56 protein-coding genes and 6 pseudogenes (1 of these 62 running past the window's edge) are annotated in these 57,671 nt (G+C 44.1%); 24 read left to right on the plus strand and 38 right to left on the minus strand.

The annotated features are described in order from the left end of the window. Nucleotides 1–314, plus strand: a 314-nt coding sequence (locus H525_RS0103725) for a hypothetical protein (RefSeq protein WP_211236966.1), incomplete at its 5' end; no start/stop codon positions are given. A gap of 25 nt (nt 315–339) precedes the next feature. Further along, nucleotides 340–513 (plus strand): annotated as a pseudogene (locus tag H525_RS26935) (helix-turn-helix domain-containing protein); the annotation flags it as partial. 87 nt (nt 514–600) lie between these two features. Here H525_RS26935 and H525_RS0103730 read toward each other — a convergent pair. After that, a complete protein-coding gene (locus tag H525_RS0103730; RefSeq protein ID WP_027415085.1) occupies nt 601–1,485 on the minus strand; it encodes an NAD(P)-dependent oxidoreductase in 885 nt (294 codons plus the stop codon). Between the two features lie 64 nt (nt 1,486–1,549). Further along, nucleotides 1,550–3,079 carry an alkaline phosphatase family protein gene (locus H525_RS0103735; protein ID WP_027415086.1) on the minus strand — a complete coding sequence of 510 codons (1,530 nt, stop codon included), beginning with the start codon at nt 3,077–3,079 and terminating at the stop codon, nt 1,550–1,552. A gap of 136 nt (nt 3,080–3,215) precedes the next feature. Between H525_RS0103735 and H525_RS0103740 the strand changes: the two genes are divergently transcribed. The 4 genes from H525_RS0103740 to H525_RS0103755 are packed head-to-tail and all read left to right on the plus strand — an operon-like array spanning nt 3,216 to nt 7,008. Beyond that, on the plus strand, nt 3,216–4,409 hold the full coding sequence (locus tag H525_RS0103740; protein WP_027415087.1) for an HlyD family secretion protein: 1,194 nt from the start codon (nt 3,216–3,218) through the stop codon (nt 4,407–4,409). Further along, entirely contained in the window at nt 4,406–5,176 is a 771-nt protein-coding gene (locus H525_RS0103745; protein WP_027415088.1) for an ABC transporter ATP-binding protein, read from the plus strand. The genes H525_RS0103740 and H525_RS0103745 overlap by 4 nt, the downstream gene beginning before the upstream one ends. Beyond that, nucleotides 5,169–6,320, plus strand: a complete 1,152-nt coding sequence (locus tag H525_RS0103750) for an ABC transporter permease (RefSeq protein WP_035099868.1) — start codon at nt 5,169–5,171, stop codon at nt 6,318–6,320. Before H525_RS0103745 ends, H525_RS0103750 begins: the two co-directional genes overlap by 8 nt. Nucleotides 6,321–6,336: 16 nt before the next feature. Continuing rightward, complete coding sequence (locus H525_RS0103755; RefSeq protein WP_245590391.1) at nt 6,337–7,008, plus strand: TetR/AcrR family transcriptional regulator; 672 nt, start codon at nt 6,337–6,339, stop codon at nt 7,006–7,008. A gap of 403 nt (nt 7,009–7,411) precedes the next feature. On the opposite strand, the gene H525_RS0103760 is transcribed toward H525_RS0103755, so the two are convergent. The 9 genes from H525_RS0103760 to H525_RS0103800 all read right to left on the minus strand — a co-directional run bounded on the left by H525_RS0103760 (nt 7,412) and on the right by H525_RS0103800 (nt 14,910). Further along, nucleotides 7,412–8,119: a pseudouridine synthase gene (locus H525_RS0103760; protein ID WP_027415091.1), complete on the minus strand. Its 708-nt coding sequence runs from the start codon at nt 8,117–8,119 to the stop codon at nt 7,412–7,414. Nucleotides 8,120–8,226: 107 nt separating this feature from the next. Then, nucleotides 8,227–8,568 (minus strand): hypothetical protein, encoded by a 342-nt coding sequence (locus H525_RS0103765; RefSeq protein WP_027415092.1) that lies wholly within the window; start codon nt 8,566–8,568, stop codon nt 8,227–8,229. A gap of 82 nt (nt 8,569–8,650) precedes the next feature. Further along, nucleotides 8,651–11,227 carry a transglycosylase domain-containing protein gene (locus H525_RS22705; protein WP_051330781.1) on the minus strand — a complete coding sequence of 859 codons (2,577 nt, stop codon included), beginning with the start codon at nt 11,225–11,227 and terminating at the stop codon, nt 8,651–8,653. A gap of 154 nt (nt 11,228–11,381) precedes the next feature. Next, nucleotides 11,382–11,591, minus strand: coding sequence for a YqgQ family protein (locus H525_RS0103775; RefSeq protein ID WP_051330782.1), 210 nt, complete (start codon nt 11,589–11,591; stop codon nt 11,382–11,384). Between the two features lie 7 nt (nt 11,592–11,598). Continuing rightward, nucleotides 11,599–12,027, minus strand: coding sequence for a preQ(1) synthase (queF, locus tag H525_RS0103780; RefSeq protein WP_027415094.1), 429 nt, complete (start codon nt 12,025–12,027; stop codon nt 11,599–11,601). Nucleotides 12,028–12,058: 31 nt separating this feature from the next. Continuing rightward, nucleotides 12,059–12,742 carry a 7-cyano-7-deazaguanine synthase QueC gene (gene queC / locus H525_RS0103785; RefSeq protein ID WP_027415095.1) on the minus strand — a complete coding sequence of 228 codons (684 nt, stop codon included), beginning with the start codon at nt 12,740–12,742 and terminating at the stop codon, nt 12,059–12,061. Between the two features lie 25 nt (nt 12,743–12,767). Further along, the gene (locus tag H525_RS0103790; protein WP_027415096.1) at nt 12,768–13,490 is read right to left on the minus strand and encodes a 7-carboxy-7-deazaguanine synthase QueE; all 723 of its coding nucleotides are present in this window, start codon (nt 13,488–13,490) and stop codon (nt 12,768–12,770) included. Beyond that, a complete protein-coding gene (queD, locus tag H525_RS0103795; RefSeq protein ID WP_027415097.1) occupies nt 13,487–13,957 on the minus strand; it encodes a 6-carboxytetrahydropterin synthase QueD in 471 nt (156 codons plus the stop codon). The genes H525_RS0103790 and queD overlap by 4 nt, the downstream gene beginning before the upstream one ends. A 146-nt stretch (nt 13,958–14,103) precedes the next feature. Next, nucleotides 14,104–14,910: an inositol monophosphatase family protein gene (locus H525_RS0103800; protein ID WP_051330783.1), complete on the minus strand. Its 807-nt coding sequence runs from the start codon at nt 14,908–14,910 to the stop codon at nt 14,104–14,106. Nucleotides 14,911–15,207: 297 nt separating this feature from the next. Here H525_RS0103800 and H525_RS0103805 point away from each other — a divergent pair, with 297 nt between their 5' ends. Then, nucleotides 15,208–15,894, plus strand: a complete 687-nt coding sequence (locus tag H525_RS0103805) for a class I SAM-dependent methyltransferase (RefSeq protein ID WP_035099870.1) — start codon at nt 15,208–15,210, stop codon at nt 15,892–15,894. Between the two features lie 118 nt (nt 15,895–16,012). Here the strand turns inward: H525_RS0103805 and H525_RS22710 are convergent, their stop codons facing one another. The 3 genes from H525_RS22710 to H525_RS0103820 all read right to left on the minus strand — a co-directional run bounded on the left by H525_RS22710 (nt 16,013) and on the right by H525_RS0103820 (nt 18,808). Further along, the gene (locus tag H525_RS22710; RefSeq protein ID WP_425387645.1) at nt 16,013–16,300 is read right to left on the minus strand and encodes a hypothetical protein; all 288 of its coding nucleotides are present in this window, start codon (nt 16,298–16,300) and stop codon (nt 16,013–16,015) included. Between the two features lie 115 nt (nt 16,301–16,415). Beyond that, nucleotides 16,416–17,444 carry a cytochrome d ubiquinol oxidase subunit II gene (gene cydB, locus H525_RS0103815; protein WP_027415100.1) on the minus strand — a complete coding sequence of 343 codons (1,029 nt, stop codon included), beginning with the start codon at nt 17,442–17,444 and terminating at the stop codon, nt 16,416–16,418. Between the two features lie 17 nt (nt 17,445–17,461). After that, nucleotides 17,462–18,808, minus strand: a complete 1,347-nt coding sequence (locus H525_RS0103820; RefSeq protein ID WP_027415101.1) for a cytochrome ubiquinol oxidase subunit I — start codon at nt 18,806–18,808, stop codon at nt 17,462–17,464. Nucleotides 18,809–19,225: 417 nt separating this feature from the next. Between H525_RS0103820 and H525_RS0103825 the strand changes: the two genes are divergently transcribed. Next, nucleotides 19,226–19,774 (plus strand): hypothetical protein, encoded by a 549-nt coding sequence (locus H525_RS0103825; RefSeq protein ID WP_027415102.1) that lies wholly within the window; start codon nt 19,226–19,228, stop codon nt 19,772–19,774. Nucleotides 19,775–20,287: 513 nt separating this feature from the next. Here the strand turns inward: H525_RS0103825 and H525_RS0103830 are convergent. Beyond that, a complete protein-coding gene (locus H525_RS0103830) occupies nt 20,288–21,676 on the minus strand; it encodes an RsmF rRNA methyltransferase first C-terminal domain-containing protein (protein ID WP_027415103.1) in 1,389 nt (462 codons plus the stop codon). A gap of 138 nt (nt 21,677–21,814) precedes the next feature. Here H525_RS0103830 and H525_RS0103835 point away from each other — a divergent pair, with 138 nt between their 5' ends. Together H525_RS0103835 and ltaE are read left to right on the plus strand one after the other, a co-directional pair. Next, entirely contained in the window at nt 21,815–22,618 is an 804-nt protein-coding gene (locus H525_RS0103835; protein WP_027415104.1) for a hypothetical protein, read from the plus strand. Continuing rightward, nucleotides 22,618–23,673: a low-specificity L-threonine aldolase gene (gene ltaE / locus H525_RS0103840; protein ID WP_342664266.1), complete on the plus strand. Its 1,056-nt coding sequence runs from the start codon at nt 22,618–22,620 to the stop codon at nt 23,671–23,673. Before H525_RS0103835 ends, ltaE begins: the two co-directional genes overlap by 1 nt. Nucleotides 23,674–24,193: 520 nt before the next feature. Here the strand turns inward: ltaE and H525_RS0103845 are convergent. Continuing rightward, nucleotides 24,194–24,898: a pirin family protein gene (locus H525_RS0103845; protein ID WP_027415106.1), complete on the minus strand. Its 705-nt coding sequence runs from the start codon at nt 24,896–24,898 to the stop codon at nt 24,194–24,196. Between the two features lie 27 nt (nt 24,899–24,925). Beyond that, entirely contained in the window at nt 24,926–25,384 is a 459-nt protein-coding gene (locus tag H525_RS0103850; RefSeq protein ID WP_027415107.1) for a MarR family winged helix-turn-helix transcriptional regulator, read from the minus strand. A gap of 255 nt (nt 25,385–25,639) precedes the next feature. Here H525_RS0103850 and H525_RS0103855 point away from each other — a divergent pair, with 255 nt between their 5' ends. Continuing rightward, nucleotides 25,640–26,239, plus strand: coding sequence for a nitroreductase family protein (locus H525_RS0103855; protein ID WP_027415108.1), 600 nt, complete (start codon nt 25,640–25,642; stop codon nt 26,237–26,239). Nucleotides 26,240–26,438: 199 nt separating this feature from the next. Here H525_RS0103855 and H525_RS22715 read toward each other — a convergent pair whose 3' ends face one another. Beyond that, nucleotides 26,439–26,771, minus strand: a complete 333-nt coding sequence (locus tag H525_RS22715; RefSeq protein WP_155837120.1) for a metallophosphoesterase family protein — start codon at nt 26,769–26,771, stop codon at nt 26,439–26,441. 224 nt (nt 26,772–26,995) lie between these two features. Here H525_RS22715 and H525_RS0103865 point away from each other — a divergent pair, with 224 nt between their 5' ends. The 3 genes from H525_RS0103865 to H525_RS22720 all read left to right on the plus strand — a co-directional run bounded on the left by H525_RS0103865 (nt 26,996) and on the right by H525_RS22720 (nt 28,919). Further along, nucleotides 26,996–27,226 (plus strand): YgaP family membrane protein, encoded by a 231-nt coding sequence (locus H525_RS0103865; RefSeq protein WP_027415109.1) that lies wholly within the window; start codon nt 26,996–26,998, stop codon nt 27,224–27,226. Between the two features lie 67 nt (nt 27,227–27,293). After that, nucleotides 27,294–28,715: an NAD(P)/FAD-dependent oxidoreductase gene (locus H525_RS0103870; RefSeq protein ID WP_027415110.1), complete on the plus strand. Its 1,422-nt coding sequence runs from the start codon at nt 27,294–27,296 to the stop codon at nt 28,713–28,715. A 12-nt stretch (nt 28,716–28,727) separates the two neighbouring features. After that, the gene (locus tag H525_RS22720) at nt 28,728–28,919 is read left to right on the plus strand and encodes a hypothetical protein (RefSeq protein ID WP_035099874.1); all 192 of its coding nucleotides are present in this window, start codon (nt 28,728–28,730) and stop codon (nt 28,917–28,919) included. Between the two features lie 82 nt (nt 28,920–29,001). Here the strand turns inward: H525_RS22720 and H525_RS29290 are convergent, their stop codons facing one another. The 4 genes from H525_RS29290 to H525_RS22725 all read right to left on the minus strand — a co-directional run bounded on the left by H525_RS29290 (nt 29,002) and on the right by H525_RS22725 (nt 31,721). Then, nucleotides 29,002–29,235, minus strand: coding sequence for a hypothetical protein (locus H525_RS29290; protein ID WP_155837123.1), 234 nt, complete (start codon nt 29,233–29,235; stop codon nt 29,002–29,004). Nucleotides 29,236–29,387: 152 nt separating this feature from the next. Beyond that, on the minus strand, nt 29,388–30,794 hold the full coding sequence (locus tag H525_RS0103880; protein ID WP_051330785.1) for a sensor histidine kinase: 1,407 nt from the start codon (nt 30,792–30,794) through the stop codon (nt 29,388–29,390). Next, a complete protein-coding gene (locus tag H525_RS0103885; RefSeq protein WP_342664267.1) occupies nt 30,791–31,495 on the minus strand; it encodes a response regulator transcription factor in 705 nt (234 codons plus the stop codon). Before H525_RS0103885 ends, H525_RS0103880 begins: the two co-directional genes overlap by 4 nt. Continuing rightward, a complete protein-coding gene (locus H525_RS22725; RefSeq protein WP_051330786.1) occupies nt 31,479–31,721 on the minus strand; it encodes an SHOCT domain-containing protein in 243 nt (80 codons plus the stop codon). Before H525_RS22725 ends, H525_RS0103885 begins: the two co-directional genes overlap by 17 nt. 160 nt (nt 31,722–31,881) lie before the next feature. On the opposite strand from H525_RS22725, the gene H525_RS22730 reads away from it, so the two are divergent. The 3 genes from H525_RS22730 to resA all read left to right on the plus strand — a co-directional run bounded on the left by H525_RS22730 (nt 31,882) and on the right by resA (nt 33,795). After that, nucleotides 31,882–32,109: an SHOCT domain-containing protein gene (locus H525_RS22730; protein ID WP_035099876.1), complete on the plus strand. Its 228-nt coding sequence runs from the start codon at nt 31,882–31,884 to the stop codon at nt 32,107–32,109. Nucleotides 32,110–32,280: 171 nt separating this feature from the next. After that, the gene (locus H525_RS0103900; RefSeq protein WP_027415113.1) at nt 32,281–33,210 is read left to right on the plus strand and encodes a YCF48-related protein; all 930 of its coding nucleotides are present in this window, start codon (nt 32,281–32,283) and stop codon (nt 33,208–33,210) included. A 51-nt stretch (nt 33,211–33,261) separates the two neighbouring features. Further along, the gene (resA, locus tag H525_RS0103905) at nt 33,262–33,795 is read left to right on the plus strand and encodes a thiol-disulfide oxidoreductase ResA (RefSeq protein ID WP_027415114.1); all 534 of its coding nucleotides are present in this window, start codon (nt 33,262–33,264) and stop codon (nt 33,793–33,795) included. Nucleotides 33,796–34,115: 320 nt separating this feature from the next. On the opposite strand, the gene H525_RS0103915 is transcribed toward resA, so the two are convergent. Both H525_RS0103915 and H525_RS0103920 read right to left on the minus strand, forming a co-directional pair. After that, nucleotides 34,116–34,556 carry a ferritin-like domain-containing protein gene (locus H525_RS0103915; RefSeq protein WP_027415115.1) on the minus strand — a complete coding sequence of 147 codons (441 nt, stop codon included), beginning with the start codon at nt 34,554–34,556 and terminating at the stop codon, nt 34,116–34,118. 202 nt (nt 34,557–34,758) lie between these two features. Next, the gene (locus tag H525_RS0103920; protein ID WP_027415116.1) at nt 34,759–37,188 is read right to left on the minus strand and encodes a heavy metal translocating P-type ATPase; all 2,430 of its coding nucleotides are present in this window, start codon (nt 37,186–37,188) and stop codon (nt 34,759–34,761) included. Nucleotides 37,189–37,638: 450 nt separating this feature from the next. Here H525_RS0103920 and H525_RS0103925 point away from each other — a divergent pair, with 450 nt between their 5' ends. Beyond that, nucleotides 37,639–38,427 carry a cupredoxin domain-containing protein gene (locus H525_RS0103925; RefSeq protein WP_027415117.1) on the plus strand — a complete coding sequence of 263 codons (789 nt, stop codon included), beginning with the start codon at nt 37,639–37,641 and terminating at the stop codon, nt 38,425–38,427. Nucleotides 38,428–38,504: 77 nt separating this feature from the next. Continuing rightward, the gene (locus H525_RS0103930) at nt 38,505–39,209 is read left to right on the plus strand and encodes a cytochrome c biogenesis CcdA family protein (RefSeq protein WP_027415118.1); all 705 of its coding nucleotides are present in this window, start codon (nt 38,505–38,507) and stop codon (nt 39,207–39,209) included. A 118-nt stretch (nt 39,210–39,327) separates the two neighbouring features. On the opposite strand, the gene copZ is transcribed toward H525_RS0103930, so the two are convergent. Further along, a complete protein-coding gene (gene copZ / locus H525_RS0103935; protein ID WP_027415119.1) occupies nt 39,328–39,534 on the minus strand; it encodes a copper chaperone CopZ in 207 nt (68 codons plus the stop codon). A 152-nt stretch (nt 39,535–39,686) separates the two neighbouring features. Further along, entirely contained in the window at nt 39,687–40,016 is a 330-nt protein-coding gene (locus H525_RS0103940; protein WP_027415120.1) for a metal-sensitive transcriptional regulator, read from the minus strand. A gap of 278 nt (nt 40,017–40,294) precedes the next feature. Between H525_RS0103940 and H525_RS0103945 the strand changes: the two genes are divergently transcribed. Next, the gene (locus H525_RS0103945) at nt 40,295–40,522 is read left to right on the plus strand and encodes an SHOCT domain-containing protein (protein WP_027415121.1); all 228 of its coding nucleotides are present in this window, start codon (nt 40,295–40,297) and stop codon (nt 40,520–40,522) included. 605 nt (nt 40,523–41,127) lie between these two features. On the opposite strand, the pseudogene H525_RS28405 reads toward H525_RS0103945, so the two are convergent. After that, nucleotides 41,128–41,586, minus strand: a pseudogene (locus H525_RS28405) (transposase); the annotation flags it as partial. Between the two features lie 32 nt (nt 41,587–41,618). On the opposite strand from H525_RS28405, the pseudogene H525_RS26015 reads away from it, so the two are divergent. The 4 genes and pseudogenes from H525_RS26015 to H525_RS0103965 all read left to right on the plus strand — a co-directional run. Beyond that, nucleotides 41,619–41,900: pseudogene (locus tag H525_RS26015) on the plus strand (DDE-type integrase/transposase/recombinase); the annotation flags it as partial. Nucleotides 41,901–42,206: 306 nt separating this feature from the next. Then, nucleotides 42,207–42,582, plus strand: a pseudogene (locus H525_RS29295) (Mu transposase C-terminal domain-containing protein); the annotation flags it as partial. Nucleotides 42,583–42,635: 53 nt separating this feature from the next. Further along, the gene (locus H525_RS29300; protein WP_425387647.1) at nt 42,636–43,214 is read left to right on the plus strand and encodes an ExeA family protein; all 579 of its coding nucleotides are present in this window, start codon (nt 42,636–42,638) and stop codon (nt 43,212–43,214) included. A gap of 406 nt (nt 43,215–43,620) precedes the next feature. Then, nucleotides 43,621–44,187, plus strand: a complete 567-nt coding sequence (locus H525_RS0103965) for a helix-turn-helix domain-containing protein (protein ID WP_027415124.1) — start codon at nt 43,621–43,623, stop codon at nt 44,185–44,187. Between the two features lie 74 nt (nt 44,188–44,261). Here H525_RS0103965 and H525_RS22745 read toward each other — a convergent pair whose 3' ends face one another. From H525_RS22745 to H525_RS0104020, 11 genes and pseudogenes are all read right to left on the minus strand, one after another. After that, entirely contained in the window at nt 44,262–44,570 is a 309-nt protein-coding gene (locus tag H525_RS22745; RefSeq protein ID WP_245590393.1) for a DUF3830 family protein, read from the minus strand. A gap of 29 nt (nt 44,571–44,599) precedes the next feature. Continuing rightward, nucleotides 44,600–44,713: pseudogene (locus tag H525_RS28900) on the minus strand (hypothetical protein); the annotation flags it as partial. Further along, nucleotides 44,713–46,473 carry a hydantoinase B/oxoprolinase family protein gene (locus H525_RS0103975; protein ID WP_027415125.1) on the minus strand — a complete coding sequence of 587 codons (1,761 nt, stop codon included), beginning with the start codon at nt 46,471–46,473 and terminating at the stop codon, nt 44,713–44,715. The pseudogene H525_RS28900 and the gene H525_RS0103975, both read right to left, overlap by 1 nt. Nucleotides 46,474–46,475: 2 nt before the next feature. Beyond that, nucleotides 46,476–48,515 carry a hydantoinase/oxoprolinase family protein gene (locus H525_RS0103980; protein WP_027415126.1) on the minus strand — a complete coding sequence of 680 codons (2,040 nt, stop codon included), beginning with the start codon at nt 48,513–48,515 and terminating at the stop codon, nt 46,476–46,478. A gap of 357 nt (nt 48,516–48,872) precedes the next feature. After that, nucleotides 48,873–50,103 (minus strand): annotated as a pseudogene (locus tag H525_RS22750) (aldehyde dehydrogenase family protein). A 21-nt stretch (nt 50,104–50,124) separates the two neighbouring features. Then, nucleotides 50,125–51,039: a proline dehydrogenase family protein gene (locus H525_RS0103995; RefSeq protein WP_027415129.1), complete on the minus strand. Its 915-nt coding sequence runs from the start codon at nt 51,037–51,039 to the stop codon at nt 50,125–50,127. A gap of 56 nt (nt 51,040–51,095) precedes the next feature. After that, nucleotides 51,096–52,853: a hydantoinase B/oxoprolinase family protein gene (locus tag H525_RS0104000; RefSeq protein ID WP_035099881.1), complete on the minus strand. Its 1,758-nt coding sequence runs from the start codon at nt 52,851–52,853 to the stop codon at nt 51,096–51,098. Between the two features lie 4 nt (nt 52,854–52,857). Next, nucleotides 52,858–53,958 carry a M24 family metallopeptidase gene (locus H525_RS0104005; RefSeq protein ID WP_027415131.1) on the minus strand — a complete coding sequence of 367 codons (1,101 nt, stop codon included), beginning with the start codon at nt 53,956–53,958 and terminating at the stop codon, nt 52,858–52,860. A 62-nt stretch (nt 53,959–54,020) separates the two neighbouring features. Further along, nucleotides 54,021–54,356 carry a cupin domain-containing protein gene (locus H525_RS0104010; protein WP_027415132.1) on the minus strand — a complete coding sequence of 112 codons (336 nt, stop codon included), beginning with the start codon at nt 54,354–54,356 and terminating at the stop codon, nt 54,021–54,023. A 12-nt stretch (nt 54,357–54,368) separates the two neighbouring features. After that, a complete protein-coding gene (locus H525_RS0104015) occupies nt 54,369–56,111 on the minus strand; it encodes a hydantoinase B/oxoprolinase family protein (RefSeq protein WP_027415133.1) in 1,743 nt (580 codons plus the stop codon). Between the two features lie 4 nt (nt 56,112–56,115). Beyond that, on the minus strand, nt 56,116–57,671 hold the 3' portion of the coding sequence (locus H525_RS0104020) for a hydantoinase/oxoprolinase family protein (protein WP_027415134.1). The gene runs 487 nt beyond the window's last position; only the last 1,556 of its 2,043 coding nucleotides appear in the window; its start codon lies beyond the right edge, outside the window; the stop codon is at nt 56,116–56,118.

Raw genomic sequence — 57,671 nt, forward strand, 5'->3', positions numbered from 1 at the left:
TGCCAAGAACAAATAATGATCATGAACTTTTCTTCCGTACCATAAAGCGTAGGCACCGTCGTATAACGGGGTTAAGATCTTGGAATCGTTACATAATGCGGCACGGTGAATATATCGTTTTTGCTGAAGATGCAATTTCAGATCCTTGTATTCTCTCAAGATTAGCTACTGTACCTTTTGATGCCTACATCAATGAAATGAAAAAATGGGAAGAAAGAACAAAAGAGCATATTCAACGATTTCAATTTAAAAGAGATCCAGACCAATACCTTAAATGCGTAGAAGAAAAATGGCTTAATCAACGATTGTGTTAGTTAAGCCGTCTAAGAAAAAAAACGAATCACGCCTCCCGTTCCACCGAAAGTGACGGGCGAGTTGGAAGCCAAAATCATTGCGCTTAGTTGCAGCGAACTTCCGGCAGGAATAAGCAAGTGGTCACTACGTCTATTGGCCGACAAAGTCGTCGAACTTCAGTACATTGATAGCATTTCCTGTGATACGATTGACCGCATTAACCTTTTGAGTCAGCCCCGTCAAATAAAAAGCCCTTCCTATCCTTATCGATAAGAAGAGCTTTTCGAATTGCTTTTCTAACTCCTTTTATTTCTTTTCCACACCCGACTGCTGCAGCAGTTCACTAAATACGGCCGCCATATCCATGTCTTCCATCTGATGGTTCATGGCCGCTGTGTAGCTCTGGTACGCCGCTGACGTAGCCGGCAGGACGCTTCCATTTTCCCTGGCCTGTCCCAGGATAAGTCCGAGATCTTTATGCATATGCTTTAAGGCAAAGGCAGCGGGATACTCTTCCCTAAGCAAAGAATCTTTTTTAAACCCAAGGAACGGAGAAGCTACAGCAGCCTGCTGCATCATTTCAAGTACCAAGCCGCGATCGAGAAAAAATTTCTCCGCCAGGACAAGCGATTCACTGATGCCCTGCATCGTAATACCGAGCATGAGGTTAATCACAAGCTTGGCCTTTGAACCGCTTCCGTTCTCCCCGAAATACAGGGTAGTTTTTCCCATCGCTCTAAAAACATCACCGATTGATTCAAAAACCTGTTTGTCTCCGCCGCCAAGAATGACAAGCGTACCGTTTTCTGCTGCATTCGAACTGCCCGATACCGGAGCGTCGATCATCGTTACCCCCATTTCTTTGGCCACTCCGGCAAGAAAGATAGAGGTGTCCGGTGAAACGGTGCTCATATCCACCAGGATTGTCGGCGCTTCTATGTATTCTATGATTCCATTGTCGCCGGTAACGACTTCTTTCACTGCCTCATCATTGGAAAGCATCGTGATGACGACATCTTTTTCTTTTACAACGTCAACCAACGTTTCTGCAACCGTAAGTCCTTTTTCTTTCAAAGGCTGCAGGCGCTCCTTTGAACGGTTATAAACGGTTACGTCAAAACCGGCTTTGTGAAGGTTAAGCGCCATGGGGGCCCCCATCATGCCCATGCCGATAAAACCTACTTTCTTCATGTCATCCACTCCTAATCCTGTTTATTCATAACATTTAAATTATACAACACTCGATGAGGAAAGTTTATCCGGAAAGGTTATTGATGATATATGTTTTTAAATCCACAAGCCTTGGGTTTTTAAAAGCGTCAGGTTCCTCATCAGTAATCATAAGTGGGACAATCGAATCGGTCGTGTGCAGAGATCCGTGGCACGCTCCCCCACGATGTACAGCATCATGTTTCGTGATAAATTCGCATCCGGGTACCGCCGTAGCCACAATCACCTGCCCTTCACGGGCGTACAAGGCTCCATATAGCCTGGAGCAAATATCGGGATACTTTCCATATTCCATAAGCGCTGATGGCGATGTTCCTTCTTCCCTGAGTACAGCGTCGATTACAGAAAGATCCCCCTCGAGCACCCACTTCCGTCCATACGGGTCGATAGCCTGTTTCAAAGAACCGGACTCGTCGTTCCCATCCCCGCCTCCTTTACTTTGCCCTTTTGCGGCGGGTGAAAAATATAAACTTTTTTCCCCGTGCTGCACGTGTACCCCATTATGTTTCTTCCACGCCAGTAAATCGATGCGCTCTTCTTTTTTCAATCGATGGACAATCTCCTCCAAAACCCCATCCTTTAAAGGATAAAAATAACACGCACGTTCATTATTACAAATAACAAAATCGTCCTTGTCCGGATTCACTGTTTTAGTAAATGCTACGGCCTTATCGAAAAAAAAGCGTTCTAGATTGATCGTCCCCTCTTTGCGTGCTTTAACTTTTGTCTGGCCGTGATCCCCTGTGATAATAAACCGGCAGCGCTGCAACGCTTGTTCAAATCCGCCAAAGCTGTTTACCAAACGGCCGATTTGCTTGTCAACCTTTGCCAGAATCGCCGCCCCTTTTTCCGGGTTTCGGTGGTAGGCAAAATCCGAATCCGAAAGATAAATGGCCGTAAAGTCGGCAAGCCTGTCTTCCTTTATCATCCGGCAGGCAATATCTATCGCAAAGCTGTCATTTAGGCCGTACTTTTTAAAAATGGACTGGTTGAAGCTCCACGGAAGCGGCCGCCCATAGGAGGGAATAAAATTCCCCATACTGCATACGGAAGGGCCGGTTGCTCCCGAACGTTTTAATTTCCACAAAACCCATCTCATCAATCCGGGCTTGGTTACCCTATGATTTGCTTCCGCCCTGTGAACCGCCATATTTATCGATGCACATGTCTTACTATCCCGGGCCAACTCCTCAAATATCGTTGTCGTATTTGGATTTAAGTGCTGCTCATTTAAACCGATAAGAACATCCTCCGCACACCGGGTAAGCCCCATTCGCCAAACCGCTTTCCATCCATTGATATAATTCACAATTCGTTTTTCTTCATGGCTGTACCAGACAAGACCCGGCACAGCATGCTCCTCCGGGTAGCACCCACACATAAGCGAGGAGTCAATGGAGGCCGATACAGTGGGAAACACGGACACACAATTATCCCAGAAGGCACCCCGCGCGGCAAGCGAAGATAATGTGGGAATCATCTTTTTTTGTCTGGCTTCCCGAAAAATATGAGGCATAAATGAATCGATCAGGATAAAGATGATTTTCTTAGTCATACGCGCTCACCTTCCCTTTATTTAGTCTTCCTTTTATTCATTTACCAATTGAAATATTTTTATTTACAATTACTTCCCGATTCAATACACTATAAGTGAGTAATCACTCATTTATTTGCTGAGGGTGGTGTATTGCATGAGAAAACGATATCTTTTGGTGACTTTATTTGCTTTCTTACTTCTAACGGGATGCCAAGAAAAAAAGGGGCCGGCTGTCTACTCGGGTACGATTGAGGGGACAGAAATTCTAATCCAGAGCGAACTGGCCGGGGCCGTTGCGAACATGCTTGTTGATGAAGGTGCAAATATAAAAGCGGCGCAGCCGGTCGCAAAACTTGACGACCGTGCGTATCTGCTGCAGGTTCAGCAAGCAAGAGCCGGGGTGGACGCTGCGCGTGCCAAGTTCGAAGAAGCAAAGGCCGGCAGCCGGTCGCAGGAAATTAGTCAGGCTTTATCCCAGGTAGAGCAGACTCAGGCTGGAGTGGAATCGGCGCAAGCCCAGGCGAAAGCGGCAGCCGACCATATTGCCATGCTGCAGGCAAACCGGTCTCAGCTTGTCAGCCAGCTGGATGGTGCCCGGAAAACCTTGGCGTATCAAACAAAACGCCTGCATAACGCAGAAATTTTATATAAAGAAAGTGCGATCGCGCAGCAGGATATGGACGCGTTGCGGGAAGCCGTCAACCAGGCACAGACGCAAACAGATAATTTGAAGGCGCAAATTCAGTCGTTCGACGCCCAGATTACCCAGGCAGAAAATGAACAAAAAGCGAGTGAGGCGGGTCAAATATCAGCCGTTTCCAGCGAGAAAGCGGCGCAGGCAAAGCTCGACCTGTTAAAAGCAGGCAACACGGATTATACGCTCCGTAACCTCCTGGCCCTTGTCGAACAGGCGGACAGCCAGCTTGCCCAGGCGAAGCTAAATGAGGCGAAAACGGTCATCCTATCTCCTGATGATGGCATTATGCTACGCAAACATGTGGAAAACGGAGAAATTATTAAACAGGGGGCAACGTTGTACACGCTGCTTAAAAAAGGAGAATTAAAGGTTGTTGTCTATGTGCCGGAAGCACAGCTTAATGAGGTAAAGGTAGGCGAGCCGGCCTCGATTGCCGTTGACGCTTACCCTGATCAAACATTCAAGGGCAAGGTTACCCGCATTGCCAGCGAAGCAGAGTTTACCCCGAAAAACGTCCAGACACCGGATGAACGGACGAAAATGGTATTCGCCGTCACCGTTGAACTTACGGAAGGTTTGAATGTGCTAAAGCCGGGCATGCCGGCCGATGTAACGTTTGCCAACCCCCTAAAAGCGGGTGAGAAGAAATGAATAATCGCCCCGCTATTTCCTGTGAAAATTTAACGAAGCGGTTCGGCAGCCTTCTGGCAGTAGACAACGTTTCCCTGACCATACCTAAGGGCAGCATTGCCGGGTTTCTTGGTCCGAACGGATCAGGGAAGTCGACGGTTATCCGGATGCTGAGCGGGATTCTCACCCCTACATCCGGTTCCGGCCAGGTGCTTGGCTTCAATATTCTAACCGAGTCAGAGACGATTAAGCACCACATCGGCTATATGTCCCAGAAATTCAGTCTGTATGAGGAGTTGACCGTCGCTGAAAACCTCGACTTCTATGCCGGAATATACGGCCTGAGCGGATCCGGAGCCAGGCGGAGAAAAGAAGAATTGATTGCGATGGCCGGGCTAACCGGGCGGGAAAAACAGGTATCCGGATCTTTGTCCGGCGGGTGGAAACAGCGTCTGGCCCTATCGTGCGCGCTACTGCATGAGCCGGAAATTCTCATTCTTGACGAGCCGACTGCCGGAGTCGATCCCGTTTCACGGCGAATTTTCTGGGAGGTAATTCACCGACTTGCGGATGAAGGGATTACGATTCTTGTCAGCACCCACTATATGGATGAAGCGGAAACGTGTGATACGATTAGCTTTATATTTTTTGGCAAGCTGCTCGTCTCGGGAACGCCTGCAGAGTTAAAAAAACAATCAAACACCGCCACACTCGATGATGTATTCATCAAACTGGTTGAATCGCAGGAAAACCATTCGCTGCAGGAAGGTGGCATGCGACGTGGCTAACCCAAACACCCGATTCAGTTATTCCCGATTTAAAGCGATTGTGAAAAAAGAATTTCTGCAAATCCGCAAGGACCGGGCGAGTCTGGCGATTGCAGTAGCGATGCCAATCCTCCTCCTGCTGCTTTTTGGCTACGCGGTCAATACCGATGTGAATCATCTGCCGACAGGCGTATGGGATCAAGCGAAGACGAAAGACAGCCGCGAACTAACGAAAGAGTTTACCAATACGCTGTATTTCGATCATCTGTATAATGTAGAAGGGTATGCTGAACTGCAGAAGTTAATGGATCAAGGAAAAATTAAAGTAGCCATTGTTTTCCCACCTGATTTTAGTTATAAACTGGATACCGGAGACCAAACTTCCATTCAGGTCATTGTGGACGGGGCTGATCCGAATGTGGCGCGTACGGCTGTGTCGAATGCTCAGCTCATTGTGCAAAATAAAGCAGTCACCCTTCAGGCAGATATTCTGCGCGCTCAGGGACAGGCAAAATTTTCGATGCCGATTACCACGGATATACGCGTTCTTTACAACCCTAATATGAAAAGCTTACTGTTTAACGTACCGGCGCTCATTGGCCTGATTATGCAAAATGTGACGACCATTCTCACGGCTTTTGCGCTTGTCAGAGAAAAAGAGCGAGGAACGATGGAGCAGTTAATCGTTACACCGGTTCGCCCGAGTGAACTGATTCTTGGTAAACTCGTTCCTTATGTAGGTGTTGGCCTGTTTTCCTTCACCATTGTGCTGGCTACAGGGATTATGTGGTTCGGGGTACCTGTAAAAGGGAGCATTGCCCTTCTCATCGTGCTAAGCCTGCTGTTTCTCGTGACAACACTGGCGATAGGCATCCTGATTTCCACTGTGGCTAAGACCCAATTGCAGGCAATGCAGATGTCGTTTGCCTTTATTCTGCCCAGTGTGCTTCTTTCCGGTTTCATGTTCCCGCGGGAGACAATGCCTTTGGTTATTCAATGGATTGGAAGCGTCATTCCCCTGACTTATTTCCTTGAAATTTTGCGCGGAATTTTCCTCAAAGGAATCGGACTGGAAGAATTGTGGCTGGACACACTTTCGTTACTCACCTTTACCTTCTTATTCTGCTTTGTTGCCATTAAGCGGTTCCGAAAAAAATTAGAATAGTCAGGAGGGCTTTGCATTGGATCATCAGGAGATTTTCGACCAGGCCATCCAGGGTATGCTGGACTCATTAAAAAATGAACAGGAGATGACCGAAAAGCAGCGGCGCATTCTGGAATCAGCGATTAAGCTTTTCGCGGAAAAAGGGTTTCACGCATCTTCGACAAGCGAAATTGCGAAAGATGCCGGCGTTGCGGAAGGAACCATTTTCCGGCATTTTAAAACAAAAAAAGATTTACTGTACGCGTTAGTGGCTCCGATGCTGATTAAATTCGCCTCTCCTTTAGTGTTAAAGGATGTGAAGCGGATTATGGGCGATGCGGAACAGCCGGCCGATCAAATCCTGGAACAATTGCTGCACAACCGGTTGGAACTCATTAATCAGAACTGGCCCCGCATGAAAATCATTATGCAGGAGGCGCAGTTTCACCCCGAAATTATGGATGCTATTGTCGAAAACATTGCCCGAGAGGCACGCTTACTAGGGGAGAACTTTGTTCAAACGCGTATGGATGCAGGGGAATTTAGAGATTTACCCGTTAAAGCCGTGATCCGTGCGATCGTCTCCACCGCACTTGGCTATATCTTTTTTCAACATATGTTTCCTAACGAAGAAAACGACCGCACCGAAGAAATCCGAACCATGGTCGATATTTTATTGAACGGGATAAAAAGGAAAAACCCGGATTAACCGGGTTTTTTTAAAAACCAACAATAGATTTAAATTTTGGAAATCAAGCTTTGATAAGAGAAGTAACAACATTAAGATAAAGCATTTAACAAGTTTATATTAAAGGTAGTTATTGCAATGTTTATCTTTACTGTTTTAGTTGGATGTTCTTCATAAAGCAAAGAGCAAGCCTCTAAATCTAATGAAAATGCTGCATCTCAGCAAGAGAAGAAAAATAATTATCGTTTTAAGGCTAAATACAGAGAGTGTAGGTTTTAGCCGGTAAAGGAAACGTTCGTAGATGCATCGAAATCGGTTTCTTTTTGCTTTTTTCCCGCTTCCCAGTGCTTCACTGGAGTTTGGAGGTGCTTTTAGGCCCGATTGTCTCCATCATTGAGCTACCCGGATGTTTCGGGCCTCGCGTTCAACCGCGAAGCAAATCTATTTCCTCTTCCGTTAGCTCCCGGTATTCTCCCGGTTCCAACTCTTCATCCAGACTGAGATTTCCCATGGTTAGCCGTTTTAAAAAGATAACCTTTTTACCGACCGCCTGGAACATGCGTTTTACCTGATGAAATTTCCCCTCATAGATCGTCAGCTCAATTTCGGAAATGGTCCCCTGACTGATAATGTTTAGCTCGGCAGGAAGGGTTGTATACCCGTCATCAAGGGTAACGCCTTTCTTGAATTTTGCCGCGTCTTCTTCGGTCACACGGCCTTCAATCCTGGCAAAATACATTTTGGGTACATGCTTTTTCGGTGATAATAATTCGTGGGCCAGCTTGCCGTCGTTTGTCAGCAAAAGCAGGCCTTCCGTATCCTTATCAAGGCGTCCCACTGGAAACACGTCAAACGAATAATATTCAGGGTCGAGTATATCAACCACGGTTTCATCCACCAAATCCTCCGTGGCAGATACAACCCCCTGCGGTTTGTTCATCATCAGGTAAACTATTTCCCGGTAATGAACAACCTCCCCCGCGATCACAATTTCCTGTGTTGACGGATCGACATGCATGCTCGAATCTTTGGCAACGACTCCGTCTACCCTTACCATTCCGTTTTTGCATATTTTTTTAATTTCTTTACGGGAACCGTAGCCCATATTGGCCAGTATCTTGTCCAATCTCATCGTTTCACCTCGTGACGAAAAACATGCTCGCCAAAGTTTACTCTCTCTTATAATACAAAAAATAAGGGAGCCATCGCTCCCTTATTTAGTTAGTCATCCGCATTTAGTTACTCATCGGCGCCTACTTCTTCTTCCTCAAGTTCACGGTTTTCATTTTCATACCAGTTATCGAGTACTTTGGCTTCCAGAACTTTGCATTCTATATAATTAACCTGGGCATTGGTGAATAAATGTTTCCATTCAATATCCAGTTCCTTCGCCATGCGTACAATCGTTAACAGTTCTTGCCATGCAACATACCGTTTATACCAGAAAAATTGAGGATGCTCATTCATATACGGATACAGATCATCAAATTCCGTATGTTTACAATCCAGGGCACGTTCAAAATGCTGTTTAGCCCGGGCTAACTGCTGGTCAAAAAACAGGGACATATCTGTGGCGGCCATGACAACCCCTCCTATCTTCTCCTCGTTCTTTTATTATAACACAAATAGTCAGGTACTTGAAAAATCAGTTTAAAGCCAACTGTTATTGATTTGTGCCTGTTAAGTCCTGCTGTTGAACGATGCCGCCCGGTTGCGGAGACTTGTGGTGGTGCTTACCGGAACTGTTTCCGATGCTGGTACCCGGTTGCGTAACGGTGCCGCTGTTCGTTGAGCCTGGATTGCCATTTGTCGTTCCCGTATTGCTGCCCGTCGTGCCGGTGCCACCGGTTCCTCCGGTATTGCCGCCGGAATTCGTCCCATTCGGACTGTTTCCGCCCGTATTGCTGCCATCCGTATTCCCGTTTGGATTAGGGGCTCCCCCATTTCCGTTCGGGTTATTTCCGCTATTATTATCATTTGGATTCGTTCCGCCTGTCTGATTCCCACCATTCGGATTATTCGGATTGTTCGGGTTCACAGTACCGGGGTTTGGCTGATTCGGCACGGTGGTAACCGCCATATTGGACATTGTTCCTTCCTGCCCGGTTGCCTTGTTATATGGAACAACAACATATGAATACAATTGGTTGGGGTCATAGCTATCCGTATAGCTCGTTGAACCCGTTTCCGCTACAAGTTGTTTATTGGCAGGTGAGCCCATAAATTTAAACACGCGATACATCATGTCACTACCGCCGCTGCCGGTCCACGAAAGTTTAACCGATGAACCTTCAACAACCGCGGATAAACCGCTGGCCGCAGGTGTCTGATTCTGCTGTACCGGCGGTGGTGTGTTATCCACCCCGTCCGGCTTCGTAAAGTCGTTAATCGGTGTACCTTGCAGAGCCTGTGACATAACTTTTCTGAACATCTTCGCCGGATAAGCCCCCCCTGTCGTGCTCAGATGGTGCTGGTCATCCGTTTTATCGAATCCCATCCAGACCGATGCTACATAATCAGGCGTATACCCGACAAACCAGACATCTTTATCCTGATGGGTCCCTGTTTTCCCTGCAACAGGGTGGTCAAAGCGGGCGGATCTTCCAGTCCCTTCCTGGACAACCCCCTGGAGCATTTGCGTCATATAATACGCCGTTTTTGGCGATACAACCGGAGTTGGATCCTTATCGCCCTGCACGACAAGGTTATCATCCTGTGTCGTGATTTTTTTAATCGCATGGCCGATAGACATGTTCCCATTATTAGGAAAAGCAGTGTATGCCTGTGCCATTTGAATCGGCGTAGCGCCATAATCCATTCCGCCGATGGCAATCGCAAGATTACTTTCTTCATCAGGCCGGACAGGGATACCGAATTTTTTCAGGTAGCTTACCCCTTTATCGATACCAATTTTGTTCAGCGTCCAGACCGCTGCGGCATTTCTCGAATCGACAATCGCTTTATACATCGTCATCGGGCCGCCGTACCCCTCATTGCCAAAATTTTTAGGCGTCCAACCATTATAAGATTTTTGGTCATCATCCACTGTACTATCAGGCGTCCAGCCCTCTTCAAGCGCAGGAGCGTAATCGACTAACGGTTTAATTGCCGAACCCGGCTGACGGGGAACATCCGCACGGTTCAGCCCTTTTGCGACATAATCACGCCCACCAACAAGCGCGGTGATGCCGCCTGTTTTAGCTTCCATGACAACCATTGCCGACTGAACCTTGCGATCATGTGCCGGACCGCCTTCCGGAAAGTTGTTGGCGTCCTGGTATTCTTTATACATAATATCCTGGGTTTTCGGGTCAAGATACGTATAGATTTTGTATCCGCCCTGGTAGAGCTGATCCCCCGGAATACCGAGTTTCGTTTCCGCTTCTTTGGCCACATAGTCCATATAAGCCTGGTAAGCGGCCGTATTTTTCGGCTTGCTCTGCACAACGGTGAGCGGCTCAGCCTGAGCCTGCTGCATCTGTTCGCTGGTGATATATCCATTCTTCAGCATTAAAGAAAGAACAAGATTTCTCCGCTGCAACGCCGCATCGTGATGGTCATCAGGTGAATAATTATTCGGCGCTTTTGGCAGTGCCGCAAGAGTAGCGGCCTGTGCCAGCGATAATTTGTCAACGGACGTGCCAAAATAATATTGAGAGGCTGCCTGAATTCCGAAAACGCCATGTCCGGCATAAAAACGGTTCAGGTACATTTCTAGGATTTGCTCCTTGGAAAATTGACGTTCAAGATTGAGCGCAATCATAATTTCCTTCGTTTTACGCATAAACGTCTTGTCGTTTGTCAAAAAGACATTCCGGGCCAGCTGTTGGGTAATCGTACTCGCACCCTCCGCCTTGCTTCCCGTCGTAATGTCCTTAAAAATTGCCCGGGCAATCCCTATCGGGTCGACTCCATTGTGTTCATAAAAACGGCTATCTTCCGTTGCAATAAACGCGTTCACAATATTTTTCGGGATTTTATCAAACGAAATGTTCTCACGTTTATCTCTTTCCAGCTTTCCAACAACCGTTTTTCCGTCGTTGGCATACACAGTGGATCCCTGCATTAGGTCAAGCTTCTTCATGTCAATCATCTGGTTTCCTGCCACGTATAATGCCGAACAGCCGCCGATGCTTAAAAGAACGGCCAGCGCAGCGAGGATAAAGATAATTTTCCACGGTCCTCTTTTACGCCCGCGCTTCTTCCTGGCGCCGGACTTTTGTGACGTGTTTACTTCCATCTTATTATTTACCCCCTAATTTTTGCAGCAAAGACACCCATACTAATCATATCAGAAAATCAAAAAAAATGGTTCAAGCAGTTTATACCTAACCGCTTGCATACCGATTCTACCTCTTTTTTCTTAAAGAAAAAAGAGCCGTCCGGCTCTTTTTCTATCTACCTTTCTGATACGCATATTTTGCCTGCTTGATTACGGTCATCGCATCACGAAATTCTTCCGGCTGAATCAGCTTCTCGGCATAAAGTTCACGCAGTTCTTCTTCCCACATCTCGTAATCGCTTACGGGATCCCCCATATAAATCACGATGCCAAAGCGGCGAAGAAGGTCTTTCACATGCAGGACGGTTTTAATCTCGTACATAAGTGACCTAGCCTTCAAACCCTTCTTTTCGGTACTCCACCGTTACTTCCGTGCCCAGTCCCCCGCGCGCGTTCCACACCGCTTCCACCTTCATATAGAGGGGATCGCAGACTCTAACCAAATCTTCGAGAATTCTGTTGGTGGCATGCTCCTGATAAATCCCTACATTCCGGTATGAGGTCAGGTAGTACTTCAGCGACTTCATTTCAATCAGTGTTTCGTTTGGCACGAATGTGATTTTAATATCGGCAAAATCAGGCAGCCCTGACCACGGGCAGACCGATGTAAACTCGGTCGTCGGAATTATTACCTCCGTTTTTTTTCCAATGTATTCGTATGGCAGTGTCTCCAAAATATCTGCCATAACGGCAGATTCGTCCTGGGTGTCAAACCGGATTTTATTATATTTATCATGATTATGTTCAACATGGCTCATGTATTCCTACGCTCCTCATCTTGTATAAAATTTAGCGGTTCTGGTAACGAATTGGGTCCACCGCCCCGGCCTCTTCGAATCCTTTTAAACGGAGGCGGCAGCTGTCGCATATGCCGCAGGCCTCTTCTCCGCCCTGGTAGCAGGAAGTGCTGAGTTCGTACGGCACCCCAAGCTTGAGACCCCATTCAATGGTTTCCTTTTTTGATAACCGCTGCAAAGGCGCTTCGATTCGAAGATCCGTTCCCGTCGTCCCCGCTTTCGTCGCCAGGCGAATCGTATCGCTCATGGAACGGATAAATTCAGGCCGGCAATCCGGGTACCCGCTGTAATCAACCGCACTGACCCCGATATAAATCACTTCAGCTCCTACTACCTCCGCATACGCGGTAGCAAGAGAGAGAAAAATCAGGTTGCGCGCCGGTACATACGTAGCCGGAATTTCATCAGTTTTCGGAATTTCATCAGTCGGAACCGCAATCGATTCATCGGTCAGTGCGCTACCGCCAATTTCTTTTAAAAACCCAAGGTTTACAATGCGGTGGTCAGGCACCTGATAGTATGCGGCAATTTTTTTGGCCTGTTCCACTTCACGGTTGTGGCGCTGCCCGTAATTAAAGGTCAGCGAGTACAGCTCGTATCCCGCTTCCCGGGCTATTCCCATGCATGTGGTACTGTCAAGGCCTCCGCTGAGAACGACGACTGCTTTTTTACTCATTATTCGTACACTCTCCTCTTCTTCTTTATACGCCCCGCATTTGCGGATCCCAGATGATTTTGTGGATCTGCATGTTAAGCCGCGCCCGCCCGTTCTGCGGCCGTGCCGAAAGTATCAATTTCACTAAATCAGCCGGAGGCATCGTTTCCCATACCGGGCTAAAGAGTGCCGTTGCGCGGGTCGGATATTGTTCAAGGACCCGGAGCGCCTCAGTAAAATCCAGTTCATTGGCGACAACAAACTTCACTTCGTCCTGTTCCTCCAGAAGTTCGAAGTTCGGCAGATGCATTTTCTCCGTTTCACCGCTCGCGGGCAGTTTGTAGTCCATAACAAAACGGGCTTTACGCCCTACCTGTTCATCCTGCCGGCGCAGCGCAATAAACGGTTCGAGGGGGATGGCGCCATTCGTCTCAATATGGATATCCCATACGTAATCCAGCTGTGCCAGATAGTACAAAAGCGCCGCCGATTTCTCGCCGTGCATCAGCGGTTCTCCACCGGTCAGACAGATGACACCATGCTTAAACACTGCCGCACGCTGAACAATCTCTTCTATACTTACCGTAAAAGCCGGCTTCTCAGGTGCGTAACTGTATGTTGTGTCACACCAGGTACACCGCAGATTGCAGTTAAATACGCGGACGAAGGTCGTCGGGTAACCCGCCATTCTCCCTTCCCCTTCGACCGTTTCAAATACTTCGACCATCGGAATGCGAAGTTTGAGAGCCTCCCGCATAACTGCCTTCATATCATCCACTCTCTTTTTAACGTCGCATAGCTCGTCGGTGTTTCATATAAAACAAGTTCTTCGAGGCGGGTACCCTTCTCGATAAACCCCATTTCATTTAAACGGTGATCCATCTCCTCCCATATCCAAACGATCATATTTTCAGCCGTCGTATTCATAGGCGGCAGCACTTCGTTCAAATACCGGTGATCCAGCTTCGCTTTAATGGTATCTTCGTAAATTTTCTTCATCTCGGAAAAATCAATACAAATTCCGATTTCATTGACAAAGCCGCTTACCGTCATGACCAGCTTATACGTATGCCCGTGCAGGCTTTTACATTTCCCTTCGTAAAGATGCAGATGATGGGCCGCGTCAAATGTGAATTCCTTTGTCAACGCGACACGGCGATGATGATAGCGCAACTCTTCCGGACGAATATTCGTGTGAAGGCGCTGAATTTTCTCCGGAATCATATAGTCGGACATGTTCTCCCCTCCATTCAAAGCTTATGGAAGATATTGAAATGTGTACGTAAAAATAAAAAATCCCCTACACCAGGGGATGAAAAAACAATGGATCCGGTGGTGTTTTTTACGTTGGTTTACCCACATAACAACGTCTAACTCCGTAATTATACACGGTCTTCCTTTATAAATTCAAGCATCTTCTGATGAATGCCGGGATTTGCCGCCAGGATGCTCGTTTTCTCCGTGAACGGAATGCTCGTTCCATCCATGCGTGTAACGATTCCACCGGCCTCTTCAATAAGCAATTTCCCCGCCGCATAATCCCACGAATTAAGGGACATGCTGACGTAACCATCAAGCCGTCCTGCAGCCACATACGCCAGTTCCAGCGCGGCTACGCCAAGGACTCGCATTCCCCTTGAACATTGGGCGAGTTCCTGTATTTTTTCGGCCAGGCCGCAATCGATGGCTTTTTTGTTCCAAAAAATACTGCTCGCCAGTAAAGACTCTTCCATATGAAGATGGTGCGGGGGTTTAAGGCGCACATCATTAAGATAGGCGCCCCCGTCTTTCTCCGCATAAAACATTTCATCACGCGTCGGATCATATACAACCGCAGCCTGACAAATTCCCTGATAGAAGAAGGCAATAGATATGCAATAATTCAATTTTTGATGAACAAAGTTTGTGGTGCCGTCGATGGGGTCAATCACCCAAACCGCATCATACCCAGTAACGTCTCTGGCAAACAAACCTTCTTCCCCCAGAATCCCGTGTCCGGGATACACGTTTAGAATGCTGTCCATAATATATTTTTCAACGGCGCGGTCTACGGAAGTAACCAGATCGGCAGCCGACGACTTATACATTACCTCAAGTGGTTTTTCCAGCATCCGTTGGATTAAAGCGCCCGCCTCCCGCGCACACCGCTTCGCAAAGCTTCCCCACTCTTTTTTTTCGCTTATTTGCACTATTCTCGCCTCGCACTATGGTTTCATTACTTCTATCATAAACAAATTATCTGAAAAAAACTACACCATCCGCATACTGGAACCGCTTCGCCAAGCCGCACGCAGGCGATAGCCCTCATTTCACATACCAGAAACAAAACCATCTGCCTGTAACCAAACAGATTCACTATGCAGATTTGCTGCACTTGGGGCTGATTGAGTAGCATGGTACTTGTCATGTTAGACAAAAGCGATATTAAAGTTTATCTTCCCCGTTTTTTTTTGCTATAGTAAAGAAAAAAACCGGGGGAGATACCAATGGGATTTGATTGGCACAGCGCATGCCGCGACCAGTGGAACAAAATGTCGGAAAACTGGCAGGCAAACAGTACGGAAATGTGGGAGGAAGGGAGCAGGAAAGATGTTATCCCTGTATTTACACGCTACCTAACACCCGAGGAAGGGCCTATCCTGGACACGGGATGCGGGGACGGTTACGGAAGCGCTCTACTTGCCGGACTTGGCTATGAAGTAGTCGGGGTCGATCTGGCCGAACGTATGATTGAAAAAGCAAAAGAACGGGAGAACACGAAGCTGCATCTGTCCTTTTTACAGGGTGATATTATGAATCTCCCTTTTGCCGAACATAGCTTTCAGGGCATTATGGCCATTAATGTGGTGGAATGGACGGCTTCCCCGCATAAGACGATCCTGAAATTGAAAAAATATATAAAACCAGGCGGCATATTAGCTTTAGGAATTCTCGGCCCGACCGCTGCGCCGCGCCAGCACAGCTATAACCGGCTGTACGATAAAGAAGTCGTTTGCAACACGATGATGCCGTGGGAATGCGGCCGGCTGCTTACCGAGAACGGTTTTGAAATCATCCACCAGCAGGGTGTGTACAAACGCGGGGTCACGGATGATATGATTGGCCGACTCTCTCTTGAATTATGCCAATCACTAAGTTTTCTCTGGATGTTCTACGCAAAATCAATGCAGTAAAAAATGGAGGAAAGTATATGTTGCTTTAACACTGTAAAGCAACATATACTTTCTTTAACGGATAAAAAAACCAACCCGCAGCCCAAGCAAATCCTTGCCTGGCAAGCGGGTTGGTTTTTTATTCGTGCGACTCCCCCGGATAGAATTTTTCATCGATTTCCCACGATTCTACCATTTGATGGGCGACATGCGGGTCATATCCTTTTCCATATAAGTAGCTCATAGCTGCAACTTCTCTCAGTGCATGGGCGAGTGAAGTAAACTTGGCTTCGTTTAAACCATAACGAACGTAGGGGGCGATTGCTCTTAAGGTTTCGCGTTTTAAATGATGGAACTCATAGGGCGGGCCTGCATAGTGGAAGTGATGAGAATGATGATACATCTCGTAATATGGATGACTGTACATTTGATTACTCCCTTTCCAGTATTTTTTGTGAGTACTTACAACCACCTACAGACTATGCCCCCTATGCAGGAAAGTGCGCCCAAGTTCATCTGTCTCTTTACGCTGTGTTTGCTTTTTAATGGTACCCCTTGGCATTGTCCGGTGTGATTTTTTCACGAAAGATTCGATAAAGCCAAAGTTGATATCCGATGACAATCGGCACCAAAACGATAGCAACATAAAGCATTACTGTGAGATTTAGCTGACTCCCGGCAGCTTCAAACAAACTAATGCTCGCCATGGGATCCAGCCTGGACGGAAGCATATTCGGAAAGAGACCGATGAAACCGGTCGCCATCAGCAAGGCGATGGAAAGGGAGACAGAGCCAAACGCTAAGCCCGGACGACTTTTCCGCATAAATAGTTTGCTTGTCAGCAGGGTGAGAATACAAAGAGCGGGAACCGCCCAGAGAACAGGCTCATTTACAAAATTCATGAACAACGGTGTTAAATTGTTCGTACCGATAAAGAAAAGAGCGGCAATTAAGATGGAGACCAGCCAGAGTCTTCCTGCCAGTGTAAAGGCCCTTCGCTGGATCTCCCCTTCTGTTTTGACACTGATCCAGAGGGAAGCAGAGAGCATAAACAGTGAAATAAATGTTAACCCGCCGAGAATTCCGTACGGATGAAGCAAACTGACCAGGGTGCCATGGTAGCCCTGTGAATCAAATTTTAGCCCGTAAAAAAGATTGGCAAAGGCAACCCCGAATAGAAGAGCAACCGCTAAACTGCCCGCAAAAAACATACGTCGCCAGAACGAACGCCACTTTACCCCTTCATGTTTATGCATAAATTCAAGCCCGGTAGCCCGCAGGAATAAACCAAACAAAATAAGCATGAGCGGTGTATACAAGTAACTGAACATATTGGCATAGGTAAGCGGAAAAGCGGCAAATGTCGCCCCTCCTGCTGTAATAAGCCATACTTCATTCCCGCCCCAGAACGGGCCAATCGCCTCCTGCAGCTGCTTTTCTTCTTTCTCCTCTTTAGCCAGAAACGGAAATAGCATTCCGGTTCCAAGTCCATATGCATCCAGCACGAAATATACCGTCCAAATAACCCCCCACAGCCCGAACCAGATGACTGCTAATGTATCGTGTGACATGCTAATCAGCCCCTTCGCTATACCGCATATTTATTATCTTTGATTTCAGCAGGTGTATGGATAGTTGGACCCTGCAGCGCATTTTTCCTCAATAGCCATACATCGGCAATGATAAGAATGGTGTAAAACAGGACAAGACCTGCAAGTGAAAAAATAATTTGCGAAACGGAAATAGGTGAAACGGCTTGCTCCGTCTTCATCAATCCGTAAACGATCCACGGTTGGCGTCCTGCCTCCGCCACCATCCACCCTAGGTTAATCGCCAGATATGGCAGAATGATGCTGTATTGAACAACCTTCAAATACCTGGTCGAATTCAGCAGCTTGTTTTTACGCATTTTATAAAAACCGTACCAGGCCAGGAACAAAAATAACACGCCAAGCGCAACCATCGCACGGAAACTGTAAAACACCAGATTTACATTCGGGCGTTCATTGGCGGGGATATCTTTGAGTCCCTTTACCGTACCGTTCCAGTTGTTTGTATAAAAGTAACTTCCCAAATGTGGGATAGACAGCGCTTCGATATTGCGCTCATGTTTCACATCCGGAATCTGAATGATGTTAAACGGCGTGCCTGCTTTTGTTTCCCATACCGCTTCCATAGCTGCCGCTTTAGCCGGCTGAACGCTTGCTGTATATGTTCCGTGTTCATGCCCAATGAAAGGGGTCAGTGTAGCGGCCACTAACGCCATTCCAAGCCCGATGCGGAACGACTTCTCAAAGAATTCCACATTTCTCTTACGGAGTAAATGGTAAGCACTAATCCCCATAACGAAGAAAGCCCCGCAAATATAGCTGGCAAATATCGTATGAAAAAACATATGCCATACATAGCTGTTGGAAATAAGCTCACCAAAGCTTTTAAGTTCCGCGCGACCGTTTCGGATGATATAGCCGGTTGGATGCTGCATAAATCCGTTAGCGGTCAGAATCCAGAGCGCAGAAATATTGGTACCCAACGCCACCATCCAAATCGCAAACGCCCGCATTTTTGCAGAAATTTTATCCCGGCCAAATAACCACAAACCCATAAAGGTAGACTCAAGAAAGAAAGCAACAAGTGCTTCGATCGCCAGCGGAGACCCAAAGATATCACCCATATATTTTGCATACTCTGACCAATTGGTACCGAATTGAAACTCCATCGTAATCCCGGTCACAACTCCCATTACAAAATTAATAGAAAAAAGTTTGCCCCAATAATCACTCATTTGACGATAAACCATTTTATTTGTTCTTGCGTATTGCGTTTCCATAAACGCAACGAGAATAACAAGACCAATCGTAAGCGGCACAAACAAAAAGTGATAAAATACAGTAACCGCGAACTGAATCCGGCTAAGAAACACTACGGTCGACATGCCTTAAAACCTTCTTTCCGCACAAATTTTTATCCAAAATCATCCTTTCACCGATAGTATAGTACTCTTAAAAAGACCGACCTATGAGGTGTTTCCCCTATTTATCTATTTTTTATAGGAGAATTTGAATAATTTATGGCAAAACTTTTTCAGTCATGTGAACAACGTATAAAACACAACAATATTGTTTTGTGAAATGTTCGGGGAGGTGACAATGAAGAGAAATTATTGGCAGACGTACGTGAAGTAAAAATGGATTCCGCAACTAACCTTTCAGAAAAGTGTCCAATTTTATAGCGACACTTTTCCTGGCGTATAGTAAAGTATAACTTTCCAATACGCTTTAGAGCCAATAAGGCTATCGCCTGCGCCTTTGGCCTGGCTTAGCCTAAGTTTTCTTTAGAAAGGAAAATCGGTATGGTATGGCAGCGGCCCCTTGTAGCCATTATTCTGGGAATTAGCCTACTGGCAGGAATGGCAGGTTGTTCATCTTCTCAGCTTCCCGCGTCAGGTTTGACCATGTCACAGGCCAATCAGGCAGAAATGGCCGCGTGGGTAAAACAACAGACGCAGTTGAAAAACAAATCGATTCGCACGTGGTCTGAAATAGCTTCCAACTCCAAATTATCCTTAGCTGACCGAAAAGTGGCCGGCTTTGCCGTAAACGCTCTTTCCCAGGATTTAAGCACCTTGACAGGCAAAGCAGCCGACAGACAATCGATGCTCAACAGCCTTTTGAATAAAGACAGCAGAACATCGAAAAAAACGTTTGGAAGCCGGGATCTCTCTCTCCCTTCGCTTTCCGCTGTGAAAATAGAAGAAAAAAGCCAGCTGGATGACGGCAAAACGATGTATCGTTTAACAGGCACCGTTTTTACGTCCGTGCCGAATAAACTGTATTCTGTTACGATTACTTTGCGCACCGGCAGAAGTGGAAAAATTGAACAGGTTCAGATGGAATCGTGAATCGACCGTGTTAGGGCAAAAAGGACGACGTGTCCTAAAATTCGGGCGAGACACATCGAATGTTTTCTTTTAACTGCTATCACCGGGTCTTGAAGAGGAGGAGCAACATAAAAAGCGAAAAAATTTTTATCAGTTTAATAGCTCAACTTTCGCAGAGCGATAAGCTATGCAGATCCTTATTATATAAGGCTTTACCACAAGGAGAGGTGCTTGTCTCTATCTTTTCTATGTTGGAAATTTACTGGGAGCGAATTTGCTCATTTATAGATAACAATTAAAATTGGCTAGGTCCGGTAAGTGTTCTTCCGAAAGCCTAGCCAATAGCGTATGTTCGTGATTCATGTTTTTTACTTGAAACCTCGCTTTTCGATGGAGTTGAAAAATTGAATTAGTTTACGTTCATTCTCCTTCGCTTGCTCTGTTGGCTGCTTGCGTGCTTACACAGAGGTTAAAAATGATGCAAACAAAAAATCCCCTTGATTTATAAGGGGTTTTCTCGCATGTTTCAACACACTATACCCATCGCAGCCCTTTCGGATAGTGATTCTTCAACTGCCCATCCACGAGCTTTGCCCAACCGAGGGGATAGCCATCGACCGTGACAAGGGTCCAGCCGCGTTCTGTACTCGACACCATAAGGCTCTCTCCGCGCAAATACCGGAATATTTCTTCGCTCTCTGCCGAAAAATCGACGCTTCGTCTCCATTCTCCTGGTTTAAGGGACACGGCAAGTGCGTGCGACGGCTCAAAGCGGCCCTTTTTCACTGTTCCAAGGTGCCAGCCCGCGCGTGCAATTTTTAGCTGATGGATTGGTGGTAAAGAAGATGGAAGAATATACAATCGATCGCCGAATAGCGTAAAATTGCCTTTCGGGATAAAATGTAAAGTGTCCTTACAAAATGATTCGAACTGTTTCCGTACCTCCGGCGGAAGCGGCTTCTCTTTTGCAGGAGCAGTCACCTGGACGGCTTCGTTCCCAGTCTCACCGGTTTTGCGGAGACGCGCGATAAAGTGGCCTTCACCTGTTAGGCGGTGCGGCCATAAACGTGCGGTTTCATTTAAATGTAACGCTGATTCTTCATTCCCTCCCCACGCGGGCACACCCGGGGTAAAGAGGGGGGCAAGCGGAATCGACTCGAGCTGGAATTCCGGATGCCGGCTGAGAAAGGCAGCGATTTGCTGTTCGTTTTCCGACGGGGCAAACGTACAGGTAGAATAAACGAGAACACCGCCCTGTTTCAGCATGGCGGCTGCGTCTTCCAGAATGTCTTTTTGCATCACTGCGCAGTGCGCAACTTTCTCTTCCGACCAGTCATCGATCGCTTCCGGCAGCTTGCGGAACATTCCTTCCCCCGAGCAGGGGGCATCCACGACGATTTTGTCAAAGTGCTGCGGGAAGCGGGGTGAAAGCTTCTCCGGCGCTTCATTTGTAATAAGGATATTCCGCGCACCCCACCTTTCAAGGTTTTCCGACAGGATTTTTGCCCGGGCAGGGTGAATTTCATTAGAGACAAGCAGCCCCGAATCTCCGAGGTATCCGGAGATTTGTGTGGATTTTCCACCGGGTGCGGCACATAAATCGAGGATACGGTCACCGGGTTCCGGCCCAAGTACCTCTACCACCGCCATTGCGCTTGGTTCCTGAATATAGTAAAGACCCGCCGCATGGTATGGGTGCTTGCCAGGCCGATCTTCCGGCTGGTAGTAATACCCGGTTTTGCACCATGGGACAGGTATCAGGTGAAAAGGAACCGATTCTGCAAAATTTTTTCCCGCAACTTTTTGTGGATTGAACCGTAAACCTTGTACGGATTTATTTTCATAGCTGGCCAGGAAAGCCGTAAAATCCTCCGGTTCCAGCATTTCTTTCATTCGATTGATAAATGGATCAGGTAATTGCATCTCGTTCATTCCTTTTTCGCAAATAAGAAATCCTGAAAATCATCTTACCAAAAAAATAAAAAACAAGCACCTCTTACAGGAAAAAGGGCGAAGAAAGTCGAATAAACAAAAGGGGAAGAAGATGGAGAAGGTGATGAAGTGAATACTCTTTCTCGCGTGGAAAAATACCAGCGGCGCAACCGCAAGCGAAAAGGCGGACGCATTTTTTTTCGCATTGTGCTGGCTGTTTTTTATATCGCTGTTTTTTATTTTCTCGTCAATTATGTTAGGGTTCCGTCCGAATATGCGATACGAGTGGGACTCGAAGTAGGGTTGTTTTTTTTAAGCATCATTTTTTTGGATTTATACCTTCAGGCATTTACCGTCATTTCAACCAAGCCTGTGCATAAATTCGAGGGAAAGCATCTACGGGCCAATCCGGTGTTGATTACCTGCTGGGTTCTTTCGCTATGTTATCACCTGGGGCTGGGGCTTTTAAGTTCCATGTGGATCCAAAAAATATTTTATTACGCGGGGCTGCTCTTTACACTGGCTGTTTTACTCATTACGCTGGCGCACTTTCTCTCCTATTTTGCTTATGTGAAAATGGAACGCAAGTGGGCGGTTGAGGAGATATATGCGAGCGACCAGCGCAATGCGTACGAAATGATTCGGGACAGCCAGTCGATGTATTACTGGATCCAGGATGTGATGAAACATAACGAAGAGGTGCGGCAGATGATGCTGTGGAACAAATTTGACCGTACGATGGAAGAGCATATGTATGATCTGCAGCCGTATTTTCAACGCACCATTTTTACAAATAAGGATTTGGAACGCATTTCGGCCATTCGTGTATGGCTTGAGAATATGCGGCGGGTTATCGAGGAACATCCGAATTATCAGCCTGCGAAACTGCGGACGAGCGAAGAACTACCGCTGAGAAAAAGGGGGAAAAGTTGATGAAAATACTGGATTTTCGTAGTGACACACTAACAAAACCGACTGAGGAAATGAGAAAAGTCATGTATGAGGCGGAAGTAGGGGACGATGTGTACGGAGAAGATCCGACCGTCCGCCGTCTGGAAGAGCGTGCCGCAGAACTTCTCGGGCATGAAGATGCACTGTTTGCGACAAGTGGAACCCAGGGAAATCAACTGGCTATTTTGTCTCACTGCCGTCCAGGTGATGAGACTATTGTAGAAGCGGATGCCCATATTTTTCTTTATGAAGGCGGGGCACCGGCCGCGCTGGGTGGGATTCAGCTTCGGCCTGTAGAAGGAAAAAACGGACGCCTTTCCACGCTATCGGTAAGGAGGGCTGTCCGGGATGCGAGTGATATTCACCAACCTCGCACCCGTCTGATCTGTGTGGAGAACACCCACAACAAGGCAGGCGGCCGCGTGATCCCGGTGGAAAGCTTGCGTGAGCTGTATGCTTTCTCCCGTGAGAACGGGATTCGTGTTCATATGGATGGAGCCCGCTTATTTAACGCAGTGGTCGCTTCAGGAACTTCCGCCAAGGAATTCGGGCAGTGTGTTGACTCTGCTCAAATATGCCTGTCAAAAGGATTAAGCGCGCCAATTGGATCGGTTCTCACCGGTTCGAAGGAGTTTATCGCGGAAGCAAGAAGATGGCGGAAACGTTTGGGCGGAGGTATGAGACAGGCCGGCGTGATTGCCGCACCGGGTTTATACGCGCTTGACCATATGGTTGAGAGGTTAGCCGAAGACCATGAGCATGCGAAGATGCTCGCAGAGTATTTAAATGAAATTCCCGGCCTTCACGTAGACGTTGAGGGCGTAGAAACGAATATCATCCTGTGCGATATCACAGACAGCGGAATGACAAATGAACAGTTCCAGCAAAAGCTGGCCGATTATCACATTCAAGCTTCTAATTTTGGCGAAGGCATTATTCGTTTTGTGACGCACCGCCATATTACCCGTGAGGATGTGGAAGAGGTGTACGGACGCCTTTTACAGTTGGTGCAGGAAGGTGCCCCGACATTACATTAAAATGAAACAACTAGAGCCCTCCTCATTACGAGGGATGCTCTAGTTGTTTAACTCTTCTGTGTTAAAATAACTTGCTTTTTTTTCCTATTTAATTAGCTTTCTCCCAAATAACACCACGAAGTTAAAATATTTATAGACGCAATCGACATCTGAAAAGCCAAAATTGTTGAGCCCGTTTATTTGTTCCTCTAGGGTCGACATCTTATCCAGTTTCGTCCGTTCATAAGCCGACACAATTTCATCTCTCGATAAAGCGGCAAAGCGAATTTGCTCATTTATAGTTGTTATAATGAAAATGAGTTTTCCGATCTTCCCAGTAAGAAGAGCGATTTTAGAAAAAGAGGTTTGGGAAAAGCCATATTATCTAGCAGTAGCCGTTCCACGAGAAGGAACGGCTTTGGGCTTTCGCGTATATTATTTAGCGATTTTATAGTTTAACAGAGTGCCTATTAGATCTGCCGGACTCGATCCATTTTGCCCAATCTTCACGACCGTTATCAAAGGCTCCTCCATCTCTTTGTTACGGTAAATCGATCAACATGAAGCGGGCATTTGCACTAGCTGTCAGTTTTAGTTCAGGTGTGTCCGTAATTCGGGCTGAATCACGTTTGTTTAGTACGGAATCCCCGTTAACAGTAAGCCCGCCTTCAATGACAAACAAGAAGATACGTCGGCCTTCCTCCTGATTGAATACAATCTCTTTACCCTTCTCCAAATCGGATAAATAGATGGTTAAATCCTGATGGATATGAGCAATATCCGGACCAGAAAATTGTTTGGATACAATCGGCAGGAGTGCATTGTGCATTTTTTCAACCTTGAAGTTTGTTTGCTCATAGGATGGGGTCAACCCTTGCTGTTCTGGCAGGAACCAAAGCTGTAAGAAGTTCACTTCTTCTTCATTTGAAGGATTCACCTCAGAATGAACGACCCCTGTACCGGCTGACATTCTTTGAACACCGCCAAATATGGTTGTCGCCGTGCCTCCTGAACTGTCGGTATGTTTTAAATAGCCTTTTAACACAATCGATACGATCTCCATCTCCCGGTGCGGATGCGCGCCAAATCCATTAGCCGGGGCAACAAAATCGTCATTTAATACGCGAAGCGGACCAAAACTCATGTTATTCGGATCATAATAATCAGCAAACGAAAAACTATGTGAAGTCTTTAACCATCCATGGTCAGATGTAAATCGTGATGCGGCAGGGTAAATGGTTATCATTTTAACTCTCCATTCATTTATTTAAATTTATTCCTTCATGTCTTTTGCATAAAAACCCAGTTTCTTTAGTAAAGTAATCAAGGTTTGCTTTTCTTCTGAATCCAGTCCTTGAAATATCTCCTGGATTGCTTTTTCGTGCTTGGGAAAAATTCGTGCCATGAGTTCTTTTCCCTTTTCTGTAATTACAGCATATGTGACCCGTCTGTCTGTTGGACAGGGCTTTCGTTGCAAAAGTTGTTTTGCTTCTAATTTGTCTACAACATACGTAATGCTGCCGCTTGCCAGCAGCACTTTCTTGCCAATATGCTGAATCGGCTGGTCCCCTTTGTGATACAGCAATTCAAGCACAGCAAATTCAGTCGGATTTAATCCATGGCTTCTAATGTCTTCTGTTACACGATCAACTACAGCACGATTTGCCCGTGATAGTACAATAAATAATTTTAAAGAGAGATCAGTCTCATTCATGTCGTTTTCTTCACTCATCCTGCATCAAATCCTTTAATTAATATATCTCGAATTGGAGATAATTATAGGACGTAAGAATCCATCCTGTCAACAAAAGTACGGTACTTTGTCGTTCCCATTTTATTGTAGCAAATGGAATGTATTTGTATGCAGACTCAAGGCGGGTTGACAAAACCAACCATCAGCCATATAATTACCTTGAATTCGAGATTTTTTAATTAAGGATTAATGTAGTGAAAATACTTAAAACGAATAATGGGAAGGAAGATTATCATGGCAAAAGATTTTTATACGGCTATAGAAAACAGACGCACGTTTTACGGAATCAGTAAAGAAGCCGTCATTTCAGATGAAAGAATCCAGGAAGTAGTTAATCATGCTGTAAAGCATACGCCATCCTCATTCAATTCTCAAAGTGCACGGGTTGTTGTTTTACTGGGAGAACAGCACGATAAATTATGGGATATTACTAAAGAAACATTACGGAGAATCGTTCCTACAAATGAATTTGCTCCAACTGAGCAAAAAATGGATGCCTTCCGAAGTGGATATGGAACTGTTTTATTCTTTGAGGATGAAAATGTCGTCAAATCATTCCAAGAGCAGTTTGCGCTCTACAAAGATAACTTTCCAATCTGGTCGCAGCAGTCTTCCGGTATGCTTCAATATGTCGTTTGGACATCACTGGAAATAGAAGGATTCGGTGCGTCCTTGCAGCACTATAATCCGCTGATTGATGATGAGGTAAAAAAAGAGTGGAATATTCCAAGTGAGTGGAAGCTAATTGCTCAAATGCCATTTGGCAAGCCGACTGCTCCTGCAAGCGAAAAGGCTTTTCAACCGTTAGAAGAACGCGTGAAGGTGTTTAAATAAATAACAAGAGGCTGTTCCAAAAGGGACGTCCGATATTATCAAATCCCCAAAAAAGGACTCTTATTCACTGTAAAAGTGATAGGAGTCCTTTAATTTTGGGGGCAATTTTAAGGTTAAAAGTGGGGTTGAAAATTTTAGAACATGACTTTTGAGACAGCCCCTGCCTTTACATACAACACAATAAAGCGTTGATGTCGTACTAGACTCTGCCGGACTCAATCCATTTTGCCCAATCTTCACGGCCGTTATCAAAGGCTCTTTTGGCAGCAGTACGCCAATCGTATGGAACTGAAATATGTTCGATCATCCATTGCTCTGATTTTTTCGATAACACTGCATAATTAGCATAAAGAGAACCCGATTCCATTCCATGAGGATACGGATAATCGTCAGTGTATGCGGGTAAACCTACGCTTCCGGGATTTATTATGATTTGACCGGTTGGCAGATAAACCGTCCTCGGGATATGGGTATGGGCGCATAAAATAATAGACTCTCTCCTATCAATGTTCGTAATTTCCCTTCTCTCCATATCTTCAAAAACAGCATCTATGCCCACGAATTTCCGTGTACATCTGCAATAATTGCCAGGGTATGAATTCTGAAACCCGCTTACGTCGGTTTACCCAAAGATTGAAAGTTATTTTTCGGTTGAATAGAAATCTATTGACCTATATACCCATATGGGTATATATTGTTAATTAGAAATATTCTGATTTGCTATTTGATTACTAAAGACAAAAAGGGGGAGCAGATATGTTTGTAGTTAATGGAAAAGGGAACCTCATCCATTTGCTAGCGGGTATTTTTATTCTGGCTAGTTTAACATTAGCAGTATTTGTATCTTTATACTGGCTGCTATTTACGGCTTTTGTTGGTTTTAATTTGATTATTTCATCATTTACCGGATTCTGTTTATTGGAAAAAATCTTAGTCCGTATGGGGGTGAATCATAAATCAATTTCGTGTCAGATTTATCGAAAATAGAGTTCATTTTGTTCTCTTTACAAGTCAAATAGTTAATCGCTTTTGGAAAGAAAAGGAGGAAAATGCATTGGCGAAGGTTGTAATTTTAGGTGCGGGTTTTTCCGGTCAAACCGCAGCTCTTTACTTACGTAAAGAGCTGGGGCGGGAACACGATGTAATTGTTGTAAACCCATGGCCCAGATTCACCTATATTCCCTCATTAGTATGGGTAGGCATCGGCCGCATGGATCCGGATCAGACGATGTTTTATTTGGAACCCATATATAAAAGAAAAGGAATTCACTTTGTTCAAGCATGGGCGAGAGAAATCCATCCAGATGAACAATATGTTCTTATAGAAAATAAAGATGGGAAAAAAGAGAAAATTGAATATGATTATTTGATTAACGCGACAGGCCCCCATTTAAACTTTGCCGGTACGGAAGGTCTGGGACCTGATCATGAAACCACGCAGTCCATATGTAACATTCACCATGCCAAGCTGGCACGGGACGCATATTTAGAAACAGTTCATCGCATGGAAAAGGGAGATACGGTTACTATTTTAGTAGGAACGGGCCATGGAACGTCTACGTGTCAGGGTGCGGCCTTAGAGTACATTAGCAACATTCATGCCGATCTGGTGAGACGTAAACTACGTCACCGGGCTAAAATTATGTGGATTTCAAATGAACCAAAATTAGGAGACTTGGGTGTAGGTGGCGTATTCGCAAAAAAATACGGATATGTCATGAGTTCTGAATCCTTTCTTAAATCTCTGTTTTCTGAGCAGGAAATTTATTATCAAGTGCAAAGTGCCGTCCAAAAGGTAGACAAAAAATGTGTCTACTGGGAAAACTACGAAGGGGAACAAGGCGAGATCCAATATGATTTTTCTATGTTAATCCCGCAATTTCAAGGTACAAAGATAAACTATATAGATAAAGACAATAATGACATTACAGGCAAAATGACAAATCCAGGCGGATTTATGCTGGTTGACGGCGGGTACGGAAAGAAATGGGAAGATGTAAGAGCAAGCGACTGGCCAGCCACTTATCAATCACCCTTTTACAAAAACATCTTTGCCGCAGGGATTGCTTTTGCAACACCAGGTTCAATTTCCAAACCATTTATCAACAAAAACGGTACGAACATTACAGCTACGGCTCCGCGAACCGGCATGGCTTCCGGAATTATCGGACGTGTGGTTGCACACAACATCATTGATATGATCCGCGGCAACGAACCTTCCCATAAGGAAGCAATGACGGAAATGCCAGGTGCTTGTATCGCATCTATCGGAAAATCTGTATGGAATGGATCAGCAGCCTCAATCATATTGTATCCGGTTGCACCGGATTACGAGCGCTACCCCGACTACGGAAGAGATCTAAAAGCAAATTACCTGGATATCGGTCTTTCTGGTGCCTGGATCAAACGCTTGCTTCATACTGCCTTCATCTACAAAATGCAGGGAAATCCAGGTTGGAGTATGATTCCCGAATAGGAGGTTAAACCCATGAAGCTGTTGAAAGAAATGAAACCGACAAGAGGAACACTTTTTTGGCGTAAATGCAAAATACTACAAATAATCAAGTTCATATATCTTAATATTCGGATTTTAAAAATTGCACTTTTTCCTCCAAAACATACCGAAACTCATAGCAGCCAAAAGGCCGAACATAATCGTTCGTTATCAAATTCAAATTGACCATTATGGAAGCGATTACTGTTACACCCGTTCAAAGGGAAAATACTGCTTAGTTTGGTAACGTACATAAATAAAACCAGCATCATAAATGAACAAATAAAAAGGAGATCGCTCTATATGATATGAGCTGACTCCTTTTTAAACTATTACAACCAAAAGTATTATTCATTTCATTGTCTTGCTGTTTTGAAGCGAGGCTTACTTTTCCAGAATCATTATTGTGCTGATTCACCCCCTCCGCCAAAGCACTTGAAGAAAAGGCTAACATGCTGGCTAAGGCTATACACCAAACAAAACACTTTTTTTCATAATTCATCTACCTTTCAAAAAATAACAGCCTTACTGCTATAGTGGCTCTAAATTGTAGTGAAGCCTTGATGAAAATATGGATAAAAAAAGAATAACTCCTAACAAACACGGTGTTGATTATGCTTGTTAGGAGTTATTGGTTTGAGAAATATTGCTTTTTTATTTTTTTAACGGTAACTGAATGGTAAATTTTGTCCCCACACCTACTTCACTTTCTACATGCAAGCTACCATGATGAGCTTCTACAATTTTTTTACTAATTGCAAGACCTAATCCGGCACCACCTGTTTCCTGCGACCTCGATTTTTCCACTCTGTACAGCCGTTCCATAATAAAGGGCAGTTCTTCTGAAGAAATGCCTGGCCCTGTATCTTCAATTTGTATTTCCGCACTCGTTTTCGTACCATTCAATCTAACATAGACCTTCCCACCAGATGGCGTATATCTTCTTGCGTTCTCCAAAATATTCAATAAAACCTGCTCTAGTCGCTGCTTGTCGCCTTCAATACTCATAGGCATTGCTGGTGGTTCGTACTCCAGACTTATTTTTTTTTCATCCATAGATGATTCAACTAATGACAACACATCAGTAACCACATCTTCCAGTGACAATGGTACAAAACAAAATGAAAAATTGCCCTGTTCCATTCGGGCAAGGTCGAATAAATCCTGAACAAGCCGCTGCAGCCGGTTGCTTTGTTCATAAATAATCGTGAGAGATTGCGTCAACTCATCCGGTGTATAATCGTTCCGCAGCAGAACTTCGGAATAGCCTTTTAAATAAGTAATCGGAGTCCGCAGTTCATGCCCGATATCGGCTAAGAATTCATTTCGCTGGTTTTGGTAGAATTGAATTTCATTAGACATATGATTAATGGAATGAGCCAGTTGCGCCACCTCGTCATTTCCCAAAACGGGCACCCTGGTTGAATACCGCCCTTGTGCAATTTCGCTTGTGGCTTGTTTCATTTCAATTAGGGGCCGTACGACCATGCGGGAAATGATAAACAAAAGACCACTCACCACCAATACTGTTACAATCCCGGTTATCATTAACATCCACTGCAGCAACCGAACAGCTTGGCGGATGGGTTCGGTAGGTGAAAACATGACCACTTCCCCCGTCGTTTTACCGTTCTGCATAATAGGAGAATGCGAGACAAGAAAGGGGGTGGTATCCCAATCCTTCTCTATCGTGTTTTCCTGGCCTTCCTTTTTACCGCTTGCCTCCTTTAAATAGTCACGTTGTAAGGGAGAGATAGATGCAGAACTGGCTATCACATTTCCTTCTTTATTTAGAATAACAACCATAAACCTTGAACCTTTTTCCATTCGAATCACGTGTTCGATGGTTACCGGGAAGAAATGGTCGCTCAATACCGACGCATGGCTGTGTCCCCGCTGTACCAATTCTTCCGTAACGTGAGAAAGGTAAAAATTTAGAAATAGAGAATACAGAATATTACCGACAGAAAAAATAATTAACAAAAAAACGGAAAGCAGCAAAAGTCCAAGCTTTACTGCAACACGCTCACGGAATCGTTGTAAAATGGCGGTTATTTTCACTGTAATTTATACCCTACTCCCCATACCGTTTTAATGATGTCGTGGGCGGGAGCGCCTTTCGCCCGTAATTTTTCCCTCAGATTTTTCACATGAGTGTCGACCGTTCGCTCGTCTTCAATATCTTGTCCTTCCCATATCAAAGCCAATAAATCTTCACGACTAAACACTCGGCCGGGAGACTTCATCAATATATGAAGAATTCCATATTCCTTTGGTGTCAAAATTAATAACTGGTTTTCAAAAAATGCTTCGTGTCGATGGCTATCCACTGTTATCCCCTGATGGTTCAACAGGTGATCTGGATTCATTGTTTCCTGGTTTTTACTCTCACTTCTCCGCAGAACGGCGTGTACTCTTGCCAGCAGTTCCTCTTGATCAAAAGGCTTCGTCACATAATCATCGGCACCCAATGCAAGCCCTTTTACTTTATCACTTGTTTGCTCGCGCGCTGTTAACATAATGATAGGCACATTAGAAAATTGTCGGATTTTCTCGCATGTCTCCCATCCGTCCAACGTGGGCATCATAACGTCTAGCAATATTAACTCATACGGTTTACTTTGCAGTGCAGCAATGGCCTCTTCCCCCGAAGATACCTGATCCGCGCTATATCCGGCTTGGCGTAAGCAGATAGAGAGGAGCTGCCTCATTGGTTTTTCGTCGTCAACAATGAGTACCATTCTTTTATCTTCCATCATCATTTCCCCCCTCTGTTAATATTTTAATTATACGTTCGTACTCTTCCACACTAATTTCCCCCCTTGCCAATCGTTCCCGGACGATGGCAATCGCTTGATTATCGTAGGTATTATTTTTATGGGAAGGGCCCTTAATCCACCTTATAATCAGATACACACCAAGCAGCAAAAAAAACCACTGGCATAGCATCCAAATGAACATTCCGACTCCTCCAAACCCCATAAACATGATGAGAAGGCCTCCTTTATATAGAAATCCAATATAATACAGTATCCATTATCCATTCTATATTGTTATATCGAAAAAAAGTGAAGGAAATGTGAAGCTGCCTTTCCACCATATTTTCTTCACTTTTGTCTTTTATACTTTATTTAGGAGGGGATGAATCATGTTAAATTGCTTGCAAAATTTTGGAATGGGTGGGTTAGGGATGTTTGCTTGGATGCTCTTGCAATGGGGACTCCTCCTTGGCGTCATTTACTTGAGCATCCGCTGGATACGTGGAAATCACTCAAAAAGCAGTGAAGATACAGCTGTAAAAATTGTCCGCGAACGATACGCGAATGGAGAAATGACCGAACAAGAATACAACCGTCTACTGGAAAAATTAAAATGACAAAACAAACAAAACAGCAATAAGAAATACCTTTCATTTCGGCTGTTAACAAGAGTTAACAGCCTATATTTATGTTAATTCATGTTAGCCCTACAATGGACATGCCTTTTCCATGCTGTCGGTTAACCTATGAAAAAAATCAAAATTATAGTTACATAAAAGGAGATCATTATGAACACATCGAAAAAGAAAAAGGCTTTTTTGCAAACGATTGGATTAGTAACCGTCTTACTTCTGCCAGCCTGCGGGAGTCAGGGAAATACCGCCACCGCTACCCCTCCAACTCCAAACCAACCAAGCCCTACCACACAAGAAAAACCAACGGATAACGGAAATAAAATTGATCCACAAACAATGAGCCACTGGCATACCGTTTCACAAAGTTTAACAACCAATGGTATCATTGTCGGCGCCCATACCGGTCTCTATACATCGAAAAACTCGGTTGATTGGTATAAAGCCGCAACAGGGTTGGAAGGAATGGATGTAATGGGAATTGTACAGAGCATAAACCAGCCCGAAAAGCTAATCGCCGGTGGACACGGATTTTTAAAAGTATCTAACGATAAAGGAGCTACATGGTCCGACTTAACAACCGGATTACCTTCCGAGCCAGATGTACACGATTTACTTGCCATAGATAAAGATGCGAAAAATTTAATTGCATACGTTGCGATGGACGGTTTCTATTTAAGTAATGACGGAGGAAAAAATTGGAATAAGAAGACGAACTACCCTGCAAATGTTCAGAATATGTCACTTAATCCTCTATCTAATACCCTTTATATTGTTGAAGAAAAGGGCTTATTTGCTTCAAAAGTAGATAGTTGGCAGTGGAGTAAAGTAAATAGTAAAGACGGCTCTCAAGTCTTGGGACTTGTTCACGATAAAAACGGCACCGCTTATCTGGCGACTTCTACCGGCCTTTGGCGAACAGACAATTTTAAAGACTTCACTAACATAAACAATGGAAAAATTCCGAATCAGGTTGTAATGCTCGGCATTTCTCCAAAAGATTTAACTACCGTTATCGCTATTACTAATCATGCACAATTTTATCTTTCTCCCGATAAAGGACAAACGTGGAAACAAATCAAATGAAATATCTTCACCAACCATAGATCATTATAAATTCACATGGCGGAGGTAAGGATGATATCGCGAAAATTTTATCGTACTCTTATACTTCTCGTGATTTTTTTCGCAGTAGTGTGGGCTCTTTATAGTGAATTTGGGACAAGTAAAGAAGCTGTTAAAACTGGAAAACCCGCACCGAACTTTATTGGACAGAACCTGACGGGAGGAACAACTGAACTTCGCAAGCTACGTGGAAAAGGAGTTGTACTTAATTTCTGGGGTACATGGTGTCCTCCATGCCGGGAAGAAATGCCTGCCTTAAATCAAGCCAGCAAGGAATTTGAACACAAAGGTGTGGAGGTTGTCGCTATCAACGACGGTGAATCAAAGCTGTCCGTTCAGGGATTTGCCAATCAATATCATTTGAGTTTTCCCATTGTGCTTGACCCTTCGCAGGACATTACAATGAAATATCAAATCGGCCCGCTGCCTACCACGTTTTTTATCAAACCGGATGGTACGGTATACAAAAAAATCGAAGGCGGGCCTATGTCAATTGAGACCATCCGTAATAATATGACTCAAATCGAACCTTCGAAAAATAAATAAGTATTTCCCAACCTTTTTCACATGTTCGAAAACGAAACAAACCCGGAATACACTCTAGGCATATGATGAAATCAAAGTAAACTAGGTGGACGTACAAACATATTGATTAATTGGTGCGTAGTTTACTGTATCAATACAAAAAGAGTGATTTGTAATGGCTGGGTTTACCGGAGGCTTCTGGGCTAATGAAGTAGGGGTGATACTTGTACTGTTTATATTAATTGTTGTGATTGCAGTGTTGGATCATTCAGTATGGCCCCTGGTGGAATCTAAAATAAGCAGAATTAGGAAATAAAACCTTCCTAAATCCGTGGAAGGTTTTACGATTTGTCACAACAAAGCTTGGTATAATAGTACAAAAACCATACAGCATGGTTTTGTTCGTCAGCCGCCGCCCGACGGAAACGGTCTTTAATATTAGTATCTTGTGTTTTATCCGCAATAGTTAAATAAAAATCTACGGTTTGTTGTTCATCTTTTAAGGCAAACTGCAATCCACTTTTATAATCATTTGGACATTGCTCCGTAATCTGCGGGTTTGGATGGAATCCGGTTAGAGACATATAAATCTTTGAGAATACTTGATAGTGCCTAATCTCATCCTGTCGAATTTCAAGAATTCGGTTTTTTTCTTCATCATTATGAGCCATTTTGGCTAACTGTTTATAACAATGTATAGCACTATATTCTCCATTAATGGCTTTAACAGTATCACTGAGTAAACCACTGTCTGGTTCGTAATGATAATAATAAGGATACACTTGATTACTCTCTCCCCTCACTTTTACGGTTCGTATATTTTATGCAGCCAGTATGACTTGGTATCTAGTCCAAAAACAGCCATATTAATAGCCAGACTCTAATGAGATCTGGCTACTACTTTCATTTCTCGTTGTTTGAAATGATTAGACTTTCTCCTTGTCTACAAAAAGTCCTCGTATGCGGTTAAACTCGGCTAAACTCTTATCGTATTTTAACCTTTTGAAGACGCAGCGCATTGAGAACAACGGAAACCGAACTCAAAGCCATCGCGGCTCCGGCTACCCAGGGTGCCAGTAAACCTACGGCGGCGATTGGGATCCCCAAAGAATTATAAGCGAGGGCCCAGAACAGGTTTTGTTTAATATTTCCCATTGTTTTACGGCTCATATAAATCGCATCCGGGATGCTGTTTAAATCGCCACGCATAAGGGTTACATCTGCTGCTTCCATCGCAACATCGGTCCCTGTTCCAATTGCCATTCCAATATCAGCGGTAGCCAGAGCAGGCGCATCGTTAATGCCGTCACCGACCATCGCTACTTTTTTCCCCTGTGCTTGTAGTTTTTTCACTTCTTCCGCTTTTCCCTCGGGCAGAACTTCCGCCAAGACATAATCAATGCCTACTTGTTTGGCAATCGCCCGGGCGGTTCGCTCGTTATCACCAGTAATCATGATGACTTGAATGCCCATTTGTTTTAACCGGGTTACCGCTTCTTTCGAAGTTTCTTTTATCGTATCGGCAACGGCAACGATCCCTGCATATTTACGGTCAATGGCGATTAACATCGCTGTTTTCCCCGCCTGCTCAAGTTGTTCCATTGACTCTATTGCTTCATCCACCGCTACCTCATATTTCATCATCATCTTTCGAGTCCCAGCAAGTATTTCTTTTCCTTCGACAACGGCCCGTATCCCGTAACCCGGGATGGCTTCAAATTCATCCGCCGCAGGCCATTCAATTCCTTTAGCTGCAATACCTGTTACAACGGCTTCAGCCAACGGGTGTTCCGAATTCTTTTCAGCAGCGCCTACCCATCGTAAAAACGACCGCTCGTCAACTCCGGATGTCATTACGTCCGTCAGCTCGGGTTTCCCTTTGGTGACCGTTCCGGTTTTATCCAGGACAATGGCTTCTATCCGATGTGTGGATTCCAGATGTTCACCGCCTTTAAACAAAATTCCATATTCAGCCGAACGGCCTGACCCAGCCATGATAGAAGTAGGTGTAGCCAGACCTAGCGCACACGGACAGGCAATCACCAGAATCGCGATAGATTTTTCTAAGGCACCGGTAAAATCTCCGGGAGCCGTCCAGAAATACCATACGAAAAAAGCAATGAGCGCAATTCCGACAACGATGGGGACGAAAATACCGGAAATCACGTCTGCAATTCGTTGAATCGGCGCTTTTGAACCTTGGGCTTCTTCCACGACTTTAATGATTTGGGCAAGAGCGGTTTCTTTGCCGATTTTCGTAGCTTTTACTTTGAGCACGCCGTTTTTATTAATGGTAGCCCCTATAACGTTGTCTCCTGCTCTTTTCTCAACCGGAAGACTCTCGCCCGTCAGCATCGACTCATCCACCGAAGAAATCCCTTCAATGACTTCTCCATCTACAGGCACCTTCTCCCCAGGCTTCACGAGAATTACATCTCCCACAACTACTTCCTCAACCGGGATGCTCACTTCCTCACCGTTTCGGATGACTAACGCGGTTTTCGCCTGCAGCCCCATGAGTGTCTTAATCGCTTCCGAAGTGCGCCCTTTAGCCAGAGCTTCAAAGAGTTTACCCATAATAATTAATGTAATTAGAATTGCGCTTGTTTCATAATACATTTCGGGAACATGGTGGGCTTGGGTACTTGCCGCCCACTTCATTGTTGAGTAAATACTGTAAAAATAAGCAGCGGAAGTCCCGAGAGCGACAAGCACATCCATATTGGCGCTTTTATTGCGGAGCGCTTTAAATGCACCCACATAAAACTGACCTCCAATGACAAACTGAACAGGGGTCGCCAACGCCAGCTGGACCCACGGATTCATAAACCATGAGGGTACCCAAATAAAGGATGTGAAGGAAAAATGGCCGACCATTGCCCATAGTAAAGGAAAAGAGAGAATCGCAGAGGCTACCAATTTTCGTTTTTGCCGCTCAATCTCTTGTTGGCGATGTTCTCCCTGATTGGCCTGCTCTTCCTTCGGTACAGCCTTGTAACCGAGTTTCTCTACCTTTTTTACCATATCGGAAACCGAAACAGATCCCGGAATGTACTCCACGTGCGCGGTTTCGAGAGCGAAATTCACGCTCGCCTTGGCAACGCCAGGCAATTTATTCAACCCTTTTTCAATCCGGTTCGCGCAGGCTGCACAGGTCATGCCTATAAGCTGTAAATTCACTTCATCCCTGGCAACGCCATACCCCAGTTTTTGAATACGCTGTTCCATTTGAGGCACATCGACTTTCTCAGGGTCATACGTTATTGAAGCTTTTTCCATTGCAAAGTTAACATTTGCTTCTTTCACACCTTCGATTTTATTTAATCCCTTTTCAATCCGGTTCGCACAAGCAGCACAGGTCATACCGGTAATTTGCAGGGATGTTTGCTTTGTTGCGTTTGGTGTTGGTTCCATGATTTCCACCTCTTTTTTCTATAAGATTGACCTATTCTTTAAGATTTAACTATGATTTATCTTTATTTTTTTGTCTCATCCTCTTCATTTATATACTATACCCCCCTTATGTATAAGTCAAGTAAAATCACCCCATTAATCCGTTATTTTTAGTATCTCCAATTTATTTGAAGAAAGTGTGAAGAAATGGGTATATGAAATACTTAAAAGAAATTTGAAGAAAGAATGGAGAATTTTTTTAGTCCGGTTTATGTAAGATAGATCATGGTTAATCCGGGACAATCCTACTCTGCTTAAATTTTATACATCAATATAAAATTACAAAAAGATCAAAGAATATTGAAAAGGGTGATACAGATGAAATCCGTATGGTTTTACTGTGTATTGGGCTTATCTTGTTATTTTTTCGGCCTCTGGCAATTATGTAGCTATAGGAAGTTCCTCTCAAATATGATGGGGATGACCGTTTCTATGTCTTTAGGAATGGCAGCAGGGCTCATCGGGGGTTATACACCCGTTCTTTATTATTCAGGTGATTTATTTACTTCTACTCTTTTGGGAATTATAATAGGTGGCTTTTTTGGATTACTTTCCGGAATTCCAATAGGATTGATTTGTGTGTTAGAAGGATTTTTTAGTGGTTTAATGAGCGGTATGATGGGAGCTATGCTGGGGGATATGATTTCGCCGCCTCAAAAAGAGTATTTGTTTTACATTTTTTTTGTGTTATTACTATGTACGGTCTCACTTGTTGTATATCTCATTGTCCAGGAGCTTTCAAAACGCAATATACCCACTAAATTAAATGTAGTTGCACATCCCTTATACCCTTTATTCCTTCTGGTAACTTTTTTTCTTATCTTACCTCACAGTTTTGCATCAGGTGAACCGATTTCTCCCCAACCCATTATTATTGAAGCAAAAGAGTTTGCTTATTCTCCTAATGTAATAAGGTTGACAAAAAATCAACCGACAGAAATTACGCTGGTTAACAAAGGAAACCAGGAACATGATATAGAAATCCAGGATATTTCAATTTCTCACTTACAAATAAATCAACAATCGAATCATCACGGTCACAATCAGTATGCCACTAATGTTGTACATATCCATGCTAAACCCGGACAGAAGTCAAGTGTAAAATTCACTCCAAATACTATTGGCACATATCAATGGTTCTGCACTTTACCCGGTCACAAAGAGTCTGGAATGTCAGGCACTCTTATAGTAAAAGAATAATTCGTCATTCTTCACAATACCTTCAAATATTTACGGTATGATAGGAGATATTTGATAAATCATGGAGTTGGTTTAAATTGACGGATATCAGTATTTGGGTTGCCTTTGGAGCTGGTTTCTTATCCTTTATTTCTCCTTGTTGTTTACCCCTTTATCCTACGTTTCTCTCGTATATCACCGGTGTTTCGGTAAATGACATTAAAAGCACCGGATTGGCAAACCGCAAGGCACTGATTCATACCTTTTTTTTCACGCTGGGGTTCTCCAGTATATTCTTTGCTTTGGGTTTCTCAACAACCTTACTTGGGGGCCTTTTCAAATCAAATCAAGACCTTATACGCCAAATAGGAGCTATCCTAATCTTTGTAATGGGTCTCGTTATGACGGGAATTTATACCCCGAAATTTATGATGAAAGAGTACAAAATGCATTTTGCGGACCGGCCTGTTGGGTATCTTGGTTCAACTTTAATTGGCATATCGTTTGCGGCAGGCTGGACGCCTTGTGTCGGTCCTATTCTTACAGCTGTTCTCGCTCTAAGCGTTTCAAACCCTTCACAAGGTATATGGTATATGATCGCCTATACGATCGGGTTCTCTATTCCTTTTTATTTGATGTCGTTCTTTATCGATAAAATGAAGTGGATAAATCGTTACAGCGGGAAAATCATGAAGGTTGGAGGCATTATGATGATCTTTCTTTCTATTCTGCTCTATACGAATCAGATGACTGCCATTACAAGAACATTAATTAGGTTTTACGGGGGCTTTACGGGATTTTAAACAAACAAGCAGCGTCTACCGCTTATAAAAGTTGTTAATTAAACTTCTATAAGTTAAGAACGCTGCTTAATAAATCTCATCATTTTATAGTATTGTATAAAACAAACGTTATTTATTTTTATACAACATCGTATCCCTGTTCTTCAATTGCTTCTTTCATTTGATTATTCGACACTTTCCCGCCCTCAAATTCAACGTCTACTTTACCCTCTTTGAGATGAACCAAGACTTTACTTACACCATCAAGTTCTTCCAACGCTGTGCGAACAGCCTTTTCACAGTGACCACATGTCATACCTTTAACGTTTAACGTTACTTTTTCCACTTTGACTCATCCTTCCTTTTTTGGACCAATGTGTAATATATTACTATATTAAAAACAAGATAAAAATTTGTTTTATTTAATGAAAGAGTCACCTCCTTAACGCGCTGCTTAAATTTTTAACAATGGGTTAAACAAGAGTTTGCTTAAAAAATTTATTTCATTAATTTGTTCATTGTCTTTAACAGTTCATCGATCACTTCCTGATCTCCGTCCTGAATTCTTTCAATCACACAACTTTTCATGTGGCCTTCCAGAAGAAGTTTTCCCACTGAATTGAGTGCGGACTGGATAGCCGCGATTTGATTCAGAATATCATCACAGTAGACATCCTTCTCAATCATTCCCTTTACGCCCCGAATCTGACCTTCAATTCGGTTTAATCGACTGACTAAATTCGTTTTCATTTTATTTGAATGATGGCTTTTTCTTTCGTCCGTATGCGTGAAATTATCCTGACTATGATTTCCCTTTGTATTTTCCATTTAATTTTCTCTCCAATATTGTTGTCCCATATGCTAAGTTTGTTTTATAAGAAACTTATACGTTGTGATTAGTTTACCCATATTTGTTCATTGGTTACTAATGATTAATTAAATTATAGCATACCCCTGTACCGTATACAAGTGTATTTTTATAACTGAACAATATTTTAATTAATTTTTCGTTTCACATTATAACCGCCCAATTTCATTTTTACTTTTTGTTCATCACGTTTTCTTCACGTTTCTTTTCTATAATAAAAGCAGGGGAGTGATAAATCATGATGAACAGCATGCTTGGTTTTGGCAGTGTTGGAATGTTTGTCTGGATGCTTTTGCGCTGGATCATCCTTCTGACTGGAATTTACGTAATGATTAGACTGATTCGTGGTGAAGGCAAAGTAAAACAAGACGATACAGCTATCAATGTTGTACGTGAAAGATATGCTCGAGGAGAAATAACAGAAAATGAGTATTTTAAAATAAGCAACAAGTTACAGCATAAATAAAATTCAATTTTTTGAGAGCTGCTTCAAAAATTTAGCAGCTCTCATCTTTGCTTTTTATCGCTCATTCGCCCGTGAACTGCTCACGTTTTTTTGTACGCATTGCTTCATTGTTTCTGCGAATATTACCAAGCAAGGCCCCCACTACACCTGAATACATTGATTTCCTTGATGTCAGCGTAGTGTGTAGGAAGAACAAGCGTATCATTCGACAGATTGACGTTCTTAGTAAAGACCGTTTCGTATAAAGACTGCGACCATTTTAGAACTTACACCTTTAGCGCACACGATAACAATCTCCGAATCATTCGGAAACTCCGTAGATTTAGCAAATATCCCTCTTTTTTCTCTTTACTTCACGTCTTTTTCAGTCGGCCTAAAGTGCTACACGATGTCAAGACAGTTTTTTTAGATTTTTAAGGTATGTGAAATAATGTACAATCTATTGATGTATTTTCTATATGAGATGGTAATTCAACTGTTCAGTTACAAGATATGGGATATGTTTACATACATTGTCTACTGGTAGAGGACGTAGCCCCGAAGGGGACGAGGAACCGATAGGTTCCGAGTGTCCACAACGGGGAAAGCAAGCGAAGCGCGGTAGCTTAATCTTGTCCCCAATATACAGATGCTGGTGTACGATATTGTAATGATCGATGGGGCCGAATATGATTAATATAGATTCATGTATCGGCTAATGCCTTGACGTGTTTCTCTTGGACTAGCATACTCATGAATGTAAACTTCTTCATACTTCAGACTACGCCAGAATCACTCTGTGAAAATATTATCCGCAGCTCGACCTTTACCGTCCATACTAATTCGAATTTCATTTTCTTTCAATATATCAATATATTGTGGACTAGTAAAATGGCTCCCCTGATCGCTGTTGAGAATTTCAGGTTTATTCACAGCAAGGGTACGCCGCAGCATCTCAATGACAAAACCAATCTCCAGGCTTTGATCGAGTTGCCAATCCACACATAGCGGGAATACCAGTCCAGTATGGCTACAAGGTACATCCAGCCGCGCTGCATCCTGAGTAGAGTAAGAGATAAGGCGTAGTCGAGCTATTTCCTTACCTCTCCTCTCCGAACCGGACTTGCCCATCGGTCCAAATGGAACGAAAAAGCAAGTCTATCTGGTAGCTATATTGGATGATGCAACTCGATTTGTTTTGCATGGTGCTTTCTATCCAACGCTCGATTCTAGGATTGTGGAAGATGCCTTTCGGCAGGCCGTACAAAAATATGGCGTGCCAGAAGCGGTTTATTTTGACAACGGTAAGCAGTACCGAACCAAGTGGATGGCGCGTACGTGTTCTAAGCTTGGCACCCGCCTTGTATTCGCAAAACCTTATTCGCCCGAATCAAAAGGTTATGGAAAGCTATACATTATGCAAAGTAACGGCTACAACCCATGGGTTTTTAGGGCATTTACAGTTCATTGACTTTACATAATATTTCTTGATCTATAATTGACATGGCATATAAAGGACGGAAATAAAGTGCATTTCACGTTGAAAAAGGCTGGTTCAAAATATTTTCATCGTTTGTTTAGTCTCCATGAAAAAATTATGTAAAGTAAATTGGGGTATATATCTACTAACGACGCGAGTTTTCGGCTTCAATTTTGCATAACGGCCAGCTTTCCATAACCTTTTTTATGCGAAGCTTCACATAAAAAAGGTAAGGTGGAACGATTTAACCGAGTGGTAGATTCTTTCTTGGGCGAAGTAGCACTTGAAAAGCCAAATACGCTGGATCGGTTGAATGAACTCTTCCAAGTATGGCTCGCCGAATGTTACCAAGGAAAGCCTCATTCCGCACTCGGTGAGAAAACAAGTCCAGAATCCGCATTCCGAAGTGACAGGAAAGCCCTTCGCTTTATCGATCCGGATACATTGGCAAATGCTTTCCTGCATTGTGAGACACGGAAGGTAGATAAATCAGGATGCATCAGCTTTATGGACCAAAAATATGAAGTTGGACTTTCATTTATCGGTCGTCAAGTGGACGTTGTGTACGATCCTTCGGATCTAGAGGAACTTACGATGGAACATCCCCCTTTTTCAAGGGATGTCCCTACGGAAAAGCTGTACGATTCCCCTCCGATGCGTGAAATTTTGGGCAGGCTTAAGTATGCGGCGGAACGCCAGCTATTTGCAGTATTGACTGGTGATTGCGGTACGGGGAAAACCACCACCATTCGAAGGTTTGTGGATCGGCTGGATCGCGGGAAATTTCAAGTGCTCTATTTGTCGGATTCTAAATTAACCCCTCGTCATTTTTATAAGGGAATGTTGGAACAGTTGGGCTCTGAAGCAAAGTTTTATAGAGGGGATGCCAAACGGCAACTACATCGGGAGATTGAGCTGATGAAGGGAATCCATGATATTCAGCCCGTCGTAGTCGTAGATGAGGCTCACCTTTTAGATCGTGAGATGCTTGAGGAAGTTAGGTTCTTACTCAACTTCAAAATGGATGCCCAAAGTCCAATGGCCCTCATTCTTGTAGGTCAGAGTGAATTATGGGACCGCCTGCGTCTTCAGTCATTTGCGGCGATACGCCAGAGAATCGATCTTCAATGCAGACTGGGGCATTACGATCGTGCACAGGTTGGTGAGTATGTGGCACGCCATCTTGAATATGCAGGGGTGAGCCAACAAATCTTTTCTGACGGCCTTAGATGAAATCCACCGCTTTTCCGGAGAGCCGCAAGGCCCATAAACAAGGTATGTACGCACTGTTTACTTTATGGAGCACAGAACGGACATCGAATTATTGATGATCACATGGTCAAACGGGTGATTGAGGGAGAATTATCATGATTCTCCCTTTTTTCAAATGACACTTGGACAATAGATTCGTCAATTTGCGGACAACTAACGCCGTCACCTTCGGGACGATATACTACGTCATTAACAGTTGTGATATATTAGAATTTGGCTATCCATCTTTCGAAGCTTACTCTTAAAAAGAAAGAGATAAAAAGGAATTGATGTTAGCCAAATAATAAATTGAAAAACTTTGAACCCTTTCAACTCTTAAAAGTTACAAGTATAATTAAAGTACGACTCAAATTATCAGGTGATTAAATTGAATTTAAATGTTGGCAAACGCTTGAAAGAATTACGCAAAGAAAAGAAGATGACCTTAAAACAAGTGGCCGAAAAAACAAATCTATCGATCAGTTTTATCTCCCAAGTTGAGCGCTCACAATCGTCAGTGACCCTTACATCACTGAATAAAATCGCAATGGCACTTGGGGTTTCTATAAATGATTTCTTCCCTGCTAACTATACACCCAAGGCAAGCATCCTAAGGAAAGAAGAACAAAAAGAATTCAAATTTGAAAACTCTAATTTCATATTTACTTCTTTATCAGGTAATATTGAGAATCCCGTTTTTGAACCGCTCCTTGCAACCCTACTTCCCGGGGAAAAAAAAGCGACTCCTTACTCCCATGAAGGTCAGGAATTCGGTTATGTGCTGCAAGGCACTTTAACCATTCTACTAGAGAATGAAAAGTACGATCTTCATGCTGGAGACAGTATCCATATTAATTCCTCAGTCCCCCATAATTGGATCAATATGACACAAAAACCGGTTCAGGTACTTTGGGTTAATTCTCCACCACTGAATTTGGGTGCTAAACAGCCATAAAATGACTAATCCTTGCCTCAAGCAAGAGGCAAGGATAGGGGAATAGAGAATACTTCTATAATTTTTGCGAATGGCTATTCTCCCCATTTTTCAACACGTACTTTTTCGGTTCCTCGCAGCCAAATCCGTTCACCGACCACCTTTAATTCATTCAATTTGCCATAATCAATCTGCCCAATGACGGTTACCTTTTCTTCCCCTCTAAAACTGCGCGATGACTCCGGACCATAATAAATTGCCAGTACCTCCGTCGGTTGTTCGTCACTTCCCTTGTAACATCCACGCCAATAGACAATTTCCCCAATACTTGTGTATATCGTTTGATTTTCTTCCTTGGGGAGCTGACTGCATTGGATTTGGAAATTACTTCTCTTCCAGACCATCTTGAATGAATGATTTCGTTCTCAATCGGAAGTATCTCCCAAACTAAACGGCACGTATCGGGGGCTGACTTGAAGTCAAGGGTAGCTTTAAAGCTACCCCCTCTTTCAAAGTGAATCATGATATGCTTCTTTTCCGGATCCATTATTCGTAAGCCACCCTATTCTTCTCTCGATAGTTTCTAGTAAGTTCTTGATCAACATCTAATATATCATCCTTAATAACCACGCCATATTGCTGCAAAGCAGCCTTTTTGGAAATATATTGATCAATCACATCTTCAAGAACTTGCCCAGGATCACGATCGAATGGATGGCCGTATCCACCCCCTCCTCCCGACATGGCTGTGACTCTATCGTTATACTTGAGAGGTTTGGCATTTACTTTTAAAAGTTGCTCTTCCTTACCATCCCCCTCGATTATGACCTCAGGGGCGGCTGCACTTTTCCCACCAAAGAGTCCCCATGCGGTCGTCTTGGAACGATCAAACCAGAGGGAGACTGCAGCCTGCTTGGCACGTACCTGGTATCCTTTCGTAATACCGAGGCCACCCCGATTGGCACCAGGTCCGCCCGTATCTTGTCTAAATCCATAATGAAAAACTTTCAACGGATACTTAGATTCAATGACCTCAATCGGGAGGTTCTTAAAGTCCCCATTCACATTATTAATCAGACCTGATTCTCCATCATTCGCGGCAAAAGCTCCCCATCCGCCAGCAGTTGCTTCCACATTCAAGAATGGCGATTGGGTTTTTGGATCCAATCCTGTAAAGGTAATGACCATCGAATCTCCATAATGGGCGGCTGCACATTGATCTTTCATAACAGGAGAAAGGGCCTTGATGATCAAATCGATTAAGATGCCTAGAGGAGTAAAATACCATCCGCATGCTGCTGGCTCTTGGGCGTGGAAGATGGTCCTCTTTGGAGCAATGACATTCATGGTTCTAAAGTTACCGCCGGTTACCGGAGAATGAGGACTGATCAGATTTTTGAAAGCTACACGGCAAGCTGAAATAGTCTGGGAAAAACCGCAATTCGTTTGCCCAGGGCGTTGTTGGCTGGAACCCGTAAGATCTATCGTAATAGCATCCCCTTCGATCACAACCTTGACTTTAATTGGAACTGGTTCTTTCGATACTCCATCGTTATCCAGACACCCTTCCGCTTCGTAAACGCCATCCGGGATGTTGGCGATGACTTGCTTGTCCATCAATTCGGATTGAGTAAAAATATCTACAATACAACGTTCAACGGTTTCATTTCCAAATCGTTCAATAATTTCCTGATATCGTTGCTCTCCTGTTCGACATGCTGCGATTTGCGCATTCAAGTCGCCCATAGCCGCTTCTCTTAAACGGCTATTCCCAACGATAAGTTCGATGACATCTTGTCTCGGATTACCTGCATCGTAAATCTTAGTAGGTGGAATTCTGACTCCTTCTTGATAGATTTCCGTAGCATCCATTGGATATCCCGGATCTTTAGCCCCAATATCCAACCAGTGTGCTCGGTTCGCAGCAAATCCAACTAATTCATTCTTTAAAAAAATGGGTGAGAAGATGGTAATGTCATTGAGATGCGTCCCGGTAATGTATGAATCATTCATAATATAGAGATCGCCGGGTTTATACATCTCTTTTCCACCGATCAATTCAGTCGTATATTTTATACAGCCATCCAAATTCCCCATGAAGATCGGAAGTCCGGCTGACTGGCCTAGCAATTCAGCATCTTTGTTGAATAGACAAACACTGCAGTCTTTCATTTCGTATATAATCGGAGAAAAGGCACTTCTCGCCAATCTGGCATTCATTTCTTCAGCCGCAGAAATAAAGGCGTTTCGGATAATCTCGGTTGTAATTGGGTTTTCTAAATATTGCGGAGTTGTTTTAGCTTCCATCTTTATCCCTCCCTCTTAATTTGAATATTCCGGTAGGCATCCATTTCGACGCGGTACCCTGGTGGAACCACCGTGGTTGAACTTGGATCCTCAATGATCGCCGGTCCCACCTTCATATGGCCAAATTGCAAATGCTGGGTTGTGTAGACCGGTGTCTCGATCACTTCCCCATTCCAAACGGTTTGCTTTACCATCCGCTCAATAAGTTGTCCTTGAGCCTTTTCTTGACTACTACTCATCTGAAGCTTGTCTAGTTCTCCATAACCAGCAACCCTTAGGTTCACGACTTCCACCGTTCCTTTCGGATTGTTATGCCCATAAATCCTCAGATGCATATCGTGGAATAAACCGGTAAGCTTGATAAGGTTTTCTTCCCAATTCTTGGAGGGATCAAACACAAAAGGCACATTTACGGTATATTCCTGTCCTACATAACGCATATCTGCACTTCGATAGAATACTCTATCTTTTTCTGCTATATTTTGTTGTGCAAGAATGGTAGAAGCCTCGTCTTCCATTCCTTTATATAATTCTTCCGTTGTATCATGAGCCATATCCGAAACAATATGTACAAAGTTCCGAACTGCATCATAACGAATTTCTGTCTGCAGCATTCCCCATGCAGAGAATGTTCCGGCTTCAGTAGGAATTAGCACTTTTTGGATGCCTAACAATTCTGCAATGAATACAGCATGCATGGGTCCTGCCCCTCCAAATGCAACTATGACAAAATCTCTCGGATCTATTCCTTTTTTGACCGTTAAAGTGCGAATAGCATCGGCCATTTTGGCATTGGCAATCGCACATATTCCCTCAGCTGTTTCCATCACGCTAAGCCCCAATTGATCGGCTACAGATTTGACAGCCTGATAAGCGGCTTCTTTATCCAGCTGCATTTCTCCACCTAAGAAACCATGTTCGTCGATTCTCCCTAACACCAAATTCGCATCGGACACGGTAGGTTGTGTCCCACCTCGTCGATAACAGGCTGGCCCAGGATTGGATCCGGCGCTCCGAGGGCCTACCCGCAAACCTCCGTTTTCTATCCAGGCGATTGATCCTCCGCCCGCTCCAACAGTGTGAATATTGACCATTGGAGTGAGAATAGGAAATCCTTCCATTTGCGTTTCAGCCGTAACATCCGGTTTTCCGTCAATAATGAGACTGACATCAAAACTCGTCCCACCCATATCCACACAAATGAGGTTACGGTAATCCGTCAGTTCACCTATATTTATTCCACCTATGGCTCCACCTACTGGTCCGGACATCAAGGTTTGGATTGGAAGATCTTTTGCGATTTCCGAGGTCATAACACCGCCATTGGATTGCATGATGTAAACGTCGTTTTCAAGTCCTCTTTTTTTCGTTTCCTTCTCAAGTTTAGTCAAATAGTTTCTTACAATAGGTGCGACATAAGAATTAATGACGGTCGTACTTGTTCTTTCATATTCCCGCCATTCACGGGCAATTTCATGAGAAAGTGAAACAGGAATATCGATTCCCTTCTTTTGGAATGCTTCTTTGATGATGAGTTCATGTTTCGGGTTTTTATATGCGTGCAACAGACATACGGCAACCGAATTGTAACCCTTTTCAATAACCTGATTGATGATCGGATCCAAAGCTTCACCTTCTAGCGCCTTTTCGATAGATCCATCAACCAAGATTCTCTCGGGGATTTCAAAAATATCCCTCCGTTTAACTAACGGTTTAGGCTTTCGATAGGTAATGCTGTACATTTCTACTCGGTTTGCTCTTGCTATTTCATAAACATCACGAAAACCTTCGGTTACCAGAAGTGCGACATTAGCCCCTTTCCTTTCTAAAAACGCATTAAGCCCTGCGGTTGTCCCATGAACAAAGTATTCAATATCCTCTAAATTACCTGCTAGTTTTTCAATCCCTTCGATGACTCCCTCCGCCTGGTTATCCAGTGTGGTGAGAACCTTCCCCGTTTTATAAGTACCTTCTTGTTTATCAAAAAGAACTAAATCCGTAAATGTACCACCGATGTCAATAGCTAGACGGTACCGCTTCATATAAACCCCCTCATTATAAAGTATATCTTCAATTTTATTAATATAATTCAAGTATCACTTCAATTATATTGTAGAAATATTATACTACATGGTTTGAATATTGCAAATATTAAAATCTAGATGCTTGATTTATACCATTCATCCCTAGAGTTATGCTCCCTACTAATAAACTTTAGTAGGGACTCTATTACGAAGCTGATGCCAACCTCAAAGGTTTTCTTCTCACAATAAGAGAAAAAGCTCCTATCTTTAGGTGATAGAGATTGTTATCCTCGATTCTAAAAATAGGAACTTATTATTCAGACATCTGCAAGTTAACAGGACAATGTTTGTGAAATCCACTAAGAACAGAATGTACTACACTTTACGTGATGTTACCTTTGGTTGAGTAAATAATAATAAGTAGTCATAGCCACCTGCTTTTGAATCCGTTCCAGACATGTTGAAACCGCCGAATGGATGAACACCGACTAAAGCTCCTGTACATTTGCGGTTAACATACAAATTCCGCAATGCATCATCTCAAGCGCTGCAGCGATACGGACTTCGTCATTCGAGAAGAACGATCCGGTTAAGCCGAATTCGGTATCATTATACATATTGATCGCTTGTTGCCAATCCTTGGCTTTGGCAATGGCCAAAACGGGGACGAAGATTTCCTCTTGCATAATACGAGCTCTTCCATCAACATCTGCAAAAACAGTGGGTTGAATGTAATACCCGTTCCCTTCGGCTTTGCCGCCGCCTGTCAGTAAACGTCCCTCTACCTTTCCCAGTTCGATGTATTCCAGAATTTTGTCATATGAATTCTTATCTATCACAGGACCTACTGGAGCGTTTTGTTCCGGAAGCCCCACTTTAAGGTCGTGAGTTAACTCCCAGGTAAACCTATTTTTTTCATTAAATAGATAAAATTGTACGCAATAACAGGAGTAGTGGAAGCCGGTTTTAGTAATACTGTATTTCCTGCTACAATAGCAGCACTAGTCATTCCTACGCAAATAGCCAGAGGAAAATTCCAAGGAGGAATGATTACCCCGACACCAAGCGGGATGTAACTTAATAGATTATCTTCTTCGTCTATTTTAACCAGTGGTTGGCGAAGATTCGTTTCACTTAAACGAATGATTTCTCTGGCATAGAACTCCAAAAAATCAATTGCTTCAGCTGTATCGGCATCCGCTTATGCTTAATTCTTCCCTGCTTCATACACCATTAGTGCAGAAAATTCATGCTTGCGGGCACGCATCAATGCCGCTGCTTTAAACAGATATTCAGCGCGTTCGGCAGCCGGAACCTTCTTCCATGCTTCGAATGTATTCAAAGCAACTTGCATGGCACGTTCGGCCAAATCGGTGTTGGCCTTGCTGACACGGCCAATGATTTCATCCACATTGCCAGGATTAATAGAAACGATTTTGGCGTCTGTCATAACTTGATCCGATCCGATATGAAGCGGGTATTCGCGCCCTAGTCCTGCTTTTACTTTCGCCAACGCAGCCTCCATGGCCAACTTATTTACTTCAATGGAAAAATCGATGAAAGGTTCATTTACAAAAGGCTTGATCGTATTTAGTAATGTACTCATTGAACTTCCCTCTTCTCAACATTATTTGAATATATTTTTAAGCACGAACCAAGCATTGGCTGGGCGTTCAGCCAAACGTCTCATGAAATAACCAAACCAATCGATGCCGTAGGGGACATACACGCGAACCTTGTATCCCTCATCAACGAGCTGTTTTTGTAAATCCTCACAGATGCCATAAAGCATTTGGAATTCAAACTGATCTCTGGATACTTTTCTGTTTTCAACAAAAGTTTTGGTTTGATTGATAATTTCCACATCATGACTCGCAATGGCGGTGTAATTACCGTTTGATAAATGCATCTGAATGATTTTAACATAGTTTTCATCTACATCTTTTTTAATCGGAAACGCTACCTCAGAAGACTCCTTGTAGGCTCCTTTCACTAAACGTAGATTTGCATGGAGTTCATTCAAATCTTTGATATCTTGTTCCGTTCTGTACAGATAGGCCTGAATAACAATTCCCACATTGTCATACTCTTGGCGAAGTTCACGGTAAATATCCAAGGATACTTGACAGTGGTCGTAGTCTTCCATATCAATCCTGACAAAGTTTCCGTACATTCTTGCCCTGTCCAAGATTCTTCTCATATTTTTCATACAAAGAACCCTGCTGATATCCAATCCAAGCGAGGTCATTTTTAGCGAAAGATTGGAATCGACCCCAGCCTTTGCAATCGCATCCAGTGTTTTGATGCACATGGCGGCGGATTCATTAGCCTCTTCCTCGCTAAACACAAACTCTCCCAAATGATCTAATGTAACTACCTTACCTTCTTTATTCAATTGACGAACCGATTCAATCGCTTGCTCGATGGTGCTTCCAGCAACAAATCGGGATGCTCCGAATTTCAACCCATATTTTTTAGCTAACCGATTGGCAGACGGACTTTTGCCTAAAGACTGAAAAAAGTTTCTCATTAATACTTCCATATAGACAACCCCTCATTAGAACTGTGTGCGTAATCGGTGACAACGGGAGGATTTTATTATTCACTGTCCTCTTTTTGCCGTGCATGCGTAACCCCTACCATGTTAAATGTATGTGGATCCAAAATGACTCCATAGATTTCTTTCGCCTGTTTCACTGAAATATAGCCATTTTTGGCATCCAAGGATACTTTATCGACTGGGCGATGAAGTGGATTGCCGTATCCTCCGCCTGTTCCGGTAATCAATCGTACTACCTCCCCTTTACGCAGCGGAAAACGCGCATATTTACCAAATGGCCCAGCGACTTCTCCGTTTGTTTTTACGATTTCAAATTCGTTGCGGGATCCGTCATATCCACCGTTAATGCCCCATGGAAGGAATTTATGGCGACCGAAAGTAGCTGTTACCGTTTGACCATCAGATAGCGCGCGATAAGAACGGATACATCCCGAACCGCCGCGATATTCCCCACCACCGGCGCCGTCCGTGCGAAGACTGTATTCATCAATTAAAATCCCATAACGAGTTTCAGCTACTTCCACTGGTACGTTATATGTTTCACCGTCAAACACACAGAATTGTCCTGCTGCCCCGTCCAAGCCATTACCGGCTCCCCAACCGCCAGCAGTAGGCTCCACAGTCAAGAAAGGTTCGTTTGTATCTGGATGAATACCGCATAGCACCACTCCGCACACAGACAAAAAATGTCCGGCGTTCAAACGTTGAGGGACTGCAGGTGCCAGAGCTTTCCACACCAGGTCAGCACCGTAAAGAGTCGTTTCCCAATAGGTCGATACGGCAGCGGGACGCTCGGCAGAGAAAATGGAACGCTCGTCAACAATGACTTTTAATGGGCGGAACACTCCGTCGTTGACGTCTTGAGAAGGATTCGTTACCGCTAAGAAAATAGTGCGTGCCGCTGATACCAAGCCAGTGTAGGAACAATTCACCGGACCTAATACTTGCGGGTGGCTGCCGCGGAAGTCACAGATGAACTCATCATCAGTGATTGTCACCTTGACTTGTACGGGGAAAGGTCCATTTCCCACACCGTCGTCATCGATAAAGTCCTTTGCTTCATATGTCCCTTTCGGTAGTTTGGAAATTTCTTTAATCGCCAATTGTTCACCATGACTTAACAGATGATCAATCGAATCCAACACGACTGTTTTGCTGTATTTTTCACAAAGTTCAAGGAATCGCTTCTCACCGGTTCGAAGAGCCGCTACTTGAGCCCACATATCTCCAAGGGATAAATCGGGAAAACGCACATTGGATGCCGTTAGATCCACTAAGGCCTGATTGATTTTTCCTTCATTAAATAGCTTCACACAAGGGAATTGTAGACCCTCCTGGTAGATTTCCGTGGAATCTGTGGTCCATGAGCCTGGATCTTTACCCCCTACTTCCGTCCAGTGAGCTTTGTTTGCAGAGAAAGCCACTAGTTCTCCTTCATAAAAGATCGGCATCAAAAGCCCTACATCCGACAAGTGAGAACCGCCGCCACCGTAAGGATCATTGATGATGATGATATCGCCGGGCTTAAGTTCGCCTTCTTTTCCGAATTTCTCAAGAGCTTGTTTGACCATAAAGGTTAACATGCCAATAAACCCGGTGACTCCGTTTCCCTGGGTGAGAAGTTGGCCTTTGGCATCGGTTAGACCACTCGCAAAGTCAAGTACTTCATAAATAATGGGACTCATGGATGTCCTTGCCAGCGTATGAAACATCTCTTCGCCGATGGCAATCAAGGAATCTTTTACGATTTCGAGTGTAAATTGGTCACGTTTACGTAGTACTTCCGTTTCAATCATTTCTTTACACCCCCAACTTTCCAGCACGAACCAGTTCGCGTGGATAATGATTCAACCTCTCCGCACCATCCGCAGTAACAACGACAATATCCTCAATTCTTACGCCAAACTTTCCGCTCAAATAGATACCCGGTTCTACGCTGACTACCATCCCTTCCTCCAGAAGCTGTTCATTGTTTGAAGTCAGGTAGGGTTCCTCGTGAACTTCAATCCCTAAACCATGGCCGGTGCGATGAGTGAAGAACTCCCCATAGCCGGCTTCCGAAATGATGTTTCGGGCCACTCGATCAATGTGTTTGAGTGAAACTCCGGGCCGGATCGCTTGGACGGCTTCGTCCTGCGCTCTGCGTACAACTTCATACACCTTAGCCATTTCTTCCGTTGGTTCCCCCATCACGATCGTGCGCGTCATGTCCGAGCAGTAGTGATCCTTGATTCCACCCATATCAATCACAACCATATCCCCGTTTAAAATTACCGTGTCATCAGACTGGTGATGGGGAATCGCTCCGTTGGCTCCAGAACCGATTATGGGATTAAATGACATTTGCTCTACGCCCTTTTCATGGAAAAGCCTTTTAATCTCCTTTACCAGATCCATTTCCTTCATCCCTGGTTTGGCGATGGAAATCACTTTCCCAATCACTTGATCGGCAATGGCTCCCGACTTGCGCAAAAGGTCGATCTCTGTTGCATCTTTTCTTACGCGGAGAGCTCCGATCAATGGGGTACCTTTCACAAACGATAGTTCTGTACGGATGGACATGAGGTCAATCAGTTTTTCACTTGGCCACTGATTATCAATAGAAATCATACCTTGTTGCGGTAAAAGGCTTGCAAGAATATCTACTTCTGGGTCACCGTCCTTCCAAAAAACCAATTCCACTCCGTCCAAGGGTGAGATATCTTCCCTCGACATTTCATGAATCACTATGGATGAGGGCCCGGTTTTTGGAATGACTACGGCCTGAAGCCGTTCATGAGAATCCAGCCATGTACCTGTAAAATAGAAAAAATTCGCCGGAGAAGAAACAATCACCGCTTCCCATCCATTCTTGCCTAGTATCTCTTGTGCATTTTTCATTCTTTGTAAATATACGCTCATCCCGTTTCGTTCCTCCCTTTAAGGAATGAGTGGGGCTGCCTCGAGACAACCCCACTCATGATTTATCGTTTTACTAGCACCCAAACGATTTCGCAATCCTCTTCCCCGTCATTGTAAGCCCAGTGGGCTTCTCCAGCAGGGATAAGGGATGCATCTCCCGACTTCATACGATATTCTTGATCGCCAGTTCCCGATAGGATGGACCCTTTTATGACGATAGAATACTCATCCTCATCATGACTCCCTGTTCCATTTAATGGAACCCTTCCTTCAGGAGGGATGGTTATCACGCCAAATTTGGCATTGCCTCCAGCAATATGTTCGTCCGTAAACAATGTCTTTAATGAAACAATGGGACGATCATCTGCTTTTACTGAATCAGTACTCACTATTATCATGTCTTTCCCCCTTTACACCAATTGGCGTTCTGGCGAAACGCCTTCCACCTCAAATGTATTTGGATTCAAAATCACCCCATAGATATCCTTGGCTTGTTCTACAGAAATATAACCATTTTTAGCATCCAAGGATACCTTGTCAACCGGACGCTGAAGGGGATTCCCGTACCCTCCGCCAGTTGCGGTAATCAAACGAACCACATCGCCTTTATTGAGCGGGAAACGGGCATACTTCCCGAATGGGCCGGCAACTTCCCCATTTGCTTTGACAATTTCAAATTCGTTGCGGGATCCATCAAGTCCGCCGTTAAAGCCCCATGGAAGATATTTATGACGCCCGAATGTAGCAGTAATTGTTTGCCCGTCCGTCATCGCACGGTAAGATCGGATACTTCCGGAACCTCCGCGATTTTCCCCGCCACCGGCACCGTCCGTACGGAGACTGTATTCATCGATCATCACGCCGTAGCGTGTTTCCGCTACTTCCACTGGCACGTTATACGTTTCACCGTCGCCAATGCAGAATTGCCCTGCTGCTCCGTCCAAACCTTCCCCTGCACCCCAACCCCCAACGGATGGCTCAACAATCAGGAACGGTTCGCCTGAATCCTGATGAATACCAGAGAGAACCACGCCACAAACGGATAACAGGTGTCCAGCGTTTAAGCGGTGAGGAACAACTGGTGCGAGTGCTTTCCACACTAGGTCAGCTCCGTACAGCATCGTTTCCCAATAAGTCGATACCGCAGCCGGACGTTCCGCAGAGAAAATGGAACGCTCATCAGCAATGATCTTCAATGGTCGAAATACTCCATCATTCGCATCTTGTGATGGGTTCGTGACAGCCATGAAAATGGTGCGAACCGCGGATACCAATGCCGTGTACGAACAGTTCACCGGACCCAATACTTGCGGATGACTTCCACGGAAGTCGCAGATAAATTCATCATCAGTGATCGTAACCTTAACCTGTACCTTGAAGGGCCCGTTTCCAATGCCGTCATCGTCAATGAAATCCATTGCTTCAAATGTGCCCTTCGGTAGTTTGGTAATTTCTTTAAGTGCCAATTGTTCACCATGGTTTAACAAATGATCAATGGAATCCATTACGACTTTCTTCGAATACTTATCACACAGTTCACGGAAGCGCTTTTCACCAGTCTTAAGAGCTGCTACTTGAGCCCACATATCCCCAAGGGATAAGTCCGGGAAGCGCACATTGGCTGCTGTCAGATCTACCAGGGCCTGATTGATTTTTCCTTCATTAAATAGCTTCACACAAGGGAACTGAAGACCTTCCTGGAAAATTTCCGTGGAATCAGTAGTCCATGAACCAGGATCTTTTCCTCCAACCTCTGTCCAGTGAGCCTTGTTGGCGGAGAAAGCCACCAATTCACCTTCATGGAAGATGGGCATGACCAGGCCAACATCGGATAAATGCGATCCCCCTCCACCATAAGGATCATTGATGATAATAATATCGCCGGGCTTCAAGTCTCCATCATTTCCAAATTTTCGAAGGGTTTCCTTTACCATAAAGGTTAGCATTCCGATAAAACCGGTAACCCCGTTACCTTGGGTTAGAAGTTGGCCCTTTGAATCGGTTAGTCCACTAGCGAAGTCAAGCACTTCATAGATGATAGGACTCATTGAAGTCCGTGCTAATGTATGGAACATTTCTTCCCCAATTGCAACCAGCGAATCTTTTACAATCTCGAGTGTGAATTGGTCATATTTCACCTTTGTATCGATCATTTCGTTACACCCCCGTATTTATGATTAGGTTGCCGTACTCGTCTACGACTAGACTTTGTCCCGGATAAACAACGGTTGAAGAGGATTGTTCTTCGACAATGGCCGGTCCTTGGATGGAGCTGCCCGCATTTAGAATCTCTCTGGAATAAACGTTTGTATCCAGCCATCCATTATCTTCGAATAAGACCTTGCGCACTTCTTTTAACGCTTGTACGGCATTGTCACCTACATTTTGCAGGCGTGCTATTTGCGGCTTTTGTACCACACCGAATGCGGTCAAATGAAGGTTCACAATTTCCGTAGGGGCCCCTTCCAATTTAAATGTATAGTGCTGTTCATGCAGATCATGAAAACGGCGGACCACTTCATCGATGGTAGCAGAGCCCATAACACCATTCGGTACCGGAACTTTAACGGCATGCTCCTGTCCGACATAACGGATATCGGCATAACGTGCAAATAATACTTTGTCTTGGGTGATTCCCTCTTGAGCAAATTGGCCAATAGCCCCATCCTCTAACCGATTCCATTCGCCGTTCAGTTCATCTAGGCTCAAGTTGTTCATACGGCGAATATACGTTTGAATATAGTCATGACGGAGATCAGTCATTAACATGCCCCATGCAGAGAACACTGACGCAGCAATCGGAATGATAACCTTCTTCACCCCGAGTTCCTTAGCAAGAGCCAAAGCATGCATCGGACCTCCTCCACCGAATGCAACTAAGGAGAACTCACGGGGATCATAGCCTTTTCGGACAGAAATCAACTTCAATGCATTAAGCATGTTAGAATTGGCAATCCTAATGATGCCAAGAGCAGCGTCTTCTACGGAGATGTTAAAATGTTGGGCAACTTTTTCTTGAATCGCTTGTTTTACCGAATCCATATTAACGGTATTTTGGAAATTTTTTGGCGATAATCTGCCCGTTACGAGGTTGGCATCCGTAGTCGTAGGATTTTCCCCGCCACGGCCATAAGCTACAGGACCAGGCATCGCACCGGCAGATTGAGGCCCGACTTTTAGTGAGCCGGCTTCATCGATCCATGCAATCGACCCTCCGCCGTTCCCGATTTCAACGATGTCCACCACCGGAACTTTAATCGGATATCCGGCATTACGGTCATCTTTTTCAATTTTATATTCGGTCGTAACTTTTACCTCCCCTTTTTCAATCAAGGAGCATTTCGCTGTCGTTCCGCCAATATCAAATGCGATTATATTTTCTTCTCCGATAATTTTTCCAAGAATGGCTGAACCGAATATACCTGCTACTGGACCGGATTCTACCATATTAATGGGGGTTTCTTTGGATTGTTCAAACGTGGTAGTTCCAGAATTAGATTGCATAATGTATTTGTTTCCTGCTACCCCAATTTCTTGAAGATGCTTATCCAATTTATCGATATAAGATGATGCGATTGGTTTTACATAAGAATTTAATACCGAGGTGCTAGTACGTTCGTATTCACGCCATTCTTTCGTTACTTCATGGGAAGCAGTAACAGCAACTTCCGGCCAAACTTGTTTAATCATCTCCACAGCTTTCTTTTCATGAG

It is taken from the genome of Aneurinibacillus terranovensis DSM 18919 (assembly GCF_000430625.1).
Classification (GTDB): domain Bacteria; phylum Bacillota; class Bacilli; order Aneurinibacillales; family Aneurinibacillaceae; genus Aneurinibacillus_B; species Aneurinibacillus_B terranovensis.

Bases quoted from the DNA above. Each gene is read 5' to 3' on its own strand.
- H525_RS29300 (WP_425387647.1), top strand. From the start codon at position 42,636: ATGCGTGAAATTTTGGGCAGGCTTAAGTATGCGGCGGAACGCCAGCTA.
- H525_RS0103830 (WP_027415103.1), bottom strand. From the start codon at position 21,676: ATGCAATTACCTGATCCATTTATCAATCGAATGAAAGAAATGCTGGAA.
- H525_RS22720 (WP_035099874.1), top strand. From the start codon at position 28,728: ATGAAGCTGTTGAAAGAAATGAAACCGACAAGAGGAACACTTTTTTGG.
- H525_RS0103920 (WP_027415116.1), bottom strand. From the start codon at position 37,188: ATGGAACCAACACCAAACGCAACAAAGCAAACATCCCTGCAAATTACC.
- H525_RS0103735 (WP_027415086.1), bottom strand. From the start codon at position 3,079: ATGACTAAGAAAATCATCTTTATCCTGATCGATTCATTTATGCCTCAT.
- H525_RS29290 (WP_155837123.1), bottom strand. From the start codon at position 29,235: ATGAATTATGAAAAAAAGTGTTTTGTTTGGTGTATAGCCTTAGCCAGC.
- H525_RS0103940 (WP_027415120.1), bottom strand. From the start codon at position 40,016: ATGGAAAATACAAAGGGAAATCATAGTCAGGATAATTTCACGCATACG.
- H525_RS0103850 (WP_027415107.1), bottom strand. From the start codon at position 25,384: ATGAGTGAAGAAAACGACATGAATGAGACTGATCTCTCTTTAAAATTA.
- H525_RS0103980 (WP_027415126.1), bottom strand. From the start codon at position 48,515: ATGAAGCGGTACCGTCTAGCTATTGACATCGGTGGTACATTTACGGAT.
- H525_RS22705 (WP_051330781.1), bottom strand. From the start codon at position 11,227: ATGGAAGTAAACACGTCACAAAAGTCCGGCGCCAGGAAGAAGCGCGGG.
- H525_RS0103765 (WP_027415092.1), bottom strand. From the start codon at position 8,568: ATGGCCGCCACAGATATGTCCCTGTTTTTTGACCAGCAGTTAGCCCGG.
- H525_RS22745 (WP_245590393.1), bottom strand. From the start codon at position 44,570: ATGGTCTGGAAGAGAAGTAATTTCCAAATCCAATGCAGTCAGCTCCCC.
- queC (WP_027415095.1), bottom strand. From the start codon at position 12,742: ATGAGTAAAAAAGCAGTCGTCGTTCTCAGCGGAGGCCTTGACAGTACC.
- queD (WP_027415097.1), bottom strand. From the start codon at position 13,957: ATGTCCGACTATATGATTCCGGAGAAAATTCAGCGCCTTCACACGAAT.
- H525_RS0103730 (WP_027415085.1), bottom strand. From the start codon at position 1,485: ATGAAGAAAGTAGGTTTTATCGGCATGGGCATGATGGGGGCCCCCATG.
- H525_RS22710 (WP_425387645.1), bottom strand. From the start codon at position 16,300: ATGTACAGTCATCCATATTACGAGATGTATCATCATTCTCATCACTTC.
- H525_RS0103885 (WP_342664267.1), bottom strand. From the start codon at position 31,495: ATGATGATGGAAGATAAAAGAATGGTACTCATTGTTGACGACGAAAAA.
- H525_RS0104010 (WP_027415132.1), bottom strand. From the start codon at position 54,356: ATGATAATAGTGAGTACTGATTCAGTAAAAGCAGATGATCGTCCCATT.
- H525_RS0103995 (WP_027415129.1), bottom strand. From the start codon at position 51,039: ATGGAAGTATTAATGAGAAACTTTTTTCAGTCTTTAGGCAAAAGTCCG.
- H525_RS0103760 (WP_027415091.1), bottom strand. From the start codon at position 8,119: ATGAGATTGGACAAGATACTGGCCAATATGGGCTACGGTTCCCGTAAA.
- queF (WP_027415094.1), bottom strand. From the start codon at position 12,027: ATGAGCCATGTTGAACATAATCATGATAAATATAATAAAATCCGGTTT.
- H525_RS0103740 (WP_027415087.1), top strand. From the start codon at position 3,216: ATGAGAAAACGATATCTTTTGGTGACTTTATTTGCTTTCTTACTTCTA.
- H525_RS22715 (WP_155837120.1), bottom strand. From the start codon at position 26,771: ATGGAGAGAAGGGAAATTACGAACATTGATAGGAGAGAGTCTATTATT.
- resA (WP_027415114.1), top strand. From the start codon at position 33,262: ATGATATCGCGAAAATTTTATCGTACTCTTATACTTCTCGTGATTTTT.
- H525_RS0103845 (WP_027415106.1), bottom strand. From the start codon at position 24,898: ATGATAACCATTTACCCTGCCGCATCACGATTTACATCTGACCATGGA.
- cydB (WP_027415100.1), bottom strand. From the start codon at position 17,444: ATGTCACACGATACATTAGCAGTCATCTGGTTCGGGCTGTGGGGGGTT.
- H525_RS0103900 (WP_027415113.1), top strand. From the start codon at position 32,281: ATGAACACATCGAAAAAGAAAAAGGCTTTTTTGCAAACGATTGGATTA.
- H525_RS0103745 (WP_027415088.1), top strand. From the start codon at position 4,406: ATGAATAATCGCCCCGCTATTTCCTGTGAAAATTTAACGAAGCGGTTC.
- H525_RS0103975 (WP_027415125.1), bottom strand. From the start codon at position 46,473: ATGGAAGCTAAAACAACTCCGCAATATTTAGAAAACCCAATTACAACC.
- H525_RS0104015 (WP_027415133.1), bottom strand. From the start codon at position 56,111: ATGATCGATACAAAGGTGAAATATGACCAATTCACACTCGAGATTGTA.
- H525_RS0103790 (WP_027415096.1), bottom strand. From the start codon at position 13,490: ATGAAGGCAGTTATGCGGGAGGCTCTCAAACTTCGCATTCCGATGGTC.
- H525_RS0103775 (WP_051330782.1), bottom strand. From the start codon at position 11,591: ATGTACGAGATTAAAACCGTCCTGCATGTGAAAGACCTTCTTCGCCGC.
- H525_RS0103925 (WP_027415117.1), top strand. From the start codon at position 37,639: ATGATGGGGATGACCGTTTCTATGTCTTTAGGAATGGCAGCAGGGCTC.
- ltaE (WP_342664266.1), top strand. From the start codon at position 22,618: ATGAAAATACTGGATTTTCGTAGTGACACACTAACAAAACCGACTGAG.
- H525_RS0103945 (WP_027415121.1), top strand. From the start codon at position 40,295: ATGATGAACAGCATGCTTGGTTTTGGCAGTGTTGGAATGTTTGTCTGG.
- H525_RS0103825 (WP_027415102.1), top strand. From the start codon at position 19,226: ATGGTATGGCAGCGGCCCCTTGTAGCCATTATTCTGGGAATTAGCCTA.
- H525_RS0103805 (WP_035099870.1), top strand. From the start codon at position 15,208: ATGGGATTTGATTGGCACAGCGCATGCCGCGACCAGTGGAACAAAATG.
- H525_RS22730 (WP_035099876.1), top strand. From the start codon at position 31,882: ATGTTAAATTGCTTGCAAAATTTTGGAATGGGTGGGTTAGGGATGTTT.
- H525_RS0104005 (WP_027415131.1), bottom strand. From the start codon at position 53,958: ATGAGCGTATATTTACAAAGAATGAAAAATGCACAAGAGATACTAGGC.
- H525_RS0103865 (WP_027415109.1), top strand. From the start codon at position 26,996: ATGTTTGTAGTTAATGGAAAAGGGAACCTCATCCATTTGCTAGCGGGT.
- H525_RS0103820 (WP_027415101.1), bottom strand. From the start codon at position 18,808: ATGTCGACCGTAGTGTTTCTTAGCCGGATTCAGTTCGCGGTTACTGTA.
- H525_RS0104000 (WP_035099881.1), bottom strand. From the start codon at position 52,853: ATGATTGAAACGGAAGTACTACGTAAACGTGACCAATTTACACTCGAA.
- H525_RS0103855 (WP_027415108.1), top strand. From the start codon at position 25,640: ATGGCAAAAGATTTTTATACGGCTATAGAAAACAGACGCACGTTTTAC.
- H525_RS22725 (WP_051330786.1), bottom strand. From the start codon at position 31,721: ATGTTTATGGGGTTTGGAGGAGTCGGAATGTTCATTTGGATGCTATGC.